We start from the raw sequence: 48,886 nt of genomic DNA on the forward strand, positions 1-48,886 counted from the left end.
TATCATCAAAAACCGTTACGGTTCTGCCATCCATATATTTAGATATAACCATGCTGTCATCTTCAACCGTATAGGTAAACAAGAGTTCATCACTTCCCTGCGCCACTAACTTCAACATCTCGGTCTGTGCACTCTTTTCCAGTTCTTCTTTCTTTTTATTCGTAATATCTACACAAACAGCGCATATGGAAAAAACGCTTTTTCTTGCTGCAAGGAGCGACAGGCATACCTGCACCCAATAATATGATTCCGGATTATTTTTATTAATAAAGCGATATTCACCAATTGTCATCTTATTTGACAACAAGGTCTCCTTAATCTGTCGTTTCAGTTCTTTCCGATCTTCTTCAAATGCCAGATTGATATATTCATTTCCTTCTGTACCAAGCTGACCTTTTTCCAGATTGAACATCTTATAAAAGCTCTCACTGATATATTCTACTGTAATTTTCTTATTTCCGATATCAAATACTCCGACACCACCCGCTAGATTATTGAGAATGGACTCCAGCATACGGTTCTTATCCGCTAATTCCATATTAAGTTCAGAATTAATATCGGTCAGATTTTCAAGCTGTTTCGACAGCTTCTTGGTATTTGTTATATCTGTAATAAGGATTTCTCCGCACATTTCTCCTTCTTCCGACTGAAATGCCCGCCCAAAACAGAATACATATATAACTTCACCATTTTTCTTTTTTAACCGATGTCCCAGATATGCTTCTCCCCGGCTCGTCATCTTTGTATAGATGATCTGTGTATAATCCTCCCAGTCTTCATCTAGCATAATATCCTTTACATGAAGCTGTAAGCGTTCTACATCTTCCGCAGAGTAACCTAGGATCTGTTCAAATCCCTCATCTACCTTTAGAATCCTCATATCTCTGATACGTGCCTGATATCTGGAATATATAATTTCTTCAAATTGTTTTTCCATAACCAACTAACTGCCTCCCCAATACATCCTGTAAAGCAGATAACCCAATATCTTTTATTTTACACACCCAATTAACTCATTTATATCATCAATCTGATTCTCGATCAGATATTTTTCAATTCCATCTGCAATCTCCACTGTTGCATATGGATTATTGAAGTTTGCTGTACCAACTGCGATTGCCGATGCACCTGCCAGAATCATTTCAAGAGCATCCTCAGTCGTAGCGATACCACCCATGCCTATGATCGGAAGCTTGACAGCATTTGCAACCTGATACACCATCCGTACTGCGATCGGATGGATCGCAGGACCTGATACACCGGCAGTCTTATTCTTTACAGCAAATGTACGACGCTTAACATCAATCTTCATGCCTGTAAGTGTATTAATAAGTGACAGTGCATCTGCTCCGCCTGCTTCCGCAGCTCTTGCCATCTCAGCAATATCTGTAACATTCGGACTGAGCTTCATGATCACCGGCTGCTTTGCAACCTTCTTTACTGCCTGTGTTATATCATAAAGAGCTTCCGGCTTCTGACCAAATGCAATTCCTCCCTCTTTTACATTCGGGCAGGATACATTCATCTCAAGCATATCAATATCTGTATCTGCCAGCCGTTCTACGACATCTATATAATCTTCCTTTGACTTTCCGCATACATTTACGATCACTTTTGTATCATATTTTGCAAGGAACGGAAGATCTCTTTTTATAAAAGTATCAATACCCGGATTTTGAAGTCCGATGGCATTCATCATTCCGCCATATGTCTCTGCAATTCTGGGTGTCGGATTGCCCGGCCACGGAACATTTGCCACACCCTTTGTCGTAACTGCTCCCAGACGGTTCAGATCGACAAATTCCGAATACTCCATACCTGAACCAAATGTACCGGATGCAACTGTAATTGGATTCTTCCATTCTACTCCTGCGATGTTTACCGCCATATTTACTTTACTCATTACAGTTCCACCTCCTCAGCATAAAAGACAGGACCATCTGCACAAATCCTTGCATTGTGTACCTTTGAATGCTCATCCACATTCTTTGTCTGACAGACACAGGCAAGACAGGTGCCTACACCACATGCCATCTTTTCTTCCAATGAAATCTCACAACGGATATTCTGCTCTGCCGCATACTGTTTGATTCCCCGAAGCATCGGAGTCGGGCCACAGGCATATATGATATCACCGGTTACCGCACATGCTTCGATCGCATCTATTACATTTCCCTTTGTTCCATGCATTCCATCTTCGGAAGACAGATACACACTACCATATGGTTCAAATTCTTCATTTAAGAAAAGCTCATCCCGGTATCCAAGTACGATGGACTTCTCACAGTCCAGCTCTTTTGCGAGCTGCAGCATCGGTGGAATTCCGATTCCTCCACCGATCAGAATTGCTTTTCCAGACTCCTTCATAAAGCCATTTCCAAGCGGACCAAGAATATCAACCGTATCTCCTGCCTGTAATTTTGAGAACTCATTTGTTCCCTTTCCAGCGATACGATATACCAGACGAAGCGTACCTGCTTCTTTATCAATTCCACATAAACTGATCGGTCTTGGAAGCATGCGGCTTCCATCCTTTGAATATACAGAAACAAACTGACCTGCAACCGCCTGCGATACAATCTCCCCTGCTTTCAGGATCAGACTATATATATCTGTTGCTATACAGGTCTGGCTCACAACCTCTGCTGTTATCTTTACTTTTCCCATGTATCTATGTCCTCCCGTGATCTCTTGCATATGATCTGTACGCCTCCACTATCACCACGCATCGTGTACTGCATACTGTTTTTCTGATAAATCCGATATTTATAATACGCTGTTGATATCTTCGATCATATCAACAACAGCCTGACGGGAAGCATCTGCATAATTTGCTTCACCAAATGAAGCATATTTCTCCTGCTTGTATGCTGCAATGATCCCTCTGGATGAATTTACGATCGCACCAAGTCCGTCTTCATTGAAATAATGTACCAGATCAGCAGCCTTACCGCCCTGTGCTCCGTAGCCCGGAACAAGAATAAATGACTTCGGCATGATCTTACGAAGTACCTTACCCATCTCTGGATACGTTGCTCCTACAACAGCACCGACACTGCTGTAACCGCTCTCACCGATCGTATCTTTGCCCCATTCATTAACCATAGCGCCAACCAGCTCATATAACGGCTTACCATCGATCAGACGATCCTGGAATTCACCGGATGAAGGATTTGATGTCTTGACCAGTACAAAGATTCCCTTCTTCTCTTCCTTACATACATCTACAAAAGGCTTGATTCCATCGGTACCAAGATATGGATTTACAGTTGCAAAATCTTCACCAAATACGGAATATGTCTTACTTCCGACCGCAACCTTTCCAAGATGTCCGACTGCATATGCTGCAGATGTTGATCCGATATCGCCTCTTTTAATATCTGCGATCACAACCAGATCCTTTGACTTACAATAATCAACCGTCTTCTGGAATACCTTTAAGCCCTCGATACCAAACTGCTCATACATAGCAATCTGCGGCTTAACAGCAGGGATCAGATCATGAACTGCGTCCACAATACCCTTATTGTACTGCCAGATGGCTTCCGCTGCGCCCTCTAAAGTCTCACCATATTCATCAAATGCTGTCTTCTTTATATATTCCGGCACATAGGAAAGCATCGGATCCAGTCCAACAACGATCGGTGCCTTTGTCTCTTTGATTTTTTTTACTAATTTGTCTATCATGTCTTTTCTCCCTTATATATAAAAATTTATTGTTCACAATAATAGCTTCCAAGTATCTTAAATGTCTCTGTCTCATTTATCAACTGGAATACAAGTGCCTGGATCTCTTTCTGAAGCAGGTTTCCGTTTAACTCGATATAAAACCGATAATTCCATTCTCCTCCACGGAACGGCACCGAATGGATCTCGGTCAGATTCACGCCATAATCGGATATCATCGATAATACACTCGCCAGACTTCCGCTCTTATTCTTGCATACAAATACGATCTTTAACCGGTTATGCTCCGGCAGAACTACCAGTTGTTTCCCGAATGTAACGACCTTCTTCCGGTGTCCCTCGTCCAACACCTCATCACACCTGTAAATATAGAGATCATTCATGGCAAGTGCTTCATGCAGGGAATCCGATACGCCATAGCTGATATCCTCAAATATACCCATTCCGGCATCTGCTTCATCCTTCCGGATCAGCTCCATGACCTGTTCATAATCACTGACCGTATTTACCAGATCTCTGGAATAGCCCTGACATATGTAAAGTTCATGCTTCAGCATGGCAAGCTTCTTTACCTTCGGTTCCTCCGTCACAAACGATACATTCAGACAATTACGAAGTTCTAATGTTCTCCCATACTGATACTTTCTGCTGACCTCCATAATACGCTTGATCAGTGCCGTATATTCTTTCTTGATGCTGTCGTCTACATCTCCGGTCAGCTTCGTTATGATCGCTTCTTCCCGATCCGGCTTATATATAGCATCCTCTGATTCCGCCTTTACCCTTGCGACTTGATCTGCAAGTATCATTCGTTCCTTAAACAGCGACTTGATCTGCTTATCAACCACGTCGATCTGCTTTCTAACTTCCTCTAATGTCATTTCTCCGGCTCCTTTTGGCATAACATATATTCATTAATATATCATTTTTTCAGCATGAAGTAAACCGCTGCACACGGAAATGATCGAAGTCCTGCGTCAGTTTTTCAAAACGGGACAAATAGCAGAACGACAAATGCTGCAACCAACAGCACTCCCAAAAGTACTCCACAAATGATCTTCCATTTCGTATTCTTAGACAGAATCATACATATTAGAACAATCAACACTCCTGCCATATCGATCCCGACATCGATCATTTTTCCGCTCCTGCCCGGAACCAATAACTGATGCATCTCATCCGAACATGCATATAATAACGAAATTAAGACAGCTATGCTTCTGTTATAAAATCTGCTCTGGCTCATGGATATCTTCACCGTTGCCAGATATGAAAGTAAGAACAGGATCGCATATTCTGTCATATGTGCAGTCTTTCTTATAACAAGCTCCAGAATATCTTGTAGATTCTGCATCTCCTGCGGTGAATCCTGCCGTACCTTTTCCAAGAGATTTGTTATAAACAAACTGATCTTCCCACTCTGTCCGGAGGATTCCTGTCCGGTCTTTCCTGACATATAGAATATAAATACCATCCATATGATAACCGGAATTATATAAAGAAACTTTTTTTTACTTTCTGCTGTATTCTGCTTTCTTTTTCCTGATGAGAACTTACTGTTTGCCGATCTGTCTGTATTTTTATTTGCTTTTCTATTTGTTGTTCTTGATCCGCCTGAAGTTTTAGCTTTATTTGCATTTGTGGATTTTGCTTTATTTGTTGAATTATTCTTCTGCATCTCTGTCTAAATCCTTTTCTGATATGTTCATTCGACTCATTCTTTATTCTTTTACCTTACTGTTCTTTCATCTTGCCATTTCTTCTCCCGTGTTTTTCTAAAATAATTTACTTTGGTCAAATTATCCAAAAAATAATATTCAAACATCCCGTATACCTTTATAATAGCTGCTTTTTTTCAGCAGATTTCACATTGTCGAAAAATGGCGGATTTGATAAAATTTCAAAAGAGCGTAACTTGTATTCTATTGTACTACAAAAAGAAGAATTTTGCTCACAAAAACAAAAATGGGAGGACATTATATGTTTAACAAAAATAAGAGGACGAAGAAATTTTCCGATCTCCTGATTCCAGGCATTATATTGATAATCATCGGGATCGTATTTGCCTTTCAGGGAATCCGGGATTACAGCAAACTGAATGGGGATCTGCTCAATCTGAATACCGCATCTGAAAAGGATCTGGATGCCGGAAAATATGTAGAGATTGATGTTGACTATGCTTTTTATTCTTTCTGTGAGAATGTTGAAACTACAAATTATGTATTCAAAAGAACAACAGACCAGTATTATCTGATAAGTGCACTTAAAGACAACGAATACTACATTGGACTGAATATTGCTGAATCAAAAAAGTCTGAGCTTGAAGCTTTATCCGATCACACCTGGTCCCAGTCAGGTGCAGATCCGGGTACATTACACTACATCGGCAAATTATGCAAATCAGACAGTGAGATTATGGGATATATGAGAAATTATATCTACGACATGTATGAATCTGCCTATGATATCACTCTTACCTCCACAGAAAAAGCTACACTGGATTCTTATATGCTTCCATACTATATTAAGATCATGACAAAAGAGGGATGCCGTACATCTATCATTATTGGTCTTGTAGTTCTCGGTCTTGGTATCCTGCTCATTATATTAGGTATTATCCGTCACAAGAACACTGTATACGGTCCGGATATCCAGCCAGAACCATATACCGGTGCTTATGGCAATCCAACAACTCCTGATATGAACACTAGCATGAATTCAGGCTATGCCGATCCCAATGCACAGGAGCCAACGACTCCATTTTCAGATAACAATACATCTGAAGCAACCACAAGCGGCTTAGATCCTGACACCTTTGATGGCGATGGAACTTCATCTTTTAAATTGAAAGACTAACACAAAATCCGACTGATGGGAAATTCCTGTCAGCCGGATTTTTTATTAGAGTGTATTATATATTTACTTCTTAATTAGTGTTCTGTGCTATTCTGCACGATCATTCATAGAATGATTAACCGAAGTATCTCTTTAAGAGACCTTCAAATGCCTTTCCATGTCTTGCCTCATCCCTTGCCATCTCATGAACAGTATCATGGATTGCATCCAGATTCAGTGCTTTTGCACGTTTTGCAAGATCTGTCTTACCGGCAGTTGCACCATGCTCTGCTTCTACTCTCATCTCAAGGTTCTTCTTTGTTGAATCTGTAACTACTTCACCAAGAAGCTCTGCAAACTTAGCTGCATGCTCTGCTTCTTCATAAGCTGCCTTCTCCCAGTAATTACCAATCTCAGGATAGCCTTCTCTGAATGCTACACGAGCCATTGCAAGGTACATACCAACTTCTGAACATTCGCCCTGGAAGTTTGCTCTTAAATCTTCCATGATATCTTCCGGTGCACCCTGTGCTACACCTACAACATGCTCAGATGCCCATGTCTTATCATCACTCTGTTTGATAAACTTCTCAGCAGGTGCCTTACATACAGGGCACTGTGCAGGAGCTTCTTCTCCTTCATATACATATCCACATACACTACATACAAACTTTGCCATAATTAAAATCTCCTTTGCTTTTTGCTATTATTATTCTTATTGAGAAACGTTATCAATTTCTATGATTCTATTTTACACAATTTTTGATAAATGTCAATAGTTATTAGGAATGATTCTCAATTATTTTTTTATTTAATCAAACTTTGTTCCGGCTATCCTTATTCTGTAAGAAGCTGTTTATCTGTGTTCTCCAAGGAAGAACAATGCCAGTGTTCCCGGACCCGAATGTGCTCCGATCACCGGACCGACATAGGATATCGTGATCCTGTCATTTCCGAATCTCTCTTTAATAATAGAAGCAAGTTTCTCTGCATCTTCTATACAATCACCATGACTGATAAAAATATCCTGATCTTCCGGATGTACCGCCAGCTTCTCCATCCGGTTTGCAAGCTCTGTGATCGCTGCTTTTCTTCCTCTGACCTTACTTACATTGATCAGATGTCCCTCGTCATCCACATGCAGGATCGGCTTGATCGACAGCATTGTGCCAACTGTTGCTGTCACACCGGATACTCGTCCGCCTCTTTTTAAGAAAAACAGATCGTCTACTGTAAACCAGTGACACAGTTTTAATTTTATATCTTCGATATACTGTGCATTTTCTTCCAGACCTTTTCCTTCATCTCTTGCCTGACATGCTTTGTATACCAAAAGTCCCTGTCCCATAGATGCCGCAAGAGTATCAACACTGACCATCTTTCGTTCCGGATACTCCTCCATCAATTCCTGACCGGCCATATACACGGTCTGATAAGTAGAACTAAGCCCGGATGAAAAGCCCAGATATAAGATATCTTTCTTCTGATTAAATAAAGCTTCTATTGCCTCCGATGCCTGCGAGATATTTGCTGCAGAAGTCTTGATATTTGCCCCATTCCTTAATTTGCTATATACTTTCTCAATATCTGCCTGATCATTATGAAAACTTCCCTCGCCCTCAACAATAAAATCAAGCTGTAAGATCTCCAGTTGATATTTCTTCACGATATCATCCGGCAGATCACAGGATGAATCTGTCAATATAACATAATCATTCATTTTAACATCCTCCATTACCATTTTATGGCAAATATGGTTTTTAAAACCACATGATATATTTTACCAAATCGCTATGTAAAGTATACCACACCTTATAAACAGGCACAACAAAAAGGTGCTGACATATAATCTGTTCTGATATATATATCAACACCTTTTCATTAATTCTATGTTTTAATTATCTGTATGTTACCATTAAAGACTCTGTAAGTCCTGTACTCTTCTGGTACATAACAACGATCACATCTGAATATTTCTTACTTAATGTAATCTTCTTGGAATAACTGGATTTATTTACATTATAATATTTGCTTCCACCATTATATACGCTGACTGACTTAATGGTCCATCCCTTTTTAGCCTTTACACTCAGTGTCTTCTTTGATACTTTCTTCGAAGTATAGGTGTAAGTATTCTTTGCAAAGCTTGATGTATAATTCTTGCTTCCAATCTTGATTGAACTTACAGGATTGGTATATTTCTTTACAGTAAATGTAGTTTTCAGCTTAACACCCTTTACTGTACATGTAATAGTTGCCTTACCAGCTTTCTTTCCATAGTCTACACGAATATATCCATCTTTGGCTGATACTTTCATGTTCTTGTTTGAACATTTTAACTTTTTGATCTGAGATGCCTTTGTACATCCCATGATACTGATAACACCGGATGCCTGAGTTACACGTCCCGGCTTATAGGAAACGACTCTGTCACTATACGGGTTAATATACACAGTCTTACTGGTTGCAGCGCTGACATCCTTCATGCTTGTTGCAGGTACTGCTAATAATGTGAATACCATTGCAAGGGCTAAAAATGCAGCTAATAATCTCTTTGTTGCTTTTTTCATTTTTCTACTACCTCCATAAAATCATCTTTTATCCGGCGGCATTCTGACCTCTCATCTGTATGCCCCAAATTTAGTTTTATTTTATACTATTTCCCATTTTTTTACAATAGGTGCAACGTATTTTAATCTTAATTTAACGCACTTTATTCTTCTTTCCCGTACCATTTAAAGAAACGTTTTGCATACTTCTCTGCCTTGTTCCTTGAAAAGTTAAATCCACGGATCGCACCTTTTTCTTTATAGGTATCCCGAATTCCATTAAAATACCATTCCATTCTGTTATACGAGAATCCCTTGATATCCTTATAATTATTATATTTGTTATAATAATCGTCGTATTGGTAGTTATCGTACTCGTAGTAATCATCATCCTGTCCCGTCATATAGTTATCTACAATGAACTCATATACTTCTTCCGCTCCATCTGCACCAAGTGACGTCACATACCGGAAATCCACATCCTTCGGATCCTGATTTTCCAGATTATATCTGGCAACCAGATAAGCCGGGCGAAGGAACGATACGATGATATATACAGTAACGATCACAAACATCGAATAACGTACCAGCGGGAAATGGTCAGTATAGATTCTGACGATCACTCCTGCAAGTACCACAGCAAGAACAGCCAGTGCTGCAAACACCAGTATTCTCATATAAGTAAGATCATATGCTTTGATATACATAGTCATACGAAGCGCCGAGGATGCGATCATCACATAGGTACAGGCTGACATAATAGTCAGTACGATATTAAGCACTGTGCTTTTACGAAAGATTGCATGACAGATCAGCACCAGTATCACATTCAGCACCGATACGAACATAAGCTGGAAGAATCCCTGTCTGGCATATTCCGCATAAGTCATATCATCCGGCAGTGACATATTATTTGTAAACAGATATAGGATCTGGATCACTGAAAACAACAGATACACCAGGGTAAGCAGTCCCATTGCCGTGATCGCAATGATCGGTTCATGTGTTCCTTCTTTTGTCTGTCTGTGATATCTGCTTCCAAACGGTGCTGACACAATGATACCATATGTAAATAATAACGCCGCAAATGCAAATACAAGAAACCAGATTGCATCCCATGATAGGAAAATATTTCCAAGTAATGTTTCAACTGCATCTCCAAAGATCTGATCTGCACTGGAAAGCAGGCTGATCATTACGAACAGCAACGGAATCGCAACGACAACACCGATCAGAATATAGACAAATTTCGCACGTTTTCTTGCATTTTCATGTTCTCTGTTATATTGTCTGTAGTCTGAGAAAAAACGGTCAAAACAGGTAAACGGCTCTGCCATCTTCTCGATAACCGTAAGACCATATTCGACAAATCCCATGTTTTTAAGATCATCAAAATACCGGAGAAGCCCTGCACACACAAGGAATAAAATGCAAAGATGATCCAAAACGATCAAAAATGAATCATCGGTCCTGCAAACTGATACCCCAAGCAAAAGGATACCTGCATAATGCGGAATCAGCTTCGTCTGCTTTCCAAAAAGTTTCCCAAAAGATAACGATTCTCCGTCATTTACCGGCAGATTCTTCTCATGGCGCATGATACTGAAGCTCATAAACAAAACGGTCATAACCGCCATGAATACAGCACAGATACTTGCGTAATTCCGATACATCAGCACACTGTAGATCATGGCATACCCAAATGCAAAACCTCCAAAGATCTCAAAACGCTCCGGAGACACTCCCGGCCTTGATTTTCTTGGCTTATAATTGTAATTTGACTGCCATCCAAAATTTGGCGGTGTGTTATAATTCTGCTGTTCTCCGAAGTTTGGCGGCACGTTATTATAATTCTGCTGTTCTCCGAAGTTTGGCGGCACGTTATTATAGTTTGACTGTCCTCCAAAGTTTGGTGGCACATTATTATAGTTTGGCTGTCCTCCAAAGTTTGGCGGCACGTTATTATAATTTGGCTGTCCGCCAAAATTCGGCGGTGTATTATTTATATCCATATTAAGTAACCTCCCATTCCTTCCTGTAACAAAAAATCCTACATCCATAGTTTCATGTTACCTGTTTTTTGTCAAGTGAATATTTGTTAATATACTTATATAGCGAAAACGCCAACTCTCCTGGTATCTTTGCAAATTAAAAACTTCCGGATAGGAACCTTTGTTTTACAATACAAGGTCATATCCGGAAGTTTTTCCTTTATATTCTCTTACTGATATTTTAATTTTTCATCTTCAAACTCTTCCAAACGCTGTCTGTATGCTTCCATAATAACGGATTCATACGCAAGAACCGGTTCTTTTATACCAAGTAATTGCATCAGATACTTTACAAACAACGGATTCATAATAAGAAATGGTCCAACTGTATATGTTGCAAAGAAATTCTTTCTCTTCAAACCTTCTTGTTTTATTCCCGGATGAAAACCATCCCCACGAATCACATCATAGAAATAATCCTTTGAATTATCTCCATAAGAATGACTGAACTGCGCTTTAAAACCAACCAGCTTTATATCTTCATACTGTCCAAATACAAGAGAATGATATCTATGCATCATATCTCTCTTTGCATAGGTATTAAAAATACCAAGTCCTTCTATTCGACTTCCATCTTCATTCTCAATGTACTGTTCAACGATCTCGACTGCATTCCCGGTAAAGAGAAATACTGTTCCAGCCTCGATTTGCTCTTCCAGTTCTTTCTTATATGGTTTCAATGCCTGAATCGCCAATTCCTGCTGATTCTCTGTCATTGCTCCCATATATACAAGGTTTGCCCTGCCCTCTGTAAATGCCGGTTTATCATATAAGCCGGTATAAATAACTGTTGCCTCCGGCATACAGTCTTTTAAATAATTTACGTTCTGTAATTCACCGAAAAGATTGGCAAATTCTCCATATAGAACTTCTATTGTAATATCTGTTCCCATTTGTTATGCCTCTCTTTCCTTCAAATATTGTTTCAGATTATCCCGAAGTACAAGCGCTGTATCATTTTCATGAATATCATGAAGAATGTATACACTGTCTGTTCCATCCAGATTCAGGGATTTATATGCACCTGCTTCATCCGTTGTCTCTTTGATCTTTTCTTCCGGAACCCCGGCCATCATTAAACGGAGCTTATAATCTTTCGTCCGCAGACCACCTATTACGATGTTCGTAATATTCGGCTGATTTAAGAACTCAAAATCCGTATCAAAGATCCATGTCATATTTTCAGATGAATTTTTCCGGTCAAATATATCTTCCAGCAAAAGAATGATCTCTTTATTTCCCGGTTCCTTAGACACATAATCAAATACACAGGAACATGCAATTGGATTCTGTCCTTTTGCCATATTGGTCACTATCGTGATCCCATCCACTGTACTTCTGGAATATCTCGATTCCACAATATTAAGATTCTGGATCGCGTTCCGGATCTGCTCACCTGTCAAACCAAATTCACGAAGAGCGGTAACTGCAGTCAGCTCATTGTACAGATTAAATGTACTGTTGCTGATCATCGGATACTGTTCCCTGCTCTCATTATGTGTAACTGTTATTACTTTGTTCTCATAATCAACATCTGCCTTATAATCGCCTTCCGGTGACGTATATCCACAGAACTCACAGACAGCTTTTCCAATATGATGATACCGGACATAGTTATATTTTAATTTATGATGACACTTTGGACAGATCCGCATATCATTGATCAGATTAATACATTCCTCCCGGTCAGATGGAAGTCTGTTGATTGAAAAGTATGTTTTTTCATTTTCCGATCCAAGATTTGAACTGATCAGATCATCCGCATTTAAGATCAGATGTGATTCTTTTGGCATATTATTATTGATAAAGTTAAAAATAAACTCCGGGTTTGCATTTCTCTGAATGGAATCACGGAACAGGTTCGTACATACCGCATATGTTGGTTTTACGTATGGATAGATCAGCTTTGAACTTCTTTCATCGACTTCAAATACTGCATATTCTTTCTTTGCCTTTCCTGTCAGAGTACTTCCTGCGATCAATGAACTCGCTACTCCGGCATTCACATTAGAACCAGCACGGTTGTTCAAAACGTCATAGCCATTTGCCTCCAGAATATCTATGATCATATTACATACTGTTGTCTTGCCGTTGGTTCCTGTTACTGTTATGATCGTTTTCGGTTTATCTATACATCCCATGAAATCCGGACAAAGCTTGACTGCCAGCTTTCCCGGAAAATAACTTGCGTTCATCTTCAACATTCTCTGCATGGTTCTTGCCAGTTTGCCCATGAACAAAGCAAAAAAGAACCTTACATTCTTTTTATACATCTAGCTACCTCATTTCATATCTGTAAATTATCATTAGTATGTCCATTTAAGCCACATATAATATAACCACTTATTCAAAAATATGTCAATCAATTTGAACTATTTATTCGGTTTATTTCGCCAACACCCTCTTTTACTTAAAAATGGCATCTGCCGGATCAGGCAGATGCCAACTTGTTTTTTTCAATATCGAGGGTTTCTTTTATTCTTCCTCATTCACCTGTGAAAGCTTGGCTGCCTGGTCTGCTGCGATCAGACTGTCGATAATCTCATTCAGATCACCGTTTAAGATCTGTTCCAGCTTATACAAGGTGAGTTTGATTCTGTGATCGGTTACACGGCCTTCCGGGAAGTTATAAGTACGAATCTTCTCTGAACGATCTCCGGTTCCGATCTGGCTCTTACGGTCTGCAGCTTCTGCATCATGCTGTTTCTGAAGCTCCATATCATACAGCTTGGAACGGAGCAGCGCAAATGCCTTCGCCTTATTCTGAAGCTGGGACTTCTCGGTCTGGCTGTAAATTACGATACCGGTTGGTATATGTGTCAGACGAACGGCTGAATCTGTTGTATTGACACACTGACCACCATTACCGGATGCTCGCATGACATCAATACGGATATCATTTTCATTGATCTCTACATCAACTTCCTCTGCTTCTGGCATAACTGCAACTGTTACAGTTGAGGTATGGATTCTTCCGCCAGACTCTGTCTTCGGGATTCTCTGTACACGGTGAACTCCACTCTCATATTTCATCTTGGAATATGCACCATCACCTGTGATCATGAATACCGCTTCCTTGAAACCACCGATTCCATTCTCATTCACGCTCATCAGTTCTACTTTCCATTTGAACTGATCAACGTATTTCTGATACATTCTGTAGATCTCATATGCAAATAATGCGGCTTCATCTCCGCCTGCACCTGCACGGATCTCGACGATAACATTCTTGGAATCGTTCGGATCTTTTGGAAGAAGCAGAATCTTTAATTCATTTTCCGTCTTTTCTACAGTTGCCTTTGCTTCATTCAGTTCTTCCTTTGCCATCTCCCGAAGTTCTTCATCATTTTCTTCTTCTAACATAAGCAGACTGTCTTCGATCGTCTGTTTTGCATCTTTATATTCTTTGTACTTTTCTACGATAGGAGTCAGTTCACTCTGCTCCTTCATTAATTTGCGGAATTTGTTCTGATCAGATACGATATCCGGATCTGTCAACTGGTTATTTAATGTATCAAGTCTGTCTACTAAATCTTCTAATTTATCAAACATAATAATCCTCCTGCAGCACATGCTCATTTCCTGTTCATGTGTCTGTTAATATATCCAGCCTTTTTTCAGGCTTTTCTTCCAATTACAACCCTGTCATTTTCTGCGAGGTCTTTCACTACGCGTACATCTTCAAAATGCTTATCTACAAGGAGCTGCTGCACATCATGTGCCTGATGATTACCAATTTCAAATAAAATATATCCTTTTTCATTTAAATAACTCTCCGCATTTTCTATAATTGCTCTGTAAAACTTCAATCCGTCCGCATCGCCGTCCAATGCCAGCCTCGGCTCATAATCCCGAACCTCCGGCATCAATCCGTCAATCACTTTGCTCTCTATATATGGTGGGTTGGACAGGATCATATCATATCTTTTATCTATCTTATCAAATAAATCTGATTTTATAACAGTATAATCAGATACTTCTAATCGTTTCGCATTTTTTGTCGTAAGTGCGATCGCGGAATCTGAGATATCACACAGATCTATATGAATATTCTGATTCATAAGTGCTACCGACAATCCAATGCACCCGGAACCACAGCACATATCCAGCACAGACATCTTATCAGAATGTATGTCCTGAATCAAGCGGTTTGCCTGTTCCACCAGAACTTCTGTGTCAAATCTTGGAATCAGTACATCCGGTGCAGTCTCAAAATCATACCCCATAAAGCACTGTATGCCTGTTATATATTGTAACGGAATACGTTTTGACCTTTTATCGATCAACGCTTCATAGGAAGAACGAATTGTTTCGGTAACATCTTCCTGCCGGTTCATAATATATGCCATCTTATCCTGCTTTGATACAAAGAGCCATAATAACTCTGCATCGATATCTGCATCCGGCACATTATGTTCGTTCAGTTTTTCTTTTCCTGCTGTTACAAGCTGATACTGAGTCATACGTCTATTTCCTTTTACATTCACTGGCATCATTTCAACTTCTTAATCTTCGATCTCTCCACGCTTCATAGCGTCCTGATAAGCACGCCAGTCGATCACCGCTTCTACCGAACGAATTGCCACCTCACACATCTCAAGATCCGGTTCCTTCGTCGTAAGACGCTGTACCCACATACCGGGTACACTTAATATATTCGCAAGCTTTGAGTCACTTCTGCCTGCAAACATGATAAATTCATACGAGATTCCCGCAATAATCGGAACCAGAAGTACACGCGACAGCAATCGCAGCCACATAGACTTCACATTTATAAACATAAATACAATAATGCTTATGATCATAACGACTACCAAAAAACTGGTTCCACAGCGTTTATGGTATCTGGAATGTTTCTTTACATTTTCCGGAGTCAGCGGATCGCCTGCTTCAAAACAGTTGATCGTCTTATGCTCTGCACCATGATACATAAATACACGTTTGATATCCTTCATCAATGATATTAATACTACATATGCAAGAAAGATCACCAACCGAAGCACACCTTCCGCTACCGCTATCAATACATTGCTTTTTGTCACATGCTCAAGCAGTCCTGCAATAAATGCCGGAAGCAGCATGAATAATGCGATCGCAATGGCAAGTGATACAATAACGGTTCCGATCATCATCAGATCATCTCCTGTACTGCTTTCTTTTTTATTGTTTTTACTGCCGTTCTCACCTGAACCGCTTCCATTATTACTTTCTGTATCTGACAACCTGGAATCATCTTTATTTTCACTCTTTCCAGTCGGTTCTTCCTCTTCATAAAAATCGGCTGAATATGTCAGCGTTTTAACTCCAATTACCAGCGACTCAAAGAAATTAACCACTCCACGAAGAATCGGCAATTTCAGGATTTTATATTTTTCACCTATCGGTGTATAGCTTTCTACTTTAACTTCAATTTCCTGATCCGGCTTTCTGACTGCTACTGCGTACTGATCCTCGTATTTCATCATTACGCCTTCGATCACCGCCTGACCACCTATTCTGGCTCTTTTCAAATTCTATACCTCGTAAAATTGTTTCCTAAAACAAAAATAGGCTGAGATTAAAAGCTTTAACCTCAACCTATCATCCTTTTTATTAGTTTGACTGTGAAACACCGTACTTACGGTTGAACATATCAATTCTACACGAGCCTTAGCTGCCTTCTGCTGGCCTGTATAGAATGAATGACACTTTGAGCAAATTTCTACATGAATTTCTTCTTTTGTAGAACCTGTAACAAATTCGTTTCCGCAGTTACATACAACCTTTGCCTGATAATAATTTGGATGTATTCCTTCTCTCATTTAATCTCACCTCTTTATTATATTATTGATATATGAGAATAGGCCATCAGCCTCACTTCTTCATAAAACACAGCTTTTGTATTCTAACACAAACCGACATAGAAATGCAAGTGTTTTTTTATTTTCTTAATAATGATTTTTTAACATAATAGATAAACTCTTTATTATTCTTGGTTCGGACGAATAATTTCAGTACATCCTCCAGCATATCCTCTGCCTTATTACCGGATAATATCTTGTGAAGTGCGTATACAACTTCCTGTTCTTCCGGTGATAATAACAGATCATCCCGTCTGGTACTGGATTTTGCAATGTCGATTGCAGGGAAGATTCTCTTTTCTGCGAGCTTCCGGTCAAGCACCAGTTCCATATTACCGGTTCCTTTGAATTCCTCGAATACGACATCATCCATCTTGCTTCCTGTCTCAACCAGCGCTGTCGCAAGGATCGTAAGACTTCCACCCTCACGCATATTACGGGCAGCACCAAAGAATTTCTTCGGCATATGTAACGCCGCAGGATCAAGACCACCGGATAAGGTTCTTCCACTTGGTGGAACTGTAAGGTTGTACGCTCTTGCAAGTCTTGTAATACTGTCAAGTAAGATCACGACATCTTTCTTCTGCTCTACCAATCGTTTTGCACGTTCGATCACCATTTCCGATACACGCTTATGATGCTCCGGCAGCTCATCAAATGTCGAATAAATAACTTCTACATTTGGTCCCTCTATGGATTCCCTGATATCCGTTACTTCCTCCGGTCTTTCATCAATCAGAAGCACCAGCAAATGAATCTCACTGTATCTGGTACTGATACATTTTGCGATCTGTTTCAGCAAGGTTGTCTTACCTGTCTTTGGAGGGGAAACGATCATACCACGCTGTCCTTTACCGATCGGTGACAGCAGATCGATCATACGGATCGGAATCGGGCTGTCCTCCCCATCCATATTGATCCGTTCATTCGGGAAAATCGGCGTCAGATCTTCAAATGCTTTTCTTCCTGCAATGCTTGCAGGACTTTCTCCATTGACAGAAGCTACATATAATAATGCGCCAAACTTTTCTCCCTGCGTCTTTACGCGGATATTTCCCATTATGATATCTCCGGTCTTAAGTCCAAATCTACGGATCTGCGCCGGTGATACATAGATATCCTGATCTCCCGGCAGATAATTGGCACTTCTTATAAATCCATATCCTTCCTGCATTACTTCCAGGATTCCATGTGCCATCTTACCGCTGTCAAGCTCCGGTCCATTTGGTTCCTGCTGAGCAGATGATCCTTCCTGCCTGTTCTCAAGCTTCGTCTCCATTCTTACCTCTGCTTTTATCTCTGTATCTGCAGCCGTATTTTTTTCTTCTATAACTGATTTTTCATATGCTGCTTTCTTTTCTGATACTACAGAACTTTCAACAGCTACTTTTTTCTCTTCCATTGCAGACTTTTCAAGAACTGCTTTTTCCATATTCATTTCCAGCTTTGTCATCTCGGCTGCAAGCGGTTTGTTCTCCTGAACATGGTCTTTTCTTCCGTTATTTACAATTGGTGTATTGTTTCCATGATTGGAATTGTTATTTCTGTTATTATACCCCTGTGACCGATAGTCCTGTCTTTTTCCATTTCGGTTGGTCTGTCTTCCGGCAGTATTCCTATGCTGTCTTCTTCCGGATTCTCCTGATCTCTGACCATTTTCTGTCTGGTTTCTATCCACTTTTTTTACAGCATCTTCTTCGGATTTCTCCGGCTGCTCTGTGTGCTCCGTTTTTTCAGTCTGTTCTGCTTTTTCTGGCGGCTCTGCCTTTTTCGGTTTCCGTGTTCTTCCTGTCTTTTTTATTTTTTCAGCATCTTTTTTCTGTGATTTCACGTTCTGCTTTTCTTCCGCATGTCCTGCTTCATCACTATAATTTTTTTCAAGGAATTCGATCAGAGCCGGTTTACGAAGTGCTGATACACCCTTTATCTTATGCTCCTTTACGAATTGCTTCAATTCCTCTAATGATGCATTTTTGAAATCCATCTTTTACTCCTTCCAATTTTATCCGTTTTATTTAATTCACACACATTCTTATTCTTGGGGATTATCCTAATGAATTCTTTTCGAAACAGGTATATCAACTGTATGACTTACCTGTGCATCCTGCTTATCAGATCTCCGGATGCCATATGAGCGTTGTATTTAATAGCCTTAGTATAGCATAAAAAAAAAGTTTTGTAAATCATTTTCTTTCACCGCAGCATTGCTTCATTGATTTTATGCTTTTCTTGTGATACATTTATTCTTACAAAACATACAAAGGATATTATTATGAATACTGAATCGATCGTCTTATACAAATTAATTATATTATACATGCTGGATCGTGTGGATTTCACACTAACCAATTCCCAGATTTCCGATTTTGTTCTGACAAAGGGATATACGAATTATTTCACGCTTCAGGAAGCCATTAATGGACTGATCGAGTGTGATTTTGTCTATGTATCCACGATCCGGTCTTCTTCTCATTATAAGATCACTGACAAAGGTGAAGAAGCCTTAAGCATGTTTGAAAATCGTATTCCTTATGCGATTAAACAGGACATTCTCGATTATTTTGATAATCAGAAGATCAATCTGAAAAATGAATCCGAGATCTATGCCGATTATGCCTTAAATGACTATGGTGAATACGTCGTTACCTGCGTGATCAAGGATCGGAAAGAAACTCTGGTCGATCTGAAATTTAACGTACCAACAAAAACGCACGCCATCGCTATCTGTGATAACTGGCGTGCGAAAAGTGCCGAAGTATATGACTATCTCGTCAATACTCTCTGGCTGTATTCTGATGATAAAGGTGAAAAACATTCCTGATTATTTATATGTATTTCTATAATACATATAAATGATCTTTTCATTTTTCTGCTCATAAGTTATTCAGATTCAGGTTCTGATTCTGCAATCCGGTCTTCGATCAGCTGCAGAATCTCTTCTTTTCCCTGCTTGGTCTGTGCAGAAAAAGGAATTATGATCGTTCCCTCTACTGGCTGGATCTTCTGTCTGATGATCTTCAGATTCTTCTGAATCTGACTTCTCTTGATCTTATCAAGCTTTGTTGCAATAATCACCGGTTCATATCCATTTTTTACGATCCAGTCGTACATGATGCAATCATTCTCTGACGGCTCATGACGGATATCGATCAACAAAAATACAAGCCGTAACTGCTTTGAGGTATGCAGATACCGTTCTACCATCTTACCCCATTTTGCACGGATCTCTACGGATACCTGTGCATAGCCATATCCCGGAAGATCGACAAAATACAGATCATGATTAATATTATAATAATTGATCGTCTGTGTCTTACCCGGCTGTGACGATGTTCTGGCAAGTGACTTCCGGTTTAACAATCCATTGATCAGTGAGGATTTTCCTACATTTGACTTACCGGCAAACGCGATCTCCGGCATCTCTGTCTCTGGAAGTGTACTTGTAATTCCACATACTGTTTCAGTTCAGCACTCTTAATTATCATTTCTTTTCTCCTTTTGCAAGTGCAAGACTAAGCACCTGTTCCATTGTTTTCACACAGGTAATATCCAGTCCGTCTGTAATCTCTGCACTGATATCATTAAGATCTCTGCGGTTCATCTCAGGGATCAGCACCTTCTTAATACCGATCGTTTTTGCTGCCAGAAGCTTTTCTTTTAAACCACCGATTGGAAGCACACTTCCTCTCAGAGTAATCTCTCCTGTCATCGCAAGATCTCCCCTTACAGACTTATTAAATATTGCGGAATAAATAGCGGTTGCCATCGTGATTCCCGCAGAAGGTCCATCCTTTGGAACTGCTCCTTCCGGAATATGGATGTGGATATCATGCTTTTCAAAATAATCTTCACCCAGTGGCTCTGATTCCTTCATCGTACGAATATACGATAAACCGGTAACAGCAGACTCCTTCATGACATCTCCTAATTTACCGGTAAGCTGTATGCTGCCATTTCCGGGCATAATATTTACTTCTATATTAAGTGTTACACCACCTACCGCTGTCCATGCAAGGCCTCGTACAGAGCCTACTTTATTGGTCAGATCATAGCTGTCATCCATGTACTTCTCTGTTCCGAGAAGCTGCGGTATCATTTCCTTTGTTACTTTTACAGTCTCTACATGTTCTGTAAGTATCATTCTGCACGCTTTTCTGCATATTTTATCGATATTCCGCTCCAGATCACGCACACCTGCTTCTCTGGTGTAATGACGGATGATATATTTGATCGCTGATCCATTGATCTTGAACTGCTTCTTAGTCAGTCCGTTTCTTTCAATCGCTTTATTGACCAGATACAGCTTCGCAATGTTAAACTTCTCATTTTCCGTGTATCCACTGATCTCGATCATTTCCATACGATCAGCTAACGGTCCCGGAATCAGGGATGCATCATTTGCTGTTGCGATAAATAATACTTTGCTCAGATCGATTGGCACTTCAAAATAATGGTCGTAAAATTTATTATTCTGTTCGCTGTCTAAAACCTCTAACAGAGCAGAGGATACATCTCCCTTGTAGTCGCTGCTTACCTTGTCTATCTCATCAAGCAGTACCAGTGGATTCTCAGTCTTTGTCTTTGCGATTGACTGTGCGATCCTGCCCGGCATAGCACCGATATAAGTTCTTCTGTGTCCACGGATCTCTGCTTCATCCCGAACGCCACCAAGCGACATACGGATATATTCTTTTCCTGTCGCAGTAGCAATTGATCTCGCGATCGAGGTCTTACCGGTTCCCGGAGGTCCAACCAGACAAAGAATCGGCATATTACCTTTTTCGTTTAAAATATGGACAGCCAGATAATCTATGATACGTTCCTTTACTTCTTCTAATCCATAATGATCCCGTTCCAGAATCTTAATGGCCTTTTCGAGATTATCGTTCTCCTTTGAGGATTTACCCCAAGGATAGTCGAGCAACGTCTCAATATAGTTTGTAAGGATGCCGGATTCAGCAGCCATAGGCGGCAAAGCACGAAGTCTGGATATCTCTTTCGTAAGCTTCTCTTTGACTTCTTCCGGAACTGTCAGTTCCTGCAGGCGCTCCATATATTCATCTGCCGCTTTTTCTGTATTATCATCCTCGCCAAGTTCTTTCTTTATGACCTTCATCTGTTCCCGGAGAACATATTCTCTCTGGTGCTTATTTACACAATCCTGTAATTTCTCCTGAATCTCCTGACGGATGGCTAAAATCTCCATCTCTTCATCCATCGTCTGAAGGATCTTCATTACACGTTCTTTCACATCGAGCGTTTCCAGAATCTCCTGCTTCTTCGTATATGGCGCAGGAATGAATTCTGTCACTCCATCGGCAAATTTTGCAAGGTCATCGATCGTAAGCAGTTTTTTATATAACAGCTTATTTGTTCCCATTCCATTTGCAAATGCTTGTCTGAGCTTATCCGTAAGCATACGGATCAATGTTTTTTCCTCTACTTCATCCAGATGGTTTGTTTCTTCTGTATCTATATATTCAAAGTCTGCATTATATGCTCCGTCTTCCTTATAAAATGAAACGATCCTTGCACGTTTTTCTGCTTCAATCAGAATACGGACTGTTTTGTTCGGCATTTTCAGATATTGTTTGATCTTTGCTGTAACACCGATCGGATAAAGATCAGGAATCTTTCCATTCTCCTTTACTTCCTTTGCCGTAACCAGCAGGATGCTGCAATCACCCTTCATCGCATTGGCAACTGCTTCACAGGATTCCTTGCTGATCACATCCAGATGGGAGGAAGTATCCGGCATTATAACAATATTATTCAAAACGATCATCGGCCTGTTCCAGACGATATTATCCATACTTTTATCTCCTTTATATCAAAAAACCGGGATGCATAACATCCCGGCTTTCTGCTTAAGCTATTTCATCACTGTTTTTTACTGAACGCTTCTTCTTTATCTGCTTTTTCTCAGCCGGATTATCAGAACAAGTGATTTCTGGTTGTGCTCCATCCGTTATAACTTCTTTTGTGATCACGCATTTTGCAACTCTGTCATCCGATGGAATCTCATACATAAGATCTAGCGTTGCTTTCTCTATGATAGAACGAAGTCCTCTGGCTCCGGTCTTTCTCTCCATCGCTTCTTCTGCTATAGCGTAAAGCGCATCCTTATCAAATTCCAATTCCACGCCATCTAATTCAAATAATTTCTTATACTGCTTGCAGATTGCACTCTTTGTATCTGTCAGGATTCTTACAAGCGCATCCTTGTTCAACAGATCCAGTGTAACCGTTATCGGCAGACGTCCGACAAATTCAGGAATCAGTCCATATTTTACAAAGTCCTGAGGAGTTACCTGCTTTAACAGCTCTCCGATATCCTGTTCTGTCTTATCAACAACCTCTGCATTGAAGCCGATAGCTTTCTTGCCGATTCTGTTGTCAATGATCTTCTCCAGACCATCAAATGCACCACCGCATATAAATAAAATATTTGATGTATCGATCTGTATAAATTCCTGATGTGGATGCTTTCTGCCACCCTGTGGTGGCACTGATGCAACCGTTCCCTCCACGATCTTTAACAAAGCCTGCTGTACACCTTCACCGGATACATCTCTGGTGATGGATACATTCTCACTCTTCTTCGTGATCTTATCGATCTCATCAATATAGATAATTCCATGCTCTGCACGTTCTACATCATAATCGGCCGCCTGAATCAGCTTCAGCAGAATATTTTCTACATCTTCACCAACATATCCGGCCTCCGTCAATGCAGTTGCATCGGCAATGGCAAACGGAACATTCAGAATCTTTGCAAGTGTCTGTGCCAGATATGTCTTACCGGAACCGGTTGGTCCGACCATGAGAATATTACTCTTTTGAAGCTCTACGTCAAAATCTTTATCTGCCATGATACGCTTATAATGATTGTATACCGCAACAGATAATACCTTTTTTGCTTCTTCCTGACCGATTACATACTGATCCAGGAATTCACGGATCTCCTTGGGTTTCAGTAAATTAATGGAATCTTCAGCACCTGTTTCTTCCAGTTCTTCATCAACGATCTCTGCGCATATCTGTACACATTCATCACAAATATAAGCGTTTGGTCCTGCTATAAGTTTTCTGACCTGATCCTGCGTCTTATTGCAGAAGGAACATCTAAGTAGTTTTCTATCTTCACTACGATTTGCCATTCCAATACCTCTTTATACTATCTTTTTGCGATTACACTATCGATCAGACCATATGCACATGCTTCTTCTGCTGACATCCAGTTATCTCTCTCTGTATCAGCAGCAATCGTTTCATATGGCTTTCCGGTATTCTCGCTTAACATTCTATTTAATTTCTCTTTTGTCTTTAAAATATGCTTTGCAGCAATTTCAATCTCTGTAGCCTGACCCTGCGATCCGCCGGATGGCTGATGGATCATGATCTCGGCATTTGGAAGTGCAAATCTCTTACCTTTCGCACCACCCGCAAGCAGGAATGCACCCATACTTGCTGCCATTCCACAGCAGATTGTAGATACATCACATTTGATGTACTGCATTGTATCATAGATTCCAAGTCCTGCTGTTACAGAACCGCCCGGACTGTTGATATACAATGAGATATCCTTGGATGGATCTTCGGACTCCAGGAACAGGAGCTGTGCGATCACTATACTTGCTGATGTATCATTTACTTCTTCTCCCAGAAAGATAATTCTGTCTTTCAGAAGTCTTGAATAAATATCATATGAACGTTCACCACGGCTGGTCTGTTCAATGACATAAGGTACTAAACTCATATTTACACCTCCAAAATATCGCAATCAGAAATTATGGATTAAACTTCCTTTGCGTTATCTACAACAACCTTAACTGCCTTTTTAACAGCAAGATCCTTTTTAATGCTATCCTTTTCTGCATCACCCATGAAGCCTTCGATATCTTCTACATTCATCTGATACTGTTTTGCCATAGCTTCCAGTTCTTCATGTACTTCATCGTCTGATACCTCAATATTTTCAGCAGCAGCAATTGCTTCCAGAACAAGACGGGATTTGATTCTCTTCTCTGCATCTGGTTTGATTCTCTCCATTAATGCTTCCTCTGTAATATTGCAAATCTGCATATACTGCTCAAGGTTGATTCCCTGATACTGAAGATTCTGAGCGAACTCATCTTTGATTCTTTCCTGTACATCTGCAACCTGTGCATCTGCAACATCCATCTTTGCATTCTCGATTACTTTCTCGATCAGCTTGCTTTCTTTCTCGTTCTCAGCATCCTTCTGCTTCTTCTCAGCAGCCTTGCTCTTGATGTCTTCTTTGTATTCATCTAATGTCTCAAAATCTGAAACTTCACTTGCAAATTCATCATCTAACTCTGGTAATTCTACAGCCTTGATCTCTTTGATCTTGCATTTGAATACTGCTGGCTTACCTGCTAAATCTTCTGCCTGATAATCTTCCGGGAATGTAACATTTACTTCTACATCCTCATCGATGTTCTTGCCAACAAGCTGATCTTCAAATGTATCAATGAATGAATGAGAACCAAGAACGAGCTTGTAGTTCTCAGCCTTACCGCCTTCGAAAGGAACACCGTCAACAGATCCTTCGAAGTCAAGTGTAACTTCATCATCCATCTGTGCAGCTCTGTCTGTTACAGGGTTGTATCTTGAGTTCTCTTTCTGAACCTTTAAAAGCTCTGCCATAACTTCATCATCTGTTACTTCTACGTCAGCCTTTTCTACTTCGAGTCCCTTATAATCACCAAGTTCAACTTCAGGCTTAACAGCTACTTCTGCTGTAAAGATAAAATCCTTGCCCTTTTCGATCTGAGTTACATCGATAACCGGTCTTGATACAACATCAACATCTGATGCGCTTACTTCCTTTGGATAATACTCATTAATTAATGAATTAGCTGCCTCTTCATAAAATACTGCAGGTCCATACATTTTCTCAATAAATGCCTGTGGTACATGACCCTTTCTGAAACCAGGTACATTGAATTTACCTTTCTGCTTATTGTAGGCAGTTGTCATTGCCTTACCAAACTCCTCTGCCGGTACTGTGATTGTAAGTTTTGCCATACTGTGTTCCAGATTTTCTACTGCTAAACTCATTTTTTATTTCCTCCTTAAAATTATGCAAATGATGCCTTATGCCATCATCTTTTAATAATATATAAGGCATTATTTAGCATCCATTTATCATTTCGTTTTTATTGTGGGCATAAAAATACCCGCATCAATCATCCGATTATACCATATATACCGGATATATGTCCAGTCCATTTTCCATAATAACGCAGAAAAAGGTTATTGTCTTTTCGACAATAACCCCTTCCTGCTAAGCAAAAGCTATAAGATATCTCTTATTTTACCGCTTATCTGCCTGACATCTGTTCTTCCTGTCTCTTGATCATCTGACGAACCATCTCGCCACCGATTGATCCGCTCTGAGCAGATGTTAAGTCACCATTGTAACCATCCTTGAGGTTTACACCAATTTCCTTAGCAACCTCCATTTTGAACTTGTTCATAGCGTCCTTAGCTTCCGGAACACTCATCTTGCTTGTTCCTGTTGAATTTGAACTTGCCATAATACATTTCCTCCAATACATTTATTTAAGACTTTGTTGTCTTGATTCTATTATGTGTATTATAAGAAAAACTATTATGCCAATTTTTGTATTTTTATAATTCACAGGCAAAATATCAATCATCAAATTAATATGTCATCGGCTCTTCTTCGCCATTCATAACTCTTAATGCTCCCTGTGCAAGTGCAAGAAGTTCATCCTCACCAGGATATACTGTAAACGGAGCGATAAATCCGGCTCTCTTTTCCAGTTCTGCACATGTATGCTTGGAATATGCGATACCACCTGTTAAGATAATCTGATCTACTTTTCCGCAAAGTACGGTTGACATAGCCCCGATATCCTTTGCTACCTGCTGATGAAATGCGTCCTGAACAAGCTTTGCATGCTCATCACCTTCCTGAACGAGTTTCTCGAGATCTCTTGCATCATTGCTGCCGATATATGCATTGAATCCGCCGTTACCGACAAGTTTCTTTGTAACTTCCTGCTGTGTATATTTTCCTGAAAAGCACATCTTAACAAGATCACCTGATGGAACTCCACCTGCTCTCTCCGGTGAGAATGCGCCTTCACCATCTAATGCATTGTTAACATCAACGATACGTCCGTTTAAGTGAGCACCAACAGATACACCGCCGCCCATGTGTACAACGATCAGGTTCAGATCTTCATATTTCTTTCCATGCTCTTTTGCATATCTCTTTGCAACTGCCTTCTGGTTTAATGCATGGAATACACTTCTTCTTGGAAGCTCAGGCACACCGGATAAACGGGAGGATGGCATCAGCTCATCTACAACAACCGGATCTACAATGTAAGATGGAATTCCCAACTCATCGCCAATCTCTCTTGCAAGGATACCACCAAGGTTGGATGCATGCTGACCCTGTTTACCGATCTTTAAATCCTCTAATAATTCATCACTAACAGGATATGTACCGCCCGGAATCGGCTTTAACATACCACCACGACCTACACATACATCTAATGTCTTGATGTCAAAATTTTTCTCTGCAAGAATATCAAGGATAACTTTCTTTCTGAAGTCCTTCTGCTCAACGATAAGGTTGAAGCCCGCAAGTTCCTCTGTTGTGTGTCTTAATGTTTCTTCAAATAATAAATTCTCGTCTTCAAATACACCTATCTTTGTAGATGTTGAACCCGGATTGATAATCAAAATTTTGTATGACATGTTCTTCCTCCAAAATTCTTATATATTTATTCCGTAACCATAACGGTCTGATTACTGCTCATTCTTGATTGCTTCTGCAACAACTGCTGCAAGAGCGATAGAGTTCATCTTTACTTCAAAGCTGTCTGATCTGGATGTCAGGATAACCGGTGCCTTTGTTCCTGTCAGGATACAACCGTTCTTGCTTGCTGTTGTATGTGTCAGGCACTTGTATACAAGGTTTCCGGCGTGGATATCCGGGAATAAGAGGATATCTGCATCACCAACGATCTTACGGTCTTCTGCTCCCTTATGTTTAGCTGCTTCCGGATCGATCGCAAGGTCAAGTGATAATGGTCCGTCAACGATACATCCTGTGATCTCGCCATTCTCGTTCATCTTTGTAAGCTCTGCTGCATCTACAGTTACAGGCATCTTAGGATTTACAACTTCAACTGCCGCAAGCGGAGCAACCTTTGGACATGGAATACCACAAGCATGAACAACTTTTACTGTATTTTCAATAATCGCTTTTTTATCCTCAAGAGATGGATATGTCATGAATGCTACGTCTGAAAGATATAATAATCTGTCAACACCCGGAACCTCAAAAACTGCTACATGTGATAATGGCTTACCGGTTCTTAAACCTACTTCCTTATCCAGAACGCTCTTTAAGAAGTTCTTTGTATCAATGATACCCTTCATATACATATCTGCTTTATTATTATGTACCAGCTCAACAGCCTTATGTGCAGCCTGAATGCTGTCCGGTTCATTTATGATCTCATACTCATCCAGATTCATATCAAGTTCAGCAGCGATCTTTCTGATCTCAGCTTCATCACCGACGAGAATCGCATCTGCAATACCTTTTTCCTTTGCCGCCTTAACGGCTTCCAGAACCGGCTTGTCCTGAGCACATGCTACAGATACTGTCTTCTTGCTGCATTTTGCAACCTTGGCTAATAAATCTTCAAAACTCTTACTCATTTGTTTACACCTCTCGCGATTTTTATTCTTTTTTCCATAACGCATGAACTTATTATGGGTTGCCGCTCTCTTCCGGCAATCTTTATCTGTTATCGTATCACTTTGAAAAAAAAAGGTCAACCCTCTGGATAGTTCAGGCGATCTTCGCCTATATTATAAAGAACCTCTTTTAAGAACTTCTCTGCAAGGTAATTTGCCATGTTCAGATTCATGTCCTGATAATTTCCACATTCTCTCGGATTTGCACCTGGAATCGGATCATGATAATGACGTATAAATTCAAACATTGAAATCATCAGATCTACGATATCCTCTGACTTATAATCACCTGCAAGGATCAGATAAAATCCGGTTCTGCATCCCATCGGTCCAAAATAGATTACTTTGTCCTTATAATCCTCATGATTTCTGAGATAAGTAGCTGCCAGATGCTCAATCGTATGAATCTCCGCCGTATTCATGACCGGTTCAAAATTTGGCTTTGTCATGCGGATATCAAAAGTCGTAAGGACCGCATCTCCAGCCTTATCCTTTCTGGATACATAGATTCCAGGATTTAATAATAAATGATTGATCTGAAAACTTTTAATCTTTTCCATAGTTTTTCAACTGCCTCCTTTTAACATAACTTTACAAATTCTGTCATAAGTGCAACACTGTTATCGATCGCCATAGCCGCAAAAGACGGATAATCCATTTCTGCACTGTCATCTGCTTTATCTGAAATCGCACGGACAATCAGATATGGAATCTTGTTCAGACTTGCGACATGTCCGATCGATGCTCCCTCCATCTCTGCACAGGTTCCGTCAAATGTCTCAACCAGCCATTCTTTCTTATCTTTCCTTGATATGAACTGATCTCCGCTGACTACACGTCCGGTAAAGATGTTGACGGAAAGCTCTGCCTGCTTTGCTGCGGCAAGAGCAAGCTCCAGCATTTTGACATCTGTCTTGAAATATTTTCATCATCTTTTAAATCCGGATTGATTCCCGGAGCATATCCAAGAGCAGAGACATCCATGTCATGCTCTAATGCATCCTTTGCCAGCACGATATCTCCGATGTTGATGTCTGCATTTAACGAGCCTGCAATTCCGGTATTTACAATTCCATCTACCGGGAACAGGTCGATCATTGCCTGTGTACACATTGCTGCATGAACCTTACCTACACCACATTTTACCACAACCACTTCATGGTCACACAAAGTACCTCTGTAAAACTGCATACCTGCTTTTTCAATAATATGCACCTGTTCCATTTTTTCTTTTAACTTTGCAACTTCTTCGTCCATTGCTCCTATAATTCCAAGCATGTCTTCTTTCCTTTCTTACTGCATTTGTTCTCTTTATCCTGCTTATTCTTCACCAACCAGCTCAATCTGGCACATCTTCATCGTTTCAAGTGCAGCCACCTTTGATTCCGGTGTCACGCCTGCCGTACATCTGACATCGACTGCCACGCGAATCTCCGGATATAACGCCTTTATGATAAGAGCATTTGAAACTACACAGATATCGGTACAAAGCCCGATCAGACAGACATCTTCAAATTCATACCGATCCCAACCTGTATACCCAAAGGATGGCTTATCTATGATCTTACAGCCATCTGCATATATTCCATCTGCGATCTTCCATCCGTTAGTTCCCTTTATACAGTGTTCCACCGGCAGATGTTTCCCCTCGTTCGTCTGCAGATAATCTGCCCCATGGGTATCTCTGGTATAAAGCACCTCATCTCCCCTGTTTTTATATTCCTGTATCAGATTTCTTACCGGATCCACGATTGCCTCTGCTTCTTTTGTACCAAGTGAACCATCAATAAAATCATTCTGCATATCAATTACGATCAGGGTTCGTCTCATTCTTTTCACCATATGACCAGTTCAGGTCACCTTTCCATACATATTTCCATGCGATTACTTTTCGCCAGTCCGTTATAAAAGTCTGATCTGAAAATTTGATCACAAACTGTCGTTTCTTTGATACATATTCTCCGATCTGCCATTGATATATCCCGTTTTTTGTCTTCCAGACATAGATACATCTGGTACCATTATCCGGATAACCGAACTTATTTACAAAATTAAAATCCGAAAAATCCAACTGAAAATCGATTGGATCATCTTTTCTGTTATCATCTGTCTGATTTTTAGATTCATCTTCTTCCTGCTTATGAAACACATAACGAAATGCTCGTGCCACCCGTGACCAGAATCCCATTTTCCCTGTTTCATTCTTTTTCTGTTCCAACATCGCTTCCCGTTCATGCACCCGATGCATGCTCCACGAATATGTTTCAATATTTTCGATAGCATATTTAATCTTTGTATTAGAAGTAAATTCGCTCTGGATATGAAAACCTTTTTCAAATTCCCTGTGTTCATCCACTATATGATAATTATTATGCAGAAGTCTGACATTTCCCGGACTGTCTAAATATACGATCTTCCATGTATCTTCTTTATGATGGATTGTAAGCGTATCCCCATTTATCCTTGTCTTCATATCACAATCAATATACATATGCCGGATCATCTCTACAGACATCATCATAAGTCGGAATAACGCATCATATTCTGCCAATTTGTCATAATCTTCTGCCCCATATCTGAGATACGCTTCTATCGCACACTTCGGGCACTGTTTCATCCACTTCGGATAATTTACCAGATACTTCAGATCATAGTCTTTAATATTCCTTGTAAGAATACAGCTTTTATCATGGATCACATCTTCATTTCTGGAACAGATAAACTTCACATTATCATCCGCCATAATCTTACGTCTGAGTTTTGAATCATTCATCTGTCTGCCGGATTTTCCCTGCTGTCTCTTATCATAATACATTTTCTGACTCAGGTTCTGTTGTCTGTTATTTCCATTTCGGTAATTTTTCTTTTTTTCATAAGTATTTCGTTCCCCATATACAGATTTATTCTCTCTCTGGCGGTAATTATTCCTATACTCTGCCAAGTTCCTCTCTCACCACCTTTCCTATCGTTTTTACTTTATAGGACAAATGTACCGTAAAGTATAAATCGAGCTTATTGTAACATTTTATTCCAACATCTACAATAAATCTAAAAAACTCTTATTCGCCAAATACAGCCTTGTAATCTGCCTGGAACTTTGCAATACCCTGATCTGTTAACGGATGCTTTGTCATCTGCTCGATTACCTTGTATGGTACAGTTGCAATATGTGCGCCTGCAAGAGCACAGTCTGTAACGTGGATTGGATTTCTTACAGAGGCTGCGATGATCTCTGTATCTAAACCATAATTGTCAAATATTGTTACGATATCTTCAATCAGGTTGATACCTGTTGTGCTGATATCATCTAACCTTCCAAGAAACGGAGATACATAAGATGCACCTGCTCTTGCTGCAAGAAGCGCCTGATTTGCCGTAAAGATCAGAGTTACGTTTGTCTTGATTCCTTCTGCCGATAACACCTTGACTGCCTTTAAGCCTTCAACTGTCATAGGGATCTTAACAACCATATTTGGGTGGATCGCTGCGATCTCTCTTCCTTCTTTGATCATGCCTTCTGCATCTACAATTGTTGCCTTTACTTCTCCACTGATAGGACCATCTACAATTGTTGTGATCTCTTTGATAACTTCATTAAAATCTCTGCCTTCTTTTGCGATCAGAGATGGGTTGGTTGTTACACCACAGATTACTCCCATGTCATTTGCTTTTCTGATGTCATCTACATTTGCTGTATCAATAAAAAATTTCATATTCCTTTACCTCGCTTTATTTTCTTTTTATTTACAGGCATGTCATTCATGCTTTGCTTTTATATGCATACATGCAATTTCATGCTTTGTTTTCTCCTTTATCTGCTGTATCAGTCTGCCGACAATGCTGCCTCTACTTCTTCTCTCTTTGGAATTGACTGAACGGCTCCATTTCTGGTTACTGCTATAGAAGATGCCTTCGCACTCATTCTTAAGATATCCGGTATCTCCATGCCGCGGATCAGTCCTGCGAGGAAATATCCGGTAAAGGTATCTCCGGCTGCTGTCGTATCGACTGCTTTTACTGGAAAGATCGGCTGTTCATACTCACAGTCCTTGTCTGAATACCTTGCGCCATCTTTGCCAAGTGTCAGTACGATCTTTGCTTCCGGGAAACGCTTTCTCATGGAAGCAAGTATATCATCCGGCTCTGTCAGTCCTGTGATCTGTGCACCCTCGATCTCATTTAACAGGAAGATGCTGATCTTTGAAAGATCACAAACTTCAATCTTTTCATTATATGGAGATGGATTAAGTGCGATCACAAGCTTTCTGTCATATGCCCGGTCAATGATATAATCCAGCTTATTAACTTCGTTCTGAAGTAACAGAATATCTCCGGCTTCAAAATGTTCTAATACTTCATCTATATATTCTTCTGTCAGACTCTGATTTGCTCCTCCAAAGAGCAAAATGCAGTTCTGCGCATCCTTATCTACCTGAATGATCGTATGTCCGGTCTTCTCATCGATCGTACGGATGAATTCATCATGCACACCATGTTCTCTGCATGCATCCAAGAATACCTGTCCGTCTTCTCCGATCATTCCGCCATGATAGATATCTACGCCTGCCTTTGCAAGTGCAATGGACTGATTAATTCCTTTTCCTCCGAGGAATACATTCATTCCGTAGGTTGCCTGCGTCTCACCCGGTGCGATAATATGATCGACACTGTAGACATAATCAAGGTTCATGGAACCAATATTTAAAACTTTCATCATTCACCTCCAAAATCTGTATTTTTCTGTCGTTATTACTTATGCAGGAAATGCGACTCCTGCTGTAAGGATAATATTTGGATATGGTGTAAATTCACCTGTCCGAATTGCAAATTTCACGAATCTGTGTCTCATCAAGGACTGCATCCATTACCTGCTTAAATGTCGGTACACCTCCACAGAGTGCCAGATCTACAATCTCTACTCCCTTTGGAATTGGCATTCCGCCATCACCGATCATAAATGTATCCTTATGTCCAAGCCCTGCGATCAGACCTGCAAGCTGTGCATTAATGATACCTCTTTTTTTTCATATTATCTGTCCTCCATACCTATCTGACATATGTTTATCTTTTTAAGAACGTGGACATGAAGCGATTCTCCATGTCCACGTTCCTTAATATTATCTCCGTCTTTACCTGATATCTTCGATATTATTTGTTCTCATTTCTTGCCTGTAATGCCATCTTTGCCTGCATCTTTCTCTGGAACTGGTCAATGATAACCGCTACGATGATAACCAAACCTTTGATAACCATCTGCCAGAATTCAGATACACCACACATAACCATACCATCATTGATAACACCGATTACGAAAGCACCAACGATTGTTCCGCCGATCGTACCAACACCACCTGCCATGGATGTTCCACCAAGTACGGCTGCTGCGATCGCATTCCTTCCACAAGACGCTTTCGCTCTACCTTCGACGTAGCGGTACTAAGCTCCCGCTTTCGCGGGTCGCTAAGGACCGACGCTCAGGCAGGCTTGTTGCATAATAATATGATATCTTCTATTTTTTATTTACTAATTATCTCCGCATGAATAGCTTTCTTCTAATTCAATCAAATAAAAGTGTTCTGCAAAATAAAGTTAAATCTTTCTCGCCTGTATATGGCATTTTCTAATCTTCTGATCTGTTTGATACATTCTTTCTTGTGATCTTTAACAGCGACAGGATTGTCTGGCTGACGACTTTTCGGCTGGCTTCGTCCATCTTCTTGATCGAAGTCAGGATTCTTCCGATATCCTTATACCAGTTATTTTGCAGATCATCCGTGGTCTTCGCATCGCATTCATCTAACAGTTCGAACAGGGAATTAACGAACTGGCGACGCTGTTCATAGTCCATATGATCGATCCATTCTTTTAAGGAAGCATTTAGTACCCGGCATTCGTCGGTGATGCCATCCTCATGGATCAGGGATGGTCCAAGAACCTCCCAACTATAGACATCATGCTGCATGAAGCCCTCCTGCATACTGCGGATCACGACATATTCTTCTCTGTGTTCCAGCAGCATTCCTACGACCGAGTTCTGCGGTATGTATGTGATCATCCGGGACAGCATCCGGTTGTAACCGGCAAGCTCCAGTACATTTGGTTCAAATCCCGGTCCATCCATACTACATACCTTCAGAATCCTATCCTGCAGGGTACGCTCACAGGTTGCTGCTGCATAGATTGCAAGATTTCCACCTTTGGAATGTCCACACAGCAGGAATGTTCCGGGTATCTGTTCTGCTGCCTGCCGCAGATACTCAACTGCTGTCCGCTGAGACGGAACCGGTGAAAGAAATGCCATATTACAATCTTCCCGCCAACCGACAACTGTTTTATCGGTTCCTCGGTATACCACACAGCTTACATCGTCAAATAATTTTACTGTGACTGCTGAAAACTGCTTCTGTATCTCCTCATCCAACTGATTCACATAACCGCATAAGCGCAGATCACCAAATCGTCGGCTTGCTCCCATTGCAGCAAGCAGTTTCAGATCATCTTCATAAATCACCTGTGTCATGCGCTTCGCATCTCCTAAGAAACGCTCTGCCGCCTCTGCTACCGTGACTGCATGACTAAAATCATCCGGCACGATCCCCTCAAACGGTATATATGAAAATCTTGAAAATACAACTGCATCCACCTCATTAAAAGCCGATGCCTCAAACGGCAGATCACCCCGCCATTCCAGATAGTCTAATATATTTGCCATATTCACACCCCCGGCTTATCTAAAAACCTTCTTTACGTCTCTGCCCTCTGAGTTCTCTCCGTTTCTCTCCTGCCAGCCATTCTGCTTGTTCACTTTCGTTCTCAAGTGTCAGCCCCGGAACCGGTCTTGGTTTGTCATTTTCATCGACAGCCACCAATGTCAGATACGCCCGATTGATTGAGCGCCGGATTCCTCTGTGATCCTCGATATAAGTATCCACACGGACATCCATCGAGGTATGTCCGACATAGGTAATACGGCCTACTAATACGATCAGATCCTTCAGATAAGCACCTCGCATGAATTTCAGATTATCAACCGAGGCTGTGATCACATCTCCATTTGAATGGCGGATCCCAACAAGACCTGCAACTTCATCGATCCATGCCATTAACTGTCCGCCAAATAATCGTCCGGCACCATTTAAATGCTCCGGCCGTACCTGAAAGACCTGCTCTACCATTGAATCACTGACTTTTTTCGTATTTCGCTCCATATACACCGTTCCCTTTCTTTATTTTCATCCTGTTTATAATTGGAGTATTCATCCGGTATTATTCCTGTTCTGCTCATTTTATCATAACAGACGCAAATACACAATCGGCAGCCGGTCTGTCCGACAATACCCTTTTATTCCGTCTATCCTGCAATGCTCTCTTGTCCGGTCTGTTAAACAATATGCTTTCTTCTGTCGCGTACATCCATACATATGCACAGTATAAAACATATAAATCCTGATATCGTGATAATAATTCCCGGTACAAACATAGGATATACAAAGGAAATCTCTGTATGCCTCTCATGCACAACAAGAAGATTCATCTGCTCGGAAAGCTCCTGATCAGATGTAAATATGTCCTGTGCCGCAATCGACGTATTGACACCTGTTTCCTGATCAAAATCCGCATCAACATCGATCGATAGTCCATCTTCTTTATAAGCTATTGTGATTGGAACAAGTTCTCTGTCCGGAAGCTGTTCATTTGATATCCCGAGCACATCATTTAAGATGTCAACCAGTGCCGCATCCTTCCTGCTAACAGCTTCATACATCAGATTCAGTCCGAGGAAATATACATTTGGCAGATCATCTTTCATACCTAAAAACGTCAGCTTCTGATTGCCCATCTGAAACGTTCCGATCTCGGTATCGGTTCCGGTTATATAAGCTGTACTAAAATCCCTGTCTTCCTCCGCAAAGTCATCACTTCGGATCTCGCTGTTCTGATAAGAAAGAACCGGATACCGTTCATCAAAATGGATCTGCTGTGCAAATACACCGAGAAACATTTCCTGTTTATTACTCTTATTAGCCGGAACATGGGTACTGTCGATCACAACTCTGGTACCTGCTGCCGCCACGTCCGTAAGTATCGCTTCTGCCTTACTCTGATTCCTGTATTCAAATCCGGTTAAGAACAAAGTATCATACCGGCTCAATTCTTCCACTGAATAATCCTCGATCACATCCGAGCTTCCTGCCACAAATGCCGGATAAAGCAGAGTCATTTCATTTGCATATTTTCCGATTGCAAGCCCATAGTATCCGGTGACCGTTCCAAAGTTCTCCGGTGTCTCACGTTTATAAGTATATGCAGTCGTCATTTCCTGCACCATAGAATAACCGCTGGCTGCCGCATCCTGCTCAATATCAGAGATTGTGATATCCTGCTTCTCAAGATCACTCTTCCGTATCAGAACCGTATCAGCCCCAAGCTCTACTGCCCGATCAAACAGAAAACGATAGTATTTTCGGTCAAGCGCTTCATTTAACAGAACAATATTATCCCCAGTCGCAGCACCCTGCCAAGCCCAGCCATACGTGTACATCGTATGACTGCTGCCACTGATTCCATAAGATGGATAAGAACCATAAGAACTCTTATCGATAACAGCCGTCCGCTGGTCTGTCAGTTCCGTAAGCTGCTGCATCTCCATTTTTGTTTCATCTGATGTAGCAACGCTGTAAAAATCCAGATTCATACATGATATACTGTCTACACACAGAAGTGCAGCCAGAAGCACACAATATTTTTTCTTCAAGCGAACCCATTCCAGACATGCACTGAAGAAAAAACCATAGATCATCGGCGCAAACCGGGTCATCCAGAACAACTGGCTGAACGGAAGCTTTACCAGTATCCGGTATGCAGCAGGCGTTGTACAGGCAAGCATGATCAGTAAAAATACAAAACCGGCTTTCTTTCCACCTCTTGCAAGCAGGATTCCGGCTATCGCGATAAGTACTGCTGCCAGTCCGAAATAAAAGCTGTCATTTCCTGCACTCAGACGTTTAAATGGATTTAATGACGTCGTAAGTGGATAGATCAAAGTTGACATAACACTTCCGTCTCCACTCTCTGACGTCACAAGCCCGCCTTTTAAAGAAGGAATCACCCATATACCCGCTGTCAGGATTCCACAGATCATATAGATAAGAGCAAATATTTTTCTTCTAGTATCCTTATTCCATATCTGATCGATCAGCAGATATAAAAATGCAGATACGCCCATGATCGCAGTAACCATCAGATGCGTAAAACTCATCAATGTCATACAAACAAACAATCCGACAGCTGCACAATTATTCTTCTTTCTTACATAGAGCCATAAGAACCAGATCGCATATGGTACAAGCATCGTCGTCACCATCTGCGGCAGATTTCCCGCTGTAAAATAAATTCTGATATGCTCCGGCATAAAGAACCAGAGCAGTCCGAAAAAGGTTCCAAGCACTCTGCGGTTCTCATGGATCCCCCAGAGAATCCACGGAAGTCCACCGACTACGAATATAACAAAGGCAAGCAGCCTGTAAGCCAGAAGAAGATCGCCCCCTGTAAGAAACATCAGTCCCGCCATAATATAATAAGAGAGCGGTCCCCAATATCTGAAAAGCTGGATTCCGTTATACCAGTATGGGGAGAACAACGGAAAGACGTTTCCTTTTTTCAGGCTCTCATACATTTCCTGCGACTTATAGAGATGTCCCCAGATATCACCACCGGACGGCTCATATCCTGATAGCACAAGATACAGTGCAAGCCCTGCACCTGCAAGTAACAAGATACTTATACATATGCAGTTTTTCCGAATTCTCTTGTGACTGTCTGTCATATTTCTTACTCTCCAATATGTTTTATCTCATCTAAGATCAGGTCTGTAAGCGTCTGCACCGTCTGATTCTGCTCCATCTCCTGCTCATCCAGCATACTGATCACATATGTTCTTCCCGGTGTCTCACTCATCTCGATCATCAGAAAGATCCATCCCATTGCATTTAATATCTCCTGCAATTTTTCTTTAAAATACAGGCATACGTTTTCGATCGTTGGATTTAATATATCAAACGGCTTTATATCATTCAGATAATTATTCTGAAAAGGTTCCAGAAATTCCTCAACTGCCTTTTCAAGTATATGAAATGGTTCAAAATTCTCCTTTCCCTTCACCACATGCAGAACGATCTCCCAGGTATGCGGATGTACTTCGCCTAATTTTCCACCGATATAGATAGCATGCCTGGCATCCATATAGAATTTGAATTTATACTGTTGATATCTCATTCCGCTACGCCTCCTCCTGCTTTCTGGTATAAGCATCGTACACATCCACCGGTTTTTTTACCCCAACATCGATTAAGTCATATCGTATCGAGCGATATGCATTCTCGGACTTTCGGATACAGTACCGATAAATCTCATCCGCCCTGTCTTTTGCCTGCTGTTCATCCAGCCTGTAAAGCAGAATAACAAAAAATCCTTTCTTCACCTCACCCATGATCTCATTCTGATGAAGTCTGGAACGGATCTTCCTCATAAAATGAAAGATCTCCTGTCTGCTATAATAACGATCCATCATGTCCAGATGAATGAACATATAATGGATCGGTTTTAACGCTTCATCATCCGATTTCTGAAGCATGATACGAAGAAAATTATTATCATAGAATTCATGCGAGCTGTTATATTGATTCTGTACATAGATATTCTTTGCCATCTCGTCATCTAAAGCCTTTTCAAACCCCATATTCCCGGCATTGCTCGTCACCTTTTCAAGCTTCCGGTTACGTTTGTCCAGTTCTTTCTTCGTACCCTTCAAATTCTTCTCTGCCTTGTTCCAGGATTCTAACAATGCAATCAACAGCCCGAGCAGAACGACACTTACAAGTCCTGTTGCAATTACAATATAATATCCATGCTTTATTGTCGATGTCCGTTCCAGAATACTATCCGTATCAGACACCACACTGATCGTACATTCTTCCTGTCCGACCGTCCATCTGACTGTATCCACCACAACATCCTGCTCACGTATCATCTTCCAGAATTCTGTGATCTCTGCATATTTACCTAATGTATCCGTTGTATTCTCATTCTTTGCCCACAGCACTTCCGAATCTCTTGTATATACCAAGAACCTCTCTCCGGAGGAAACAGTCTGCTCCTGTAAAAAAGCAAGAACCTCTGCATCTTTTCCTGACTTCTGAACTGACTGAATGTTGCAGGCTAATAACTGTAGATAGTCCTCCTGATCATCCTCATACGCCTGTATCACTGCTTCCCGGTTCTGTAACAGCTCATAACAGATACATCCCATAAATATCATAATAAACAGGATCACGGTTGCGGATATCGAGAAAATCCTATGATTCGGTGATGTATATAGTTTTTTTATCCATGATTGTTTTTTCTCTTTATTCACTGGTATTTACCTCATCTCTGATCTTCTCCAGCACCCGGTGTGTTCCTGCAAAATCACGCGTCACGACCTGTTTAAAGTCATTCCATTCTTCATGCAGGTCTCTTGTCCGCCATGTTCTCGTTTTTCTGGTTGAATTAATAATTCCTGCAAACCGGAACCAGAATACAATAAAATTAAACACCGGAAGTAAAAAAATCAGATACCATTTCCTTGCATAATATTTTCTCAAATACGGAAAATCCTTTAAAAACAGAATAATACAGATATACAACAGGAAGTTGGCCATACTGTATAAAAAGAATAAGAATACGAGCGATGTCACAATAAGCTTCATCGGATAATTGATAAATGCCAGACAGATAATCGCAAAATACCAGATCATCCGAGGGAACGCAAACGTGTGATCATACACAAGGATCCGCATGACGAAATCTTTAAAGAAACTCCTGCCAATGTTCATCCTATCCTTTCGGAACATATGAAGCACTTCCAGCTCACCGCTCTGCCACCGCTGCCTTTGAACATACAGTTTATTCAAGCTCTCGATCGGATCTACAAAAAAAATCGCATTCGGACAAAGTGCCACACGCTTCTTCATCTGAAACCGTACCTGAAAAGTTACATGCGTATCCTCGCACAGGGTATCCGTATTATATAACTGCGTCTTCATGATCGCAGATTTACGGAACGCCGAAAAAGCACCCGACAGAGTAAAGATACTGTTCAACTCCGACTGGAAATTACGGCCGGATAGAAATGCCTGACAATATTCACCAAACTCCATCTTCTGCAGTAACCGTAAAGCGCATCGATTCGTCTGATCGATCAACTCCGGATTCGTCAGTACTGTTCCGGTCAGGCTGTGGACTTCCGGTTCATTCTCAAACATTGTTACAATATTTCTGATAGCATCCGGTTCTAACATTCCATCACTGTCAATATGGATAATATATTTACCCTGGCAGTTAAACAATGCCAGATTAAGGGCTTTGGATTTTCCCTGCTTCGAATTCATCCAATTAATCGAAAGATTCGGGAAATCCTTCTGACATTTGCTGTATATCTCAAAGCTGTTATCCTTGCTCATATTATTGACAAGCAGAACAAATATCTTATCCTTCGGGTAATTCGATTGATAGATCGACTGCACACAGGCATACAAGGTTTCTGCCGAATTGTAGACCGGAACGATCAGAGATACCTCCGGATAATGGGATAACGGCTTATATTTCTTCTTCATGATCCTGCGTTTTAACAGGATGATAAAATTCCCGACTGTTGGGATCACTTCCATGATCAACGGAATGACGATCCATGCCACCCAGAAGATCACGGAAGACATAAGCATATTTTTAATTGCTGTCATAACGGAATGCACCTACCTTCTGTCTGACAATCTGTGGTTTCGTGAATACATAGAAATACAGGAATACTGTACATCCATAGAACAGGATTCTGGCAAATATCGTATGTGCAAAGAAATACATATCGATGCCCCATATATGAACTAACAGGCAGATAAAGAAGATTCGAAGTACATTTGCGAGGAAGATCGCCATCACTCCGATCATACTTACAACCACTCTCTCATATTTGTCATAGACCGGAAAGAACCAGAGCAGCGCAAGAAACGCCAGCATCTCGATCACACCGGAACACTCAAAATCAATATATAAGGACAGACTGGTTCCGCCATTCTGGATAAACAGAATTCCCTGCTGAAAATAAGAATCATAGAGATGCGTCAGCCCACCGATCACACCGGCAACAGCAGAGACGGCCTTTTGAAGCGGAACTACGACATACGGTTCTATCAGTATCAGACTGAAAATAAACAATCCCACACTTCCGCAGATATAATACCAGAAATTCAATTTTGCCCGATATAATACTGTTAATATATAGATCCAACCAAGAAGACAGACAAATACCAGCCAGTTCATCCTCTACCTTTTATCCTTTCTTTTCTTTGCAACATAGCCTGCTGCCAGTAACAGAGCGATCAACACACCTACGGCCGGTCCTGTAGAAGATCCGGCAATCGACACACCCTGACCTCCGATATTCGGATTCTGGATCGTGATAGTTCCCATCTCATCCGCAGGAATACCTGTTAATTCTGCCAGACGTTTCAGACTGAGCGAGAATTCCACCTCATCTCCCGGCGTATTATCCTTATGTTCTGCATCATACACTGTATATGCTACTTTACTGTCACATTCATTATTATTTCCATATCCGATAAAAGCTTTCAAGTTAGTATGGATTCCTTCTGATCTCGGAGCCTGCGTACTCCAGTCGATATTTCCGTTCTTTTCCGGCTGGATCTGCATGGCAAATGTCTTGCCGTTGATCGTCAGATACCAGATCTGAAGCTGCATACCGGAGGTATATAATTCATTCATCTTAAAATGGCCATATAAAGTATCCCCGTCTAATGCAAGCTGACCATAATGATTACACTGTTTGTTATTACTGGAATATGTAATCTCCGTCTTCGGTCTTCCTTCCCAGTCATCATAATAGCCATCGATCTGGATATTGCCGCCTACATGGATTCCGCCCGTTGTATCTGTTGTTGCCTCATCCGTCATTTCTCCGGTAGTGGTTGCACTATTGTTATCCTCCGATGTAGTCTCAGGAGTTACTGCACTGCTGTCTTCTGATTCCGTACTGGAAATCTCTGTTGTACTCTCACCAGTACCGTCTGCAGTAGTATCTTCACTTACTGCTTCAGTAACACTCTGTTCCGTTGTCCCGGAGACTGTTGTATCATTTTTTTCAGCTTCAGTTGTATCTTCGGTCGTCAGAATTTCTTCCGTTGAGTCCTTCTCTGTAGCAGATGTAATTTCTTCCGTATTTTCTGTAGAAGCTTCTTCCGTAGTATTCTTTGTACCAATCGTAACTTCCGTGCTCTGCCCTTTATATGTTACCTTCAGCGTATCAAGATTAAAAGCCTCATAAGTATCAAGTGGAACCTGAATCTTCCATGTCATAAATTCATATCCGTAATATTGTTTTTTTCCGGTATTTGTAACCGTTCCGGAAGCCCCGCTGATTTCCGAACTCCATGCATCCTTTACTGAAAATGAACTTCCGTCTCCATTATTTCCATTATTCAATATGATCGCATTCAATCGATCCAGTGACACTCCGTCTGCCGACAGGTCAAAGCGCTCATTCAGATATCCTGACCAGCTCCATTATACCGAATACACAAATAATCATTATCCGTATATATATCTACTGTATTTCCATTATCTTCAAACGTTGCTGCCTGACTCCTCATTCCTGTCATTGGCATACAAGAAACAGCGATCAACAATACCGCTATCCCTACAGCTATTATTTTTTTACAGATTTTCTTATGTCTCATCATACATGCCTTCTTTCTGTCTGTTTTATGACATTCCACACAAAAAAGACCCATCTTATCCGAATGAGTCCCTATCTATTTTTTCTGGTCAGGCATCTGTTTCTTATAGAACAAGATTGCCTCCAGATTTTCTCTGCTCCGTTTCTCATTAACCGTCGGTAACAAAATGCGATCACACACCTGATACACCCCAAGCGGTGTATCCCCTATATCAAGCTGCATCAGCTCCGCATTCAATTCCGATAATTTTATCTTTAATTGTTCGTAAAAATAATCTCCGATTGCCTCTATACTTGCATTCCCGGCAAAACAGGGAAGTTCATTCAGATATAAGCCCTCATATCTGCCGAGAAAAATCTCAATCATTCTGTCTAGCCGTTTAAAATCCATATCTCGACCGGAATGATTACGAATATACAGTATCATCGTAAATGTATGACTGTGTGCCTGTTCTTTATTTCCATCAAAGCTATGGCTGGCATTAAAATGATACTGACACTTATAAAAATCAATCACATTATCACCTCAATCTTCTAGCCATTTGGGCATTATGCTACCTTTTCGACTGCTATTCTAGTATAGAAAACAAGCAAATTCAAGGAAGTACAACATTTTTTCACATTTGGAGATAACGAATTTTTTCAGCTGTTTCAGTCATTTTGCACAATTTACGTGTGAAATCCATATTCTTATATTTCATCTATCAAAAATCTCAGATTATTTCTGAAAAGGTTCAACATTTTGCCTAAAACAAAACCATTATACAAGAGGTTTTTATTCGATCATTCAAAATTCAAAAAAATCACATTTTTTCCTTGTCTAATCGGCACAATAATATTAAGATAGAGATAATTTGTAAATAAAAATAGAAATGCAGGAGTTTATTATGAAGAAAGTTGTTAAATTTGGTGGAAGTTCCCTGGCAAGTGCAGAACAGTTCAAGAAGGTCGGTAATATCATCCATGCAGATGAAAGCCGTGTATATGTTGTTCCTTCTGCTCCGGGAAAAAGATTTGATGGAGATACAAAGGTAACTGATATGTTACTTCATGCATATCAGACCGCCAGCGAAGGCAATGATATTGACGAAGAATTAAAAGCGATCAAAGCCAGATACGATGAGATCATCACTGGTCTTGAACTGAAGGATTTCAGTCTGGATGATGAGTTTGCCGAGATCAAAAAGAACCTTTCAGAGAATCCTCAGAGCGATTATGCTGCATCCAGAGGTGAATACTTAAATGGTAAGGTCATGGCAGCTTACTTGGTATTCCATTTATCGATTCAGCAGAAGTCATTTTCTTCAATGAAGAGGGAAATCTGAACGATTATAAGACATACAAGCGTCTGACCGAGCGTCTCGCTCAGAATGAACGTGCTGTTATCCCCGGCTTTTATGGTATGGGTAAAAATGGAAATATTAAGACCTTCTCCCGTGGTGGTTCCGATGTAACCGGTTCTATCGTTGCAAGAGCCAGCCGTGCAGATGTATATGAGAACTGGACAGATGTATCCGGTTTCCTTGTAGCCGACCCAAGAATCGTTCCGGATCCAAAGCCGATCAAATATATCACATACCGCGAGCTTCGTGAGTTATCCTACATGGGCGCTTCCGTTCTCCACGAGGACGCTATCTTCCCTGTAAGAAGCTGTGGTATTCCTATCAATATCAAGAATACAAATGCACCGGAAGATGCAGGAACATGGATCGTTGAAAGTACCTGCCAGAAGCAGGATTATGTTGTAACAGGTATTGCCGGAAAGAAAGATTTCTGTACGATCTTCATTACAAAAGCAATGATGAATTCAGAGATCGGCTTCGGCCGTAAGGTTCTTCAGGCATTTGAAGAGAACAATATCTCCTTCGAGCATATGCCATCCGGCATTGATACTATGACCATCGTTGTTCATGCAGACGAATTCATCGATAAGGAACAGAGCGTTGTATCTGCTATCCATCGTCTGGCAGAACCAGATTCTGTTGAGATCGAATCCGGTCTTGCACTGATCGCGGTTGTAGGTCGTGGTATGAAGTCAGCGAGCGGTACAGCAGGTAAGCTTTTCACTGCTCTCGCAAACAAGGGCATCAATATCAAGATGATCGATCAGGGTTCTTCTGAGCTTAACATCATCATCGGTGTTGAAAACCGTGACTTCGAGACAGCAATCAAAGCAATCTACAGCACGTTTATTACAAAATAATATTTATATCGTGGGCAATTATCAGAGCACATTGTATAAATACAGACTTTAGCTTATTGTCCTCGCACAGGTAATACAAACGCCTGTCATTGGTTCTTATTCAATCCAATGGCAGGCGTTTGTATTCATATTAAATATATTCCCATTTTACCAGACATCATTATAATTCTGATATGTAATTTTTTTTAACTTTCCTAATGATTTTACTTTTTTCTGATAAGCTTTTTTTGTTGTTCTCTTACCATTTACATAATACTCGTTTATTGTTTTATACGTTACCGGATCCATCCGTGTGCTATATTTCGCGACCTCTGTTCCACCCGACTTTGTCTTTTTGAAATATGTCTTTATATACACACCCATACGTCCGATAAATTCATCTACAAATGCTTTATCAGACATTTTTGTTATACGTGTATATATACCATGTTGGTCACTCTTTGTACTTTCGCTTCTAAGCTTTCCTTTATAATAATATTTAAACTTTAAAGGTTTCCCATTTGTCTTATAAAAATATTTATCCAAACACTTCTTGTATGTTGCCTTTGCTTTTTAGTAAACTTAGATGCTGTCTCGCTTCCACTACATGGCAGTATGAGTGCAATGATCAATAATGCACATAATAATAAAATACTTCTTTTTCTTTCGTAAATGTCTCCCTCCAAATTATTGATATATAAATAATAATATATATTATTTATTATTTCAACCAACTCATTTTCATTTAACATTTACACAATAAAACATTTGCCCACGACTTCAAGAACAGTTATAAATTTTATCTCTTACTGTGCGTCCGGCTGGCACATCTTGATCCGCTCTGCCGTATCCTTGGTAATTGCAAGGCATCTTCCGTGTACCCGGACGATGACATTTCCGAAAAACGATGATACCACCTGAACCTCATCCCCCGTATCTAACGGACAATCTCCAAATAATGCTTTATCTGCACAGTTCCACGCGATCGTTGAACAAAATCCATCCGCTGCATTTGATAATGACATCATAATAACCACCCTTTCTTCTAACAAATATGTGTCAATCATCTGCTGATATATGCTTAGTATATCCCCGATTATATAAATTATACTTCCGCACTTCCTGTGCAAGTCAATGCTAATTATTGTTCAACAATCTAATCTTTCTTATCAGAAACTAACTATCTGGTCAACCATGCTTTAGAAACCTTTTTGTTCACAAGTTCTGCTATTTATATTTTGTGTGAATAGTTCTCAAGTCGATGAAAAAAACCTAGAACATTCACAACATTTCCATCAATACTAAATACAACCACATAATTCATCTGTGGCACAACCACCTCATGGTATCCTTTTTGATCAAGAAAGTTATCTCTGCATCGTGGAAACTGCAATGGGTTTTCTTCCAATCTTTCATATATATCATTGATACTATCCAACAAGTGTCTGGCAGCCTGTTCATTCTTAAGTCGATAAAGCAAATAATAAACAAGTCTATCTAACAGTTTCTCTGCATGTTTTGTTATTCTCAAATTATAAGCCATACTTTCCCCTTGTTTCTTGAAGCGAGATTCTTGCATCCCTTACTTGACCTTTTCTTATTTGCTGTTCTGAAATTTCTATATCATGATACATCGCTATTCGATTCATGGTATTTTCGTAATTCTCCATACTCATAATAACCATATCACCATATCCATTTTTTGTAACATAAATTGGTTCTTCAGACTTGTGACACATATCTGATATCTCTGCTGTATTCTTTAATTCCTTAATTGGTATAATCTGTGGCATAATACCCACCTCCTACTTTATAATGGTATTATTATACCATAATTGTATTCTTTATAAAAGTAAATAACCGTAAAATAAACGGGCATGCGGACAAAAAGTTGGACTGTGTAATGTCTGACATGTTATGAGGTACACACAAGAACAAATATCGACAGCACTTGTATTGCTAAAAGCGACAGGATCCCCAGACAAAGTTGTCCAAACCTTAGGGTATCCATCTGCACCAATGCTTTATCATTGGCATAAAAAGTATCCCGAATATTACGATGTTCCAAATCAAAAGCATTGGAGACAAGCTCCAACTGAATTGAAACATGACGTAATTAAACGTTGCCTTATTAAGGGCGAGCCTGTAAAATTAGTGACAGAAGAAATCGGATACATACCTTCCTTGATATATAAATGGATTAGGGAGTATCGGGAGAAGGGATGTTTTCAACCCACGAAAAAAACTACTGCCAACATTAATGTAAATCCAAACGATATCACATCTGCGGAAGATATCAATGAGCTTAAAGCTCAGATGCTTGATATGCAGATGGAAATAGATATTCTTAAAGAAACAATCAATGTATTAAAAAAAGACCCCGGCATCGATCAGACAGCTCTCTCAAATCGAGAGAAGGCAGTGATAATCGATGCCCTGAAAAATAGGTATTCACTGCCGGATCTTCTTAAAAAACTAAACCTTGCAAAAAGTAGCTATTATTATCAAGAAAAAACCATTTATGCAGAGGATAAATACTCCAATCTTCGCAAAAGAATCGTACAACTGTTTCATGAAAATCGTGATATATTTGGTTATCGGAGAATTCATACGCTGCTTCATCGTGAAGGTATAAAAGTTTCTGAAAAAGCGGTTCGTCGTATTATGAAGCAGGAAAAACTAATTATCAGACGAAAACGCAGACAGAAATATAACTCCTATAAAGGTGAAATAACACCTGCGGTGGAGAATGTTATAGCTAGAGATTTCCATGCTACAAAACCGAATCAGAAATGGCTTACTGATATCACAGAGTTTTCTATCTTCACAAAACAAAAAAAATAGCCTAAAAGCCAGCATTTATGCGACTTCTAAGGCTATTCCTAATAGCAGGGGATGAGAGAATCGAACTCCCACCAAAGGTTTTGGAGACCCCTATCATACCATTTGACCAATCCCCTATACTGCTTAAGTGTCCTAAATTGGGACACTTAATAGGTAGATGAAATATTTACTTTTCATGTACCTTCAGAATTTCATACAGAAAGTCTTGCGACTTCATTCTCTCCAATCTCTTCCGCTTATCTTTCGAACCTCTCAGGATAAGTCTTCGACCTATTAGTATCTGTCAGCTGAATGCGTTACCGCACTTACACCTCAGACCTATCAACCTCGTAGTCTTCAAG

The 48,886-nt window shown here is 40.4% G+C and carries 47 protein-coding genes, 1 tRNA gene, 1 rRNA gene and 5 pseudogenes (1 of these 54 only partly in view); 4 read left to right on the top strand and 50 right to left on the bottom strand.

Translation table 11 applies throughout. The annotated features are described in order from the left end of the window. From DXA07_RS07550 to DXA07_RS07575, 6 genes are all read right to left on the bottom strand, one after another. Nucleotides 1-937, bottom strand: partial view of an EAL domain-containing protein gene (locus DXA07_RS07550; RefSeq protein ID WP_118662769.1) — the 5' end (the start) only. Its footprint begins 2,885 nt before the window's first position; only the first 937 of its 3,822 coding nucleotides appear in the window; its start codon is at nucleotides 935-937; the stop codon falls past the left edge of the window. A gap of 54 nt (nucleotides 938-991) precedes the next feature. Further along, on the bottom strand, nucleotides 992-1,903 hold the full coding sequence (locus tag DXA07_RS07555) for a dihydroorotate dehydrogenase (protein ID WP_118484089.1): 912 nt from the start codon (nucleotides 1,901-1,903) through the stop codon (nucleotides 992-994). After that, nucleotides 1,903-2,667 (bottom strand): dihydroorotate dehydrogenase electron transfer subunit, encoded by a 765-nt coding sequence (locus DXA07_RS07560; RefSeq protein WP_118484091.1) that lies wholly within the window; start codon nucleotides 2,665-2,667, stop codon nucleotides 1,903-1,905. The genes DXA07_RS07555 and DXA07_RS07560 overlap by 1 nt, the downstream gene beginning before the upstream one ends. A 99-nt stretch (nucleotides 2,668-2,766) precedes the next feature. Beyond that, nucleotides 2,767-3,687, bottom strand: a complete 921-nt coding sequence (gene pyrF, locus DXA07_RS07565; protein WP_008400628.1) for an orotidine-5'-phosphate decarboxylase — start codon at nucleotides 3,685-3,687, stop codon at nucleotides 2,767-2,769. 26 nt (nucleotides 3,688-3,713) lie between these two features. Next, a complete protein-coding gene (locus tag DXA07_RS07570; RefSeq protein ID WP_117822583.1) occupies nucleotides 3,714-4,568 on the bottom strand; it encodes a chorismate mutase in 855 nt (284 codons plus the stop codon). Nucleotides 4,569-4,672: 104 nt separating this feature from the next. Beyond that, a complete protein-coding gene (locus DXA07_RS07575) occupies nucleotides 4,673-5,365 on the bottom strand; it encodes a VanZ family protein (RefSeq protein ID WP_118484093.1) in 693 nt (230 codons plus the stop codon). Nucleotides 5,366-5,667: 302 nt separating this feature from the next. Between DXA07_RS07575 and DXA07_RS07580 the strand changes: the two genes are divergently transcribed. Continuing rightward, nucleotides 5,668-6,543, top strand: coding sequence for a DUF6709 family protein (locus tag DXA07_RS07580; protein WP_118484095.1), 876 nt, complete (start codon nucleotides 5,668-5,670; stop codon nucleotides 6,541-6,543). Nucleotides 6,544-6,658: 115 nt separating this feature from the next. Here DXA07_RS07580 and DXA07_RS07585 read toward each other — a convergent pair whose 3' ends face one another. The 11 genes and pseudogenes from DXA07_RS07585 to rho all read right to left on the bottom strand — a co-directional run bounded on the left by DXA07_RS07585 (nucleotide 6,659) and on the right by rho (nucleotide 18,946). Beyond that, complete coding sequence (locus DXA07_RS07585) at nucleotides 6,659-7,201, bottom strand: NADH peroxidase (protein ID WP_008400622.1); 543 nt, start codon at nucleotides 7,199-7,201, stop codon at nucleotides 6,659-6,661. Nucleotides 7,202-7,378: 177 nt separating this feature from the next. Beyond that, nucleotides 7,379-8,242 (bottom strand): DegV family protein, encoded by an 864-nt coding sequence (locus tag DXA07_RS07590; protein ID WP_117822580.1) that lies wholly within the window; start codon nucleotides 8,240-8,242, stop codon nucleotides 7,379-7,381. Between the two features lie 178 nt (nucleotides 8,243-8,420). Beyond that, entirely contained in the window at nucleotides 8,421-9,092 is a 672-nt protein-coding gene (locus DXA07_RS07595; RefSeq protein ID WP_117807478.1) for a hypothetical protein, read from the bottom strand. 143 nt (nucleotides 9,093-9,235) lie between these two features. Continuing rightward, nucleotides 9,236-11,083 carry a DUF4173 domain-containing protein gene (locus DXA07_RS07600; protein ID WP_182427478.1) on the bottom strand — a complete coding sequence of 616 codons (1,848 nt, stop codon included), beginning with the start codon at nucleotides 11,081-11,083 and terminating at the stop codon, nucleotides 9,236-9,238. A gap of 209 nt (nucleotides 11,084-11,292) precedes the next feature. Beyond that, a complete protein-coding gene (locus DXA07_RS07605; protein ID WP_021944163.1) occupies nucleotides 11,293-12,015 on the bottom strand; it encodes a hypothetical protein in 723 nt (240 codons plus the stop codon). A 3-nt stretch (nucleotides 12,016-12,018) separates the two neighbouring features. Next, nucleotides 12,019-13,395, bottom strand: coding sequence for a Mur ligase family protein (locus tag DXA07_RS07610; protein ID WP_118484099.1), 1,377 nt, complete (start codon nucleotides 13,393-13,395; stop codon nucleotides 12,019-12,021). Nucleotides 13,396-13,597: 202 nt separating this feature from the next. Further along, nucleotides 13,598-14,674, bottom strand: a complete 1,077-nt coding sequence (prfA, locus tag DXA07_RS07615; protein ID WP_008400612.1) for a peptide chain release factor 1 — start codon at nucleotides 14,672-14,674, stop codon at nucleotides 13,598-13,600. Nucleotides 14,675-14,739: 65 nt separating this feature from the next. Further along, nucleotides 14,740-15,585 carry a peptide chain release factor N(5)-glutamine methyltransferase gene (prmC, locus tag DXA07_RS07620; protein ID WP_021944161.1) on the bottom strand — a complete coding sequence of 282 codons (846 nt, stop codon included), beginning with the start codon at nucleotides 15,583-15,585 and terminating at the stop codon, nucleotides 14,740-14,742. 42 nt (nucleotides 15,586-15,627) lie between these two features. Further along, the gene (locus DXA07_RS07625; protein ID WP_021944160.1) at nucleotides 15,628-16,632 is read right to left on the bottom strand and encodes a DUF1385 domain-containing protein; all 1,005 of its coding nucleotides are present in this window, start codon (nucleotides 16,630-16,632) and stop codon (nucleotides 15,628-15,630) included. Between the two features lie 82 nt (nucleotides 16,633-16,714). Next, nucleotides 16,715-16,923 (bottom strand): annotated as a pseudogene (gene rpmE / locus DXA07_RS07630) (50S ribosomal protein L31). 118 nt (nucleotides 16,924-17,041) lie between these two features. After that, complete coding sequence (rho, locus tag DXA07_RS07635) at nucleotides 17,042-18,946, bottom strand: transcription termination factor Rho (RefSeq protein WP_117822577.1); 1,905 nt, start codon at nucleotides 18,944-18,946, stop codon at nucleotides 17,042-17,044. 288 nt (nucleotides 18,947-19,234) lie between these two features. Here rho and DXA07_RS07640 point away from each other — a divergent pair, with 288 nt between their 5' ends. Beyond that, nucleotides 19,235-19,783, top strand: a complete 549-nt coding sequence (locus tag DXA07_RS07640; RefSeq protein ID WP_118484101.1) for a DUF4364 family protein — start codon at nucleotides 19,235-19,237, stop codon at nucleotides 19,781-19,783. A 59-nt stretch (nucleotides 19,784-19,842) separates the two neighbouring features. On the opposite strand, the pseudogene yihA reads toward DXA07_RS07640, so the two are convergent. The 27 genes and pseudogenes from yihA to DXA07_RS07770 form a co-directional block, all read right to left on the bottom strand. Next, nucleotides 19,843-20,447, bottom strand: a pseudogene (gene yihA / locus DXA07_RS07645) (ribosome biogenesis GTP-binding protein YihA/YsxC). Beyond that, the gene (gene lon, locus DXA07_RS07650; protein WP_118484105.1) at nucleotides 20,444-22,774 is read right to left on the bottom strand and encodes an endopeptidase La; all 2,331 of its coding nucleotides are present in this window, start codon (nucleotides 22,772-22,774) and stop codon (nucleotides 20,444-20,446) included. The pseudogene yihA and the gene lon overlap by 4 nt, the downstream one beginning before the upstream one ends. A gap of 55 nt (nucleotides 22,775-22,829) precedes the next feature. Beyond that, nucleotides 22,830-24,122, bottom strand: a complete 1,293-nt coding sequence (gene clpX, locus DXA07_RS07655) for an ATP-dependent Clp protease ATP-binding subunit ClpX (protein WP_117807470.1) — start codon at nucleotides 24,120-24,122, stop codon at nucleotides 22,830-22,832. A 17-nt stretch (nucleotides 24,123-24,139) separates the two neighbouring features. Then, on the bottom strand, nucleotides 24,140-24,721 hold the full coding sequence (clpP, locus tag DXA07_RS07660) for an ATP-dependent Clp endopeptidase proteolytic subunit ClpP (protein ID WP_008400599.1): 582 nt from the start codon (nucleotides 24,719-24,721) through the stop codon (nucleotides 24,140-24,142). Between the two features lie 38 nt (nucleotides 24,722-24,759). Then, a complete protein-coding gene (tig, locus tag DXA07_RS07665; protein ID WP_117807469.1) occupies nucleotides 24,760-26,046 on the bottom strand; it encodes a trigger factor in 1,287 nt (428 codons plus the stop codon). Nucleotides 26,047-26,309: 263 nt separating this feature from the next. Then, a complete protein-coding gene (locus DXA07_RS07670; RefSeq protein ID WP_021944153.1) occupies nucleotides 26,310-26,525 on the bottom strand; it encodes an alpha/beta-type small acid-soluble spore protein in 216 nt (71 codons plus the stop codon). 127 nt (nucleotides 26,526-26,652) lie between these two features. Next, nucleotides 26,653-27,720: a butyrate kinase gene (gene buk / locus DXA07_RS07675; protein ID WP_008400594.1), complete on the bottom strand. Its 1,068-nt coding sequence runs from the start codon at nucleotides 27,718-27,720 to the stop codon at nucleotides 26,653-26,655. Nucleotides 27,721-27,771: 51 nt separating this feature from the next. Beyond that, nucleotides 27,772-28,692, bottom strand: a complete 921-nt coding sequence (gene ptb / locus DXA07_RS07680) for a phosphate butyryltransferase (protein ID WP_021944151.1) — start codon at nucleotides 28,690-28,692, stop codon at nucleotides 27,772-27,774. Nucleotides 28,693-28,808: 116 nt separating this feature from the next. Next, entirely contained in the window at nucleotides 28,809-29,291 is a 483-nt protein-coding gene (locus tag DXA07_RS07685; protein ID WP_021944150.1) for an S-ribosylhomocysteine lyase, read from the bottom strand. A 20-nt stretch (nucleotides 29,292-29,311) separates the two neighbouring features. Then, on the bottom strand, nucleotides 29,312-29,632 hold the full coding sequence (locus tag DXA07_RS14070) for a 5'-methylthioadenosine/S-adenosylhomocysteine nucleosidase (RefSeq protein WP_348980788.1): 321 nt from the start codon (nucleotides 29,630-29,632) through the stop codon (nucleotides 29,312-29,314). After that, nucleotides 29,563-30,009: a 5'-methylthioadenosine/S-adenosylhomocysteine nucleosidase gene (mtnN, locus tag DXA07_RS14075; protein ID WP_348980789.1), complete on the bottom strand. Its 447-nt coding sequence runs from the start codon at nucleotides 30,007-30,009 to the stop codon at nucleotides 29,563-29,565. The genes DXA07_RS14070 and mtnN overlap by 70 nt, the downstream gene beginning before the upstream one ends. 42 nt (nucleotides 30,010-30,051) lie before the next feature. Further along, on the bottom strand, nucleotides 30,052-30,561 hold the full coding sequence (locus DXA07_RS07695; protein WP_117807466.1) for an isochorismatase family cysteine hydrolase: 510 nt from the start codon (nucleotides 30,559-30,561) through the stop codon (nucleotides 30,052-30,054). Further along, nucleotides 30,536-31,672: a hypothetical protein gene (locus tag DXA07_RS07700; protein WP_118484107.1), complete on the bottom strand. Its 1,137-nt coding sequence runs from the start codon at nucleotides 31,670-31,672 to the stop codon at nucleotides 30,536-30,538. Before DXA07_RS07700 ends, DXA07_RS07695 begins: the two co-directional genes overlap by 26 nt. Nucleotides 31,673-31,790: 118 nt before the next feature. Continuing rightward, nucleotides 31,791-32,444 carry a fructose-6-phosphate aldolase gene (fsa, locus tag DXA07_RS07705; protein WP_117807464.1) on the bottom strand — a complete coding sequence of 218 codons (654 nt, stop codon included), beginning with the start codon at nucleotides 32,442-32,444 and terminating at the stop codon, nucleotides 31,791-31,793. A gap of 110 nt (nucleotides 32,445-32,554) precedes the next feature. Then, the gene (locus tag DXA07_RS07710; protein WP_117807463.1) at nucleotides 32,555-33,445 is read right to left on the bottom strand and encodes a ribokinase; all 891 of its coding nucleotides are present in this window, start codon (nucleotides 33,443-33,445) and stop codon (nucleotides 32,555-32,557) included. Between the two features lie 39 nt (nucleotides 33,446-33,484). Further along, nucleotides 33,485-33,743 (bottom strand): annotated as a pseudogene (locus DXA07_RS07715) (RbsD/FucU domain-containing protein). 136 nt (nucleotides 33,744-33,879) lie between these two features. After that, a pseudogene (locus DXA07_RS07720) lies at nucleotides 33,880-34,122 on the bottom strand (ABC transporter permease); the annotation flags it as partial. A 229-nt stretch (nucleotides 34,123-34,351) separates the two neighbouring features. Continuing rightward, nucleotides 34,352-35,443 carry a DUF2974 domain-containing protein gene (locus DXA07_RS07725; protein ID WP_118484109.1) on the bottom strand — a complete coding sequence of 364 codons (1,092 nt, stop codon included), beginning with the start codon at nucleotides 35,441-35,443 and terminating at the stop codon, nucleotides 34,352-34,354. A gap of 19 nt (nucleotides 35,444-35,462) precedes the next feature. Next, the gene (locus DXA07_RS07730; protein ID WP_008400583.1) at nucleotides 35,463-35,939 is read right to left on the bottom strand and encodes an acyl-CoA thioesterase; all 477 of its coding nucleotides are present in this window, start codon (nucleotides 35,937-35,939) and stop codon (nucleotides 35,463-35,465) included. A 173-nt stretch (nucleotides 35,940-36,112) separates the two neighbouring features. Continuing rightward, nucleotides 36,113-38,557, bottom strand: a complete 2,445-nt coding sequence (locus tag DXA07_RS07735) for a 6-pyruvoyl-tetrahydropterin synthase-related protein (protein ID WP_118484111.1) — start codon at nucleotides 38,555-38,557, stop codon at nucleotides 36,113-36,115. A gap of 5 nt (nucleotides 38,558-38,562) precedes the next feature. Then, complete coding sequence (locus DXA07_RS07740) at nucleotides 38,563-39,006, bottom strand: 6-carboxytetrahydropterin synthase (protein ID WP_117822570.1); 444 nt, start codon at nucleotides 39,004-39,006, stop codon at nucleotides 38,563-38,565. Between the two features lie 4 nt (nucleotides 39,007-39,010). Next, the gene (locus tag DXA07_RS07745; protein ID WP_118484113.1) at nucleotides 39,011-40,144 is read right to left on the bottom strand and encodes a hypothetical protein; all 1,134 of its coding nucleotides are present in this window, start codon (nucleotides 40,142-40,144) and stop codon (nucleotides 39,011-39,013) included. Then, on the bottom strand, nucleotides 40,137-41,510 hold the full coding sequence (locus tag DXA07_RS07750) for a TIGR03111 family XrtG-associated glycosyltransferase (protein ID WP_118484115.1): 1,374 nt from the start codon (nucleotides 41,508-41,510) through the stop codon (nucleotides 40,137-40,139). The genes DXA07_RS07745 and DXA07_RS07750 overlap by 8 nt, the downstream gene beginning before the upstream one ends. After that, entirely contained in the window at nucleotides 41,497-42,087 is a 591-nt protein-coding gene (xrtG, locus tag DXA07_RS07755; RefSeq protein WP_008400576.1) for an exosortase family protein XrtG, read from the bottom strand. Before xrtG ends, DXA07_RS07750 begins: the two co-directional genes overlap by 14 nt. A gap of 3 nt (nucleotides 42,088-42,090) precedes the next feature. Then, nucleotides 42,091-43,296 carry a Firmicu-CTERM sorting domain-containing protein gene (locus DXA07_RS07760; RefSeq protein WP_118484116.1) on the bottom strand — a complete coding sequence of 402 codons (1,206 nt, stop codon included), beginning with the start codon at nucleotides 43,294-43,296 and terminating at the stop codon, nucleotides 42,091-42,093. Between the two features lie 29 nt (nucleotides 43,297-43,325). Continuing rightward, on the bottom strand, nucleotides 43,326-43,523 hold the full coding sequence (locus DXA07_RS07765) for a hypothetical protein (RefSeq protein WP_182429574.1): 198 nt from the start codon (nucleotides 43,521-43,523) through the stop codon (nucleotides 43,326-43,328). A gap of 72 nt (nucleotides 43,524-43,595) precedes the next feature. After that, complete coding sequence (locus tag DXA07_RS07770; RefSeq protein WP_118484120.1) at nucleotides 43,596-44,036, bottom strand: 6-carboxytetrahydropterin synthase; 441 nt, start codon at nucleotides 44,034-44,036, stop codon at nucleotides 43,596-43,598. A gap of 370 nt (nucleotides 44,037-44,406) precedes the next feature. On the opposite strand from DXA07_RS07770, the pseudogene DXA07_RS07775 reads away from it, so the two are divergent. Continuing rightward, nucleotides 44,407-45,722, top strand: a pseudogene (locus tag DXA07_RS07775) (aspartate kinase). A gap of 147 nt (nucleotides 45,723-45,869) precedes the next feature. Here the strand turns inward: DXA07_RS07775 and DXA07_RS07780 are convergent. From DXA07_RS07780 to DXA07_RS07795, 4 genes are all read right to left on the bottom strand, one after another. Beyond that, nucleotides 45,870-46,247, bottom strand: coding sequence for a hypothetical protein (locus tag DXA07_RS07780; protein ID WP_118484122.1), 378 nt, complete (start codon nucleotides 46,245-46,247; stop codon nucleotides 45,870-45,872). Between the two features lie 260 nt (nucleotides 46,248-46,507). Continuing rightward, entirely contained in the window at nucleotides 46,508-46,768 is a 261-nt protein-coding gene (locus tag DXA07_RS07785; protein ID WP_117807453.1) for a ferrous iron transport protein A, read from the bottom strand. Between the two features lie 164 nt (nucleotides 46,769-46,932). Beyond that, nucleotides 46,933-47,244, bottom strand: a complete 312-nt coding sequence (locus tag DXA07_RS07790; RefSeq protein WP_117822564.1) for a type II toxin-antitoxin system RelE/ParE family toxin — start codon at nucleotides 47,242-47,244, stop codon at nucleotides 46,933-46,935. Beyond that, a complete protein-coding gene (locus DXA07_RS07795) occupies nucleotides 47,234-47,494 on the bottom strand; it encodes a type II toxin-antitoxin system Phd/YefM family antitoxin (RefSeq protein ID WP_117807451.1) in 261 nt (86 codons plus the stop codon). The genes DXA07_RS07790 and DXA07_RS07795 overlap by 11 nt, the downstream gene beginning before the upstream one ends. A 124-nt stretch (nucleotides 47,495-47,618) precedes the next feature. Between DXA07_RS07795 and DXA07_RS07800 the strand changes: the two genes are divergently transcribed. Next, nucleotides 47,619-48,545, top strand: a complete 927-nt coding sequence (locus tag DXA07_RS07800) for an IS3 family transposase (protein WP_118484124.1) — start codon at nucleotides 47,619-47,621, stop codon at nucleotides 48,543-48,545. A 45-nt stretch (nucleotides 48,546-48,590) separates the two neighbouring features. Here the strand turns inward: DXA07_RS07800 and DXA07_RS07805 are convergent. Both DXA07_RS07805 and DXA07_RS07810 read right to left on the bottom strand, forming a co-directional pair. Then, nucleotides 48,591-48,661: transfer RNA gene (locus DXA07_RS07805), tRNA-Trp, on the bottom strand. Between the two features lie 137 nt (nucleotides 48,662-48,798). Further along, a 23S ribosomal RNA gene (locus DXA07_RS07810) occupies nucleotides 48,799-48,886 on the bottom strand; the annotation flags it as partial.

Origin of the sequence: Clostridium sp. AM54-37XD (assembly GCF_003478225.1) — a bacterium.
In the GTDB taxonomy this organism is placed as follows: domain Bacteria; phylum Bacillota; class Clostridia; order Lachnospirales; family Lachnospiraceae; genus Coprococcus; species Coprococcus ammoniilyticus.

What these genes read in the sequence shown, in the direction of transcription:
- fsa (WP_117807464.1), bottom strand. Translation starts at nt 32,444, where the DNA reads ATGAAATTTTTTATTGATACAGCAAATGTAGATGACATCAGAAAAGCA.
- DXA07_RS07730 (WP_008400583.1), bottom strand. Translation starts at nt 35,939, where the DNA reads ATGGAGCGAAATACGAAAAAAGTCAGTGATTCAATGGTAGAGCAGGTC.
- DXA07_RS07600 (WP_182427478.1), bottom strand. Translation starts at nt 11,083, where the DNA reads ATGGATATAAATAATACACCGCCGAATTTTGGCGGACAGCCAAATTAT.
- DXA07_RS07575 (WP_118484093.1), bottom strand. Translation starts at nt 5,365, where the DNA reads ATGCAGAAGAATAATTCAACAAATAAAGCAAAATCCACAAATGCAAAT.
- DXA07_RS07710 (WP_117807463.1), bottom strand. Translation starts at nt 33,445, where the DNA reads ATGAAAGTTTTAAATATTGGTTCCATGAACCTTGATTATGTCTACAGT.
- lon (WP_118484105.1), bottom strand. Translation starts at nt 22,774, where the DNA reads ATGGATAATATCGTCTGGAACAGGCCGATGATCGTTTTGAATAATATT.
- DXA07_RS07585 (WP_008400622.1), bottom strand. Translation starts at nt 7,201, where the DNA reads ATGGCAAAGTTTGTATGTAGTGTATGTGGATATGTATATGAAGGAGAA.
- DXA07_RS07570 (WP_117822583.1), bottom strand. Translation starts at nt 4,568, where the DNA reads ATGACATTAGAGGAAGTTAGAAAGCAGATCGACGTGGTTGATAAGCAG.
- clpX (WP_117807470.1), bottom strand. Translation starts at nt 24,122, where the DNA reads ATGGCAAATCGTAGTGAAGATAGAAAACTACTTAGATGTTCCTTCTGC.
- DXA07_RS07670 (WP_021944153.1), bottom strand. Translation starts at nt 26,525, where the DNA reads ATGGCAAGTTCAAATTCAACAGGAACAAGCAAGATGAGTGTTCCGGAA.
- DXA07_RS07800 (WP_118484124.1), top strand. Translation starts at nt 47,619, where the DNA reads ATGAGGTACACACAAGAACAAATATCGACAGCACTTGTATTGCTAAAA.
- DXA07_RS07580 (WP_118484095.1), top strand. Translation starts at nt 5,668, where the DNA reads ATGTTTAACAAAAATAAGAGGACGAAGAAATTTTCCGATCTCCTGATT.
- DXA07_RS07590 (WP_117822580.1), bottom strand. Translation starts at nt 8,242, where the DNA reads ATGAATGATTATGTTATATTGACAGATTCATCCTGTGATCTGCCGGAT.
- DXA07_RS07750 (WP_118484115.1), bottom strand. Translation starts at nt 41,510, where the DNA reads ATGACAGCAATTAAAAATATGCTTATGTCTTCCGTGATCTTCTGGGTG.
- prmC (WP_021944161.1), bottom strand. Translation starts at nt 15,585, where the DNA reads ATGACTCAGTATCAGCTTGTAACAGCAGGAAAAGAAAAACTGAACGAA.
- prfA (WP_008400612.1), bottom strand. Translation starts at nt 14,674, where the DNA reads ATGTTTGATAAATTAGAAGATTTAGTAGACAGACTTGATACATTAAAT.
- DXA07_RS07785 (WP_117807453.1), bottom strand. Translation starts at nt 46,768, where the DNA reads ATGATTGACACATATTTGTTAGAAGAAAGGGTGGTTATTATGATGTCA.
- DXA07_RS07605 (WP_021944163.1), bottom strand. Translation starts at nt 12,015, where the DNA reads ATGGGAACAGATATTACAATAGAAGTTCTATATGGAGAATTTGCCAAT.
- xrtG (WP_008400576.1), bottom strand. Translation starts at nt 42,087, where the DNA reads ATGAACTGGCTGGTATTTGTCTGTCTTCTTGGTTGGATCTATATATTA.
- tig (WP_117807469.1), bottom strand. Translation starts at nt 26,046, where the DNA reads ATGAGTTTAGCAGTAGAAAATCTGGAACACAGTATGGCAAAACTTACA.
- DXA07_RS07595 (WP_117807478.1), bottom strand. Translation starts at nt 9,092, where the DNA reads ATGAAAAAAGCAACAAAGAGATTATTAGCTGCATTTTTAGCCCTTGCA.
- DXA07_RS07695 (WP_117807466.1), bottom strand. Translation starts at nt 30,561, where the DNA reads ATGAGACGAACCCTGATCGTAATTGATATGCAGAATGATTTTATTGAT.
- DXA07_RS07640 (WP_118484101.1), top strand. Translation starts at nt 19,235, where the DNA reads ATGAATACTGAATCGATCGTCTTATACAAATTAATTATATTATACATG.
- DXA07_RS07685 (WP_021944150.1), bottom strand. Translation starts at nt 29,291, where the DNA reads ATGGAAAAGATTAAAAGTTTTCAGATCAATCATTTATTATTAAATCCT.
- mtnN (WP_348980789.1), bottom strand. Translation starts at nt 30,009, where the DNA reads ATGCTTGGAATTATAGGAGCAATGGACGAAGAAGTTGCAAAGTTAAAA.
- DXA07_RS07740 (WP_117822570.1), bottom strand. Translation starts at nt 39,006, where the DNA reads ATGAGATATCAACAGTATAAATTCAAATTCTATATGGATGCCAGGCAT.
- DXA07_RS07555 (WP_118484089.1), bottom strand. Translation starts at nt 1,903, where the DNA reads ATGAGTAAAGTAAATATGGCGGTAAACATCGCAGGAGTAGAATGGAAG.
- clpP (WP_008400599.1), bottom strand. Translation starts at nt 24,721, where the DNA reads ATGAGTTTAGTACCTTATGTCATTGAACAGACCAGCCGTGGTGAACGT.
- ptb (WP_021944151.1), bottom strand. Translation starts at nt 28,692, where the DNA reads ATGAGTAAGAGTTTTGAAGATTTATTAGCCAAGGTTGCAAAATGCAGC.
- DXA07_RS07560 (WP_118484091.1), bottom strand. Translation starts at nt 2,667, where the DNA reads ATGGGAAAAGTAAAGATAACAGCAGAGGTTGTGAGCCAGACCTGTATA.
- pyrF (WP_008400628.1), bottom strand. Translation starts at nt 3,687, where the DNA reads ATGATAGACAAATTAGTAAAAAAAATCAAAGAGACAAAGGCACCGATC.
- buk (WP_008400594.1), bottom strand. Translation starts at nt 27,720, where the DNA reads ATGTCATACAAAATTTTGATTATCAATCCGGGTTCAACATCTACAAAG.
- DXA07_RS14070 (WP_348980788.1), bottom strand. Translation starts at nt 29,632, where the DNA reads ATGCTGGAGCTTGCTCTTGCCGCAGCAAAGCAGGCAGAGCTTTCCGTC.
- DXA07_RS07795 (WP_117807451.1), bottom strand. Translation starts at nt 47,494, where the DNA reads ATGCCACAGATTATACCAATTAAGGAATTAAAGAATACAGCAGAGATA.
- DXA07_RS07735 (WP_118484111.1), bottom strand. Translation starts at nt 38,557, where the DNA reads ATGACAGACAGTCACAAGAGAATTCGGAAAAACTGCATATGTATAAGT.
- DXA07_RS07790 (WP_117822564.1), bottom strand. Translation starts at nt 47,244, where the DNA reads ATGGCTTATAATTTGAGAATAACAAAACATGCAGAGAAACTGTTAGAT.
- DXA07_RS07610 (WP_118484099.1), bottom strand. Translation starts at nt 13,395, where the DNA reads ATGTATAAAAAGAATGTAAGGTTCTTTTTTGCTTTGTTCATGGGCAAA.
- DXA07_RS07725 (WP_118484109.1), bottom strand. Translation starts at nt 35,443, where the DNA reads ATGGCAAATATATTAGACTATCTGGAATGGCGGGGTGATCTGCCGTTT.
- rho (WP_117822577.1), bottom strand. Translation starts at nt 18,946, where the DNA reads ATGGATTTCAAAAATGCATCATTAGAGGAATTGAAGCAATTCGTAAAG.
- DXA07_RS07765 (WP_182429574.1), bottom strand. Translation starts at nt 43,523, where the DNA reads ATGATGAGACATAAGAAAATCTGTAAAAAAATAATAGCTGTAGGGATA.